Raw genomic sequence first — 40,834 nt, 5'->3', positions numbered from 1 at the left:
CGACATCTCTCGGCCCTCCCGCCCACGACCACAACAACCATGGGGGACCAACGACCCAGCCCTGCTCGAATCACGTATTCCTCAGCAGAGTCCTTCAGGGCGGTGGTGAAGCGCATCCCGAAATTGTTCTGACCCGTATGTGAGCACGGGTCCGCAGTGGGGGCCTCGGTCGGCTACACGGGGCGCTGCTGGTTCTCGATGTACTGGCGTACGACGGTCAGTGGGGCGCCGCCGCATGATCCGGCGAAGTAGGAGCCGGACCAGAAGTGTCCGCCCCACAGGTAGCGGCGTACGTGAGTGTCGTACTCCTTGCGCAGGTAACGGGAGGAGACGCCTTTGAGTGAGTTGACCAGCTTGGAGAGCTGGACCTTGGGTGGGTAGTGCACGAGGAGGTGTACGTGATCTTCCTCGCCGTTGAACTGCTTCAGCTCCGCTTCGAAGTCCTCGCACACCTCGCCCATGATCTCCGCGCACCTGGTCAGCATGTCGCTGGTGAATGCCCGCCGCCGGTACTTGGTGACAAAGACCAAATGGACGTGCAGGTTGTAGACGACGTGACGCCCGGTGCGTACATCAGGATTCGGATTCCAGCGTGGCGACATGAACCGAATGCTAGCGTAGTCGTATGACCACGCAACGTGCATGCGGAGGGCGGCAGTTCGGGCATCGTGCCCGGCTGGCGCTGACGCCTGCGCAGGTGCTGCTCATGGATGGTCAGGCGCACGCGGCCCGCACGATGTGGAACCTGCTGCACGACTGGTGGACGATGCTGCCCAGGGACAGGCGTTCCCTCGCGGCGGCGGACGCGGCGATCCGCCAGGCACGCAAGGAGATCGACTGGCTCGCCCATCTGCCCGCTCAGGCCGCGCAGGCTGTGCTCAAGACGTACTTCCAGGCGTGGAGGAACTGCTGGGAAGGCCGCGCGGGCGCCCCCGGCTTCAAAGCCCGCTTCCGCACGGTGATGTCCGTGGACATCCCCCAGGGCCGGGACCTGTGCATCACCCGGGTGCACCGCCGCTGGGGCATGGTCAACATCCCCAAGATCGGGCGGGTCCGGTTCCGCTGGACCAAAGACCTCCCCGTAGGAAAACACGCCAATGCCCAGAACCGGATCACCGGGGCCCGGCTGGTCAAGGACGCGCTCGGCTGGCACATAGCCTTCCGCATCCAGACCCTCGAACCCGAACCCGAGCCGCACACCGGCCCCGAAGCCGGCATCGACGTGGGCGTCACCGTGCCACTCGCCCTCTCCGACGGCACAACATACGACCACCACCCATGGCTGACCGGGAAGGAACAGGCAAAGCTGCTCCGGCTGGAGCAGCGGGCCGCACACCGCAAGAGCCTCCGCAAACCAGGAGAGCGCACCTCCCACCGCCTGCGGACCACCTATGACCAGATCGCAGGGATCCGCGCGAGAGCCAAGCGCAGACACCTGGACTGGCAGCACAAGGCCACCACCGCCATCGCCGCGAAGTACAGCGTGGTCGTGGTGGAAGACCTGAACATCACGAACATGGTCAAGAGCGCCAAGGGCACCGTGGAGATGCCGGGGAAGAACATCGCCCAGAAGTCCGGCCTCAACCGCGCCATCAGCGGCGAGGCATGGGGCCGGGCCATCGCGATGCTGACGTACAAGACCGCCCGCCAGGGCGGCACCCTGCACAAGGTTCCCGCCCCCGGCACTTCCCGGCGCTGCTCGATGTGCGGGGTCACCACGCCGGGCAGCCGGGAGTCCCAGGCCGTGTTCGTGTGCAAGAACCCCGACTGCGGCTGGGTGGGCAACGCCGACCACAACGGAGCCCGGAACATCTTGCACCTGTACCGGATGGGCCTCGCGCTCATCCCGGCTGCCGGGAGGGCAGTCGTCAGGCGCGCACGCCGCGTCAAACCCGCCACCGCAAGGTAGGCAGGAATCTCCCGGATTCATCCGGGAGAGCACTTCAATGTGGTCCGCTGTGGCTGGTGACGGTACTGGTCATGCAGGCCGACGCAGTATTTTGGGACTCTCTCGTGTTCGGCGGGATCGACGACGTGGACGTCGAGACGGTCACCGCCGCTTTCGGCACGGTCGACGTGGTGGCGCGGGGCAGGGCGACCGGGGCCGTCCGTCCTGACTGCGGTTGTTTCTCGAGGCGGGTGCACGACTCCTGCCGGCGCAGGCTGAGGGATCTTCCGCTCGGCGGGCAGAGCGTCGTGATTCGGCTGAGGGTCCGGCGGTTCATCTGCGGTGCAGGTGACTGCCCGCGCCGTACGTTCGCTGAGCCGTTCGCTCGGCTGACCACTCCGTACGCGCGCTTCACCACGCGGCTGAACCACGTTCTGGAACGTATCGGGCTCGCGATCGCCGGCCGAGCAGGCGCCCGCCTGGCGGCTCAGCTGGGCTTTGGAGCGGGGCGGATGACCTTGCTGCGTAGGGTCATGGCACTGCCGGACCCGCTGTTCAGCACGCCGCGCGTGCTGGGCGTGGACGACTTCGCGATCCGCCGGGGACAGACCTACTCCACCGTCCTGACCTGCGGAGAAACCCATCGAGTGGTCGATGTGCTCCCGACACGCGAAGCGCGGCCGCTGGCCGCATGGCTGACCACCCACCCCGGCGTGGAGATCATCTGCAGGGACCGGGCGGGCGCCTACGCCGAGGGCGCCCGGCTCGGCGCCCCAGATGCCCTCCAGGTCGCCGACCGGTTCCACCTGTGGCAGGGACTCGGCCGGGCCGTGGAGATTTGCGTCGCCGCCCGCCGCGAGTGCTTACAAGCCCCGCCGACCAAGCCGACAAGCGTCGACACGCCGCCGGACGGCTCGGGGCTTGCCGTTCCGGACCCTGGCGGCCGACGGGCCGAGCGGAAGAAGACCGCCCACGCCATCGTCCACGAGCTGCTCGCGCAGGGCCACTCGCGCCGGGCGATCGCCCGCCACCTGGGCTGGGGGCTCAACACCGTGCTGCGCTACGCGCGCAGCGCACTGGCAGGACACCCTCCGCGACAACCGGCCCCGACCCAGCAGGCTAGATCCTTACAAGCCTTACCTGGAACGGCGGTTCACCGAAGGAGGCACGAGCGTCACCCGCCTGCACCGCGAACTGCTCGACGAGAACGCCCCGGTCACCTACCAGATGGTCCGTGCCTACATCGCCACCCTGCGCGCCGCCCCGCCGCAGGCGCCGCCTCCGCCGCCGACGGTACGGCAGGTGACCGGCTGGCTCACCCGCCACCCTGCGGCCCTGAGTGAGGAAGACCTCGCCACGCTCAAGGGCGTTCTGGCCCGCTGCCCCGAGCTGGACGCCGCCGCAGCGCATGTCCGCCACTTCGGCGAGATGATGGCCAACCGCCTTGGCTTCACGCTCCCTGCCTGGATCGACGCCGTTGACGCCAGTCAGTTGCCTGGCCTCACCGGCTTCGCACTCCATCTGCTCCGGGACCTCGACGCCGTCACAGCCGGACTGACCCTGCACTGGAGCTCCGGCGGCACCGAAGGGGCCGTGAATCGCATCAAAAAGGTCAAAGGCGACTCTGTGGGCGAGCGGGATTCGAACTGCTCCGCAAAAATGATCTTGCTGCAGTGACCTGCCCCTCGATATTCGGGTGAAGGTACGGGAAGGGCTGCGTAGGCTGACGAGCGTGGAACCAGCTGACTTCTACACCGGCATCGTCGCAGAGCTCTACGAACCTCTGAAGTCCTTCTCCCAGGACCCCGAGCCCTACGCAGCCTTCATTCAGCAAGCCGGGGCGCCGGCGCTGGAACTGGGATGCGGAGACGGTGATCCTCTACTTGAACTGCGCCGACGCGGCCTGGACGTCGACGGCGTCGACTCCTCCGCGGACATGCTGGAGCGCCTCCGGCGCCGGGCAGACGAACAAGGCATCCATGCCACCGTGTTCCACCAGCGTATGGAGGCTTTGAACCTGCCCCGTCGCTACCGGACGATCTTTCTCGCCGGGCCGACCTTTACCCTGCTCCCCGACGACGCCACGGCGCTCGCCGCCCTGCACGGCATCCGCGCTCACCTGGCTGAGGGCGGCACCGCCCTGGTGCCCCTGTTCACCCCCGCGCCAACTCCAGCCGAACAGATCGGCCGGGTGCGCACGGCCGCCGCACTCGACGGCGCCGAGCTCCGGGTGTCCGTCGTCGCAGAACAACGCGACGAGACAGCCCGGACACAGACGACACTTCTACGCTACGAACGGCACCATGGCTCCGACAGCACCATCGAAGAGCGCTCGTGGATCATGCACTGGTACACCCGGGAGCAGTTCGAGAAGCTGGCCACGACCGTCGGCCTGGCCGTGACCGCGGTCACCGATTCGGACGGGAAGCCAGCCCCTGCCGGTATCACCGACCTGCGGCACTTCCGACTCCGAGCCACCTGACCGCCTCGCCTCATTTTGAGAAGGTCCCGGAGCACACTCCGCGACCGCTCCCCGAGGTCTGTGCCAGAACCCAGTAGTGACGTCACTTGTCGACGGGTTTGGGAGGCGCCCAGAACCACGGTCGGGTGATGTTGACGAGTTCGGGTTGCGGCATGTCGATGCGGGAGCTTGAGCGCAAGAATGGCGTGACCTGGCGGATGGTACGGAAGGCGTTGGACTCGTCATGGCCGGAGCCCCGCAAGAAACTGCCACCCCGAGCCACCACGCTGGACCCGTACCAGGCGGTGATCGACGGGATCCTGCGGGCGGACCTGGACGCGCCCCGCAAGCAGCGCCACACGGTCACCCGGATCTTCCACCGGCTGGTCGACGAGCACGGGGCGGACGTCTCCTACGGAGTGGTGCGCTACGACGTCGCCAGTCGGAGGCCCGAGATCCTGGTCGAGTCCGGCAAGGCGCCGCTGGAGGCCTCATCGCCCTCGGCACCGAAGCCGCTATGAAGGGCTACCGAGTCCGCTACACAAAACAGCGTCGCCATCGCCTCCAACGAGTCCTTTGGCGGCTGGACCAAGACCTTCACCGACCCCCGCCTCTGCGCGGCCATCGTCGACCGCCTCACCTTCAACGGCACCATCATTGAGACCGGCGCAGACTCCTACCGCCTCGCCAGCACCCGAGCCCGAGCCGAGAACCCGGCCAAAGCAGGGTGATCCGACGGCGGCAGGTCACCGGTCGTTAGCTGAGTCGTCAGACACTGCGGCAGAACGCAGCAGGGTCAGACCGTCGTCGGGGTGTCCCGCAGGGTGACGTTGGCGTGGCTCTCCTGGAAGCTTTGGTCTGAAACGAGGGTCAGCCGAGCTGTGGACTGGAACTCCGGCAGCGTAGTGGAGCCGCAGGAGACCATCGTGGTCTTGAGCTTGGCAATGGTCAGGGCGAGCCCTTCGTTGAGGTCGCCCGCGTAGGGGACGTAGCCGTCCACGCCTTCCTCGAAGACCAGCCCTTGGCCTCCCTGGCCGTAGCGCTGCCAGTTGCGGGCCCGGTTCGAGCCCTCCCCCCAGTACTCCTTCACGAAGCCGTCACGGGTGGGCAGCTTCGCGCCGGCGGCCTGGTCGAAACGTGCGAAGTATCGCCCCATCATGACGAAGTCGGCCCCCATCGCCAGCGCCAGGGCCACGTGGTAGTCGTGCACCAGCCCACCATCGGAGCAGATCGGCACGTATTCGCCGGTACGTTCCAGGAAGGCATCTCGGGCCGCCGCGACGTCCAGCACAGCGCTGGCCTGGCCGCGGCCAATGCCCTTCTGGTCCCGAGTGATGCAGATGGAGCCGCCACCCACGCCGACCTTGACGAAGTCCGCTCCCGCCTCGGCGAGAAAGGTGAACGCCTCCCCGTCAACCACGTTGCCGCCGCCGACCGGGATCTCCGGGTAGTGCTTCTTCACCCAGGACAGAGCCTGCGCCTGCCAGTCGCTGTAGCCGTCGGACGAGTCGAAGCACAACGCGTCCACGCCTGCCTCCAGCAGGGCCGGGACGCGCTCTTGATAGTCGTGGGTGTTGATACCCGCCCCCACACGCAGACGCTTGGCAGCGTCCACGACCTGGTTCGGGAAGCGCTTGTTGTCCGCGTAGTCGGAACGGAATACCAGTTGCTGCAGGTGACCCTCAGCATCCAGCACCGGGAGGCAGTCCAGCCGTTCGTCCCACAGCCGGGCATTGGCTTCGGAAAGGGTGCTCTCGGGTCCGGCATGGGCCAGGTCGGCGATAGCGGTCATCCGGCCACTGACCGGTCCATCCAGATCATGACGCTGGGGGTGGAAGTCCCGGGAGGTCACCAGGCCGAGCAGGCGGCCGGTGGCGGTTCCGTCATGGGTGACTGCAGCGGTGCTGTGACCGGTGCGGCGCATCACATCGACCAGGAGGCTCAGGCTGTCGTCGGGGCGGACGTTGGTGTCGCTGGTGACGAACCCGGCCTTGAAATTCTTCACCTTGCGAACGGCTGCTGCCTGGTCCTGGATCGGCTGGTTGTGGTGCAGGAAACTGAAACCACCGTTGCGCGCGAGCGCGATCGCGAGGTCGGTTGTGCTGACGGCCTGCATGATCGCGGACGTGAACGGGGACTGAAGCTCGATCGCCGATGCCTCGCCCGCGATGTGCCGCACCAGTGGCGTGCGCAAGTCGACCGTCTCGGCAGAGCAGTCGGTCCGAGTTCGGTTCGGCAAGAGCAGAAACTCGTTGAACGTCCGTGAGACTTCGGCGATGATCTGTGCCACTCGTTCCTCCTGACCCGTAGGCCGGGCCCGACTGCCCCGCCGTGAGGATCGCCCCCTACCCGGTGCCCGGGCAGGCAGAGACCGGCACGGCAGCCGTGGTGGTGCCCCAACTGCGGCAGAGCCCTGACCGGCCCGTGGATCGAACGGGGGGCGGTCGTGACCTGCCACTCTATCGGTTTACTCAGCCGCTGAACCAATCGTGCCGTCACCGACAGCCGCCACCCCCGGGTGGCTACTTCAGGCCCTCGGCCGGGGCCGCGAGGTACTCGGCCCAGCCGCCTCCGGCGTAGTCGAACCAGCGAAGTGCCGTGTGGCGCTGCATCCCGGTCACGTCGGCGAGGATCGGACTGGGGAGATCAGCTGCGAGCGCCGCGTGCCCCTGTCCGGTGCCGTCATTCGGCATCGACATTCGCGCCTCGGCTGATCACCGACTGCTCCCGGAAGCAGTCGACAAACGCTGTTCCTAGTGATCGACGAAGCCACCGCACCGCCGTACATCACTGCATCCAGGCGCGGAAGGCCTCCTGCGTCGCCGTACGCAGCAGCTCGTCCTCCACCGCCCGCGGACGGTCCCCGCCGGACACCGGCGGCGCCGTCGGGCGCGAGCAGCAGGATCAGGCGCCGGCGGTCCTTCGTCTGCTCCAGCTGGCAGGGCCACGCCTGGAACGGGTGGCGACGGGCGAGGTCGAGCTTCGGCGCGGTCACGGCGAGACCGACCGCACCGCCAAGACCGGAGAAGAACGCCAAGGTCCCCGCCAGACCGGCCACGACCACGCCCGCGTCCAGTGAGACCGGCACCAGCCACTTCACGGAGCCGACGGCCGCCGGCACCATCGCCACGGCGAACAGCAGGAAAGCGCGGGCTATGTCCCTGCCGCGCCGCAGCTGTTCGTAAACCCCCGGATAGGTCGCCGCCGTTCCACGGGGCACCTGATATCCGTACTCGTCCGCCAGCACCATTCCCCTCCATCTGCCGCCTTGCGACCCTGGAAAGATGCTGATGCGGCGCGGTGGCCCCCGCCAGGTCCTGGGGTGTCCCGGACAGCCCGGGACACCCCTCAGGTCACCAGAGAGCCGGGGTCGGGATCGCCCGGCTGAAGTCGCCGGCCCGTAGCGCGTCGGTGGGGATCGACCAGTGCATCCAGCCGCCCTCGCCGCCGATGTACCACTCGTTCTCCCCGGACAGCTGCAGCAGGTGTTGGTACAGGTTCGGGTCTTCGCCGCGCGGCAGCATCGGCGAGTTGCTGGTGGTGACCTGCGGACGGCCGAACGCGAGGCCCGCGGTATCGAGTGCGCCCGGCCGCTGTGACCAGTCGGTGAGCAATTCCTGCACATACACATCGGGCATGGCCCGGTGCATGTCGTCGACGTCGGGTCCAAGTTCGAGGGCCCGCCAGGCCGGCCAGTCGAAGCTGTCGGGGAAGGCGAACCCGGGCGAGGCTGCCCACGGGACGGGCTCGAAGAGGCTCGAACGGGCGGGTGGGTCCGTCTCGACGGCATGCGGGTGACGGGCCGGGATCACCCTGCTCACCTGCGTCTCGTAGGGACCGTATTTCTGCATCAGATCGTAGGACGCCGGGTCGCACTGCTCCGATTCGGCGTCGAGGTAGAAGAAGTTGAGCAGGCCCGCCCCGGAAGCAGGGAGGAGATCACCGAGCCACGGGGCCAAGGGGGCGGTATCGAGGACGGCGAGCAGACTCAGCGGAAAGCCGTCACAGGTCGGCCACGGCGTACCCGGTTCGAGCATTGCCCTGCCCCCGAACCGACTGAGCCCGGCGGCGTCCCCCGGGTTTTCGGCCTCGGTGAGTGCGAAGCCGGGCCGGGCCAAGTCAACGAACTGCACGGCTAGTTCCGGGCCGAGACGCTCGGCACAGAAGTCATGCAGGGCGGCCCGTGTGCTCTCTGGATCATCCATGGCCGCATTCAAGCACCCGCTTCCGACAGCTCGGACAGTCCCGGACTGTCCCGGACGCCCCGTGGCGGCGGATACCGGGGTTACCGCGGATACGTTCATGTCGGAAGCAAAAAACGGGGGAACACCGGGACCGCCGTGGTCCCCGAACCCATTCCGGTCACGGAGGTTTTGGTGCGCAGGCAACTGATCATCGCGAGTGTGCTGTCGGCGGGGGTGGCCCTGCTGACCGCCTGCGGAAGCTCCTCGGACAGCCAGTCCAACCCGTCGGCCCCGTCGGCGTCGGAGGTGATCAGCCAACCCGCGAGCGGCGACGACGGGACCTCCCGCAACCCGTCCTCGTCGGAGCTGGACTTCACCTGGTTCCCGGACGGCGGCGCGAACCTCGCCCCCCTCGGGATCCGGCATGGCGAAGCCCTGATGCCGACGGTGAACGAGTGCGACGGCAAGGTCACCTTCGGTCAGGAAGTGACCATCTCCTTCCCCTGCGGGACCGAACGGGCCCGCGGCACGCTGCGGGTCAACCAGTCCGCCGACAAACTCTCGATCTCCTGGACCAGCGGCGTCACCGACACCTTCGTCAAGCGGAGCGACCTCACCGTCCCCGACCCGACGATCACGGGGACGCCTGACATGGAGGACCTCCAGCGGCAACTCGACGAGCTGAAGGATCTCGTGGACGACGGAAGCGGCCTCACCGGCTGAACGCGCGCCGGGCCCGGGCCCGGCGCGCACGCGCTGCGCGCGGGCGGACGCGCCGCCGTGAGAGGGTGCCCTATGCCGCCCCACCACCTGCGCTTCTTCTTCGAAGCCGGCGTCTCGGACACGCCGCTGTGGCCGGACGACCTCGACAGTCCGTACGGCTTCCCCTGCGAGCTGGAACGACTGCCGATCAGCCCGGCCACCCAAGCCGAATTGGCGAGGCTGAGTGAGTGGTACCAGTCATCCATCGACTGGGACTACCCACCGGACCCGTCTCCGTGGCCCCCAGAGGAATGGGACCTGTTCCGACAGCGGTCGGACGCGGCGTTGGATGCCCTGCGCCGTGAGTTGGGCGATGAATGGACGGTCGAGGACCGACGCTGACCGTCGAGAGGTTGGCCTGAGCAAGCCCGGCGAGTGGCCGCTGCCGTCGGCCGCTGTGGGCCGCTAGTAGGATCGGCCCATGCCCTTGAGCATGAACGACGTGGACCGGTTCGAGGCCTCCAGGCCCCGTCTGGAGGCCATCGCCTACCGCCTCCTCGGCTCCGCGAGCGAGGCGGAGGACGCCGTGCAGGAGACGTTCCTGCGCTGGCAGGCCGCCGATGTCGACCGCGTCGAGGTCCCCGAGGCCTGGCTGACGAAGGTCCTCACCAACCTGTGCCTCAATCAGCTCACTTCGGCCCGGGCGCGGCGCGAGACCTATGTGGGCGAGTGGCTCCCCGAGCCGCTGCTCGCCGGGGACACGATGCTCGGCCCGGCCGACACCGCCGAGCAGCGCGAATCGGTTTCGTTCGCGGTCCTCACCCTCATGGAGCGGCTCTCCCCCAACGAGCGGGCGGTGTACGTGCTGCGGGAGGCCTTCGACTACCCCCACCGGGAGATCGCCGAGATCCTCGACATCACCGAGGCATCCAGTCAGCAGATCTTCCACCGCGCCAAGAAGCACGTCGCGGACGGCCAGGCGCGAACCGAGATCGACGAGGCCGCCGCCCGGCGGATCGTCGAGGAGTTCCTCGCGGCCGCGACCAGCGGCCGGACGGAGCCGCTCGTGCGGCTGCTCACCCAGGACGCCATCTCGATCGGCGACGGTGGCGGGAAGGTCCCGGCCCGCGCGAAGGCGTTCGAGGGCGCTGTCGCGGTCGCGAAGTTCATGTGGGGCCTGTTCAAGCCCGGCAAGGCCAAGCGCGCCGTCATCGGCGGCTCGGCCGAGATCTACGCCACGATCGCCAACGGCGATCCCGCCGTCGTGGCGGTCGTCGAGGGCCGGGTCGTCGGCGTCATGTGCCTGGAGGTCACGGCCGAGGGCATCGCCGCGTTCCGTAACCAGGTCAACCCCGACAAGCTCGAACGCGTGACCGAGCGGTGGGCGGCCGTCGACCACGGGGAGCCCCTGCTCTACGCCTTCTGATCCGGTGTGAGGTGCTTCACATCGCATTCCTGTCAGGAAACAGCGGGCTGCCCGGTTCAAGGGGCGACTCGCTGAAGACAGGAACAGACAGGAGCAAGGACATGCAGCACCGCATCATGGTCCTCGGAGCCGGATACACCGGAGCCATCGCCGCCGGGCGCCTCGCCAAGCGGCTGAGCCGCGAGGACGTCGCCATCACCCTCGTCAACGCCGAGCCCGACTTCGTCGAGCGCGTCCGGATGCACCAGCTGGCGGTCGGCCAGGACCTCAAGCTCCGGCCCTTCAGCGAGATGTTCGCGGGCACTGGCGTCGAACTGAAGCTCGCGAAGGTCACCGGCGTCGACGTCGACCGCAAGACCGTCGCCGTCGTCGACGCGAACGGCGCCGAGGAGCTGGCGTACGACACCCTCGTGTACGCCCTCGGCAGCGGCTGGAACAACCAGGGTGTCCCCGGCACCGCCGAGCACGCCGACGAGATCGCCAGCCGCCCCGGAGCGCTCCGGCTGCGCGAGCGCCTGGCCCGCCTGGACGCCGGACAGCCCGTGGTCGTGGTCGGCGGCGGCCTCACCGGTCTGGAGGCCGCGACCGAGATCGCCGAGGCCCGCCCGGACCTCGACGTCGTCCTCGCCGCCCGCGGCGGCCTCGGCGACTGGCTCTCGCCCAAGGGACGCGAGCACCTGCGGAAGGTCTGCGCCAAGCTCGGCATCACCGTGCACGAGCACGCCGCCGTCACCGGCGTCGAGGCCGACCGCGTCGTCACCGCCGACGGCAGGGCCATCCCGGCCGCGGTCACCGTGTGGACCACCGGGTTCGCGGTCCACCCGATCGCACAGGCCACCACCCTGGAGGTGACCGGCACGGGCCAGACCGTGGTCGACGGGACCATGCGCTCGGTCTCGCACCCGGACGTGTACGCCATCGGCGACGCGGCCATGGTGATGGGCCCCGGCGACAAGCCGCTGCGGATGTCGTGCGCCTCGGGCACCCCCACCGCGTGGCAGGCCGCCGACGCCATCGCGGCGCGCCTGACCGGCGGGAAGCTCCCGAACGTGCCGATCCGCTACTTCAACCAGTGCATCTCGCTGGGCCGCAAGGAGGGCCTGATCCAGTACGTCACCGCCGACGACCGCGCCGTCCGGGCGGCCCTGACCGGACGGTTCGCCGCCGTCTACAAGGAGCTGATCTGCAAAGGCGCGGCCTGGAGCGTCGCCAACCCGACGCTCGGGATGCCGAGCCGGCGCCGCCGCGTCGTGCGGGAGCGGGTCCAGGCGGAATTGGCCGTCTGAAGGAGCGCGTCACGATGATCGCCGCGCGAGGCCGGCGTGGTCCGGGGCCGGGTGGCCCGCCGCGCCGGCCCTCTATCCCCTCCCGGCTACCGAAGGCCGCCGTGGAAACAGGTCTCACCGTCGATCCGGACCGGCCGGCCGGGCGGCAGGGGCGGGTCCAAGGGCTCGCCCTCAGGAAGCCCCGACCAGTCGATGAGGAACGACGCGTCCAGGGGCTCGACCGGAAAACGGGTGATGGGCTGTCCCGGTCGGTGGATCTCCAGGGTCAGCTTCAGCGTGGTCGGCAGGTCTTCAGGGGTGAAGTCCCCGTTGTCACAGGACTTGAGGATCTCGTCGGCGTCGCGCTGCGCGGTGGCGACGGAGCCGAAAACGCACGCGATCGAGGCCCACTCCGAGTTGCTGATCCGGGCCTCTTCGCGGACCAGGGCGAACGCGTAGCGGTCGGGGGACTCGGTGCCGTCGAAGTCGTCTTCCTCGGGCACCTCTTCGCCGAGTTCGGCGAGGCTGTCGCGCGCGACATGGTCTCCCGGGTCGCGCCGCAGCGCCTCTGTGTACGCGGCGACCGCACCATCGCGCTCGCCGGACCAGCACAGGGCGTGGCCCAGGTGAAGGGGCACGAGAGGGTCGCCGGGGTCGGCGTCCAGGGCAGCGCGGGCCGCCTCGACAGCCCGCGCGAGCAGCGGCTCGCTGAGGCCGTCCTCGTCGTACTCCTCCATGTCGCCCAGGTACGGCCCGTCGTCCCCGTCCGTCCATGACCAGTCGCAGTCCAGCTCGTCGAGGGCGCAGCGTTGCAGGGCCAGCGCCGCGATCGTCGAGCGTCCCACGGCGACGGTGGCGGCGGTCTCCGCGTCCTCGGGGCTCAGCTTCCGCGCGACGGCGTCGTAGCAGCGGGTCGCCTCCGCGAGCAGGCGCGGGACCGCGTCCGTCGCGGCGCCGTCTGTCAGCCGCTCGCTGCTTTCGCGGAGCAGTGAACTGGCCTTGATCAGCACAGTGTTCGTCGCGTCATCGTCCGTCATGGACCGGCACGTTACTGCTCCCCGCTGTCCCCCGACCGGAGGAGTTTGCCGAGGATCGCGCTCAGTTGGCCGCGCTCGTCGCGGGTGAGGACGTGGAAGGTGTCCTCAAGGAAGGCGGGGATCGAGGCCTGGGCCGTGGCGAGCCTTCGGCGGCCCGAGTCGGTGATGGTGACGGCGTAGGAGCGCCGGTCGTGGGGGTTGCGCTCCCTGCGGATGTGGCCCGACTGCTCCAGGTCGTCGCAGACGCTGACCATGACGCTGCGGTCGATCCGCAGTTCCTCGCTGAGCGCCTGCTGGGAGCAGGGGCCGACGGCGTCGAGCATCTGGAGCACGAGGTGTTGCCCGACCCCGAGCCCTTCCTTGGTGGCGTGCGCGTCGGCGGCCCGGGCCACGGTGGCCGAGGCCCGGCACAGCGCGATGTCCAGCCGCTCGGCGGCGAGCTGCGCGAAGTATGCCGGTCGGGCGCGGTCGGTCGCTCTGTTCGTCGTCGCCATCGCTCTCCTTCTCCCGTGAGCCGTCAGTCTATCGCAGATCGATCTGACCAAAGATTGTTTGACAGCAGATGATTGGCGGCCATACGGTCCAATCGTCTGTCCACCAATTGTTTGGACTCAGATGGAGAGGGATCGTGACCCGAACAGACGGCCGCCCACAGGTGGCCCTGGTGTTGCTCTGCGCCGCGGTGTTCCTGGACTCGATGGACCTGTCGTTGATGGGCGTGGCCCTGCCCGCCATCGGGCGTGATCTGTCGTTGCCGGAGAGCACCCTGCAGTGTCTGATGTCCGGCTACGCGGTCGCCTACGGCGGCTTTCTGCTGCTCGGCGGCCGTATCGCGAACTCGACTACACCGCGCCGGCCACCGGGCTCGGGATCGTCCCGATGGGCGTGGCCATCGTCGTCACCGCCAACCTGGCCGGCAGGCTGATCAGCCGGTGGGGTCTGGGGCGGGTGGCCGCGGCCGGGCTGCTGGTCCAGGGCGCGGGCATCCTGTTGTTCCTGCGGGCGGGGACACCGGCGACTACGTGACGACCTTGCTGCCCGCGCTGGTCGTCCACGGCGTCGGAAACGGGCTGTCCTTCCCGAGCCTCAACATCGCCGCCGTAGCCGGCCTGCCCGACGAGCGGCAGGGACTGGCCTCGGGACTGGTCACCTCCGCCGTCCAGATCGGCGCCGGGGTCGGTGTGGCGGTGCTGGCGGCGGTGATGACGCTCGGCGGCTCCCCGTCCGCCGGTTACCGGATCGCCTTCCTGACGGCGAGCGGCTTCTCCCTGCTGGGTGCCCTGATCGCCGCCTCGGGCCTGCGCCTTAGCCGCCCCGCACCCGCTTCCGTCACCACCACCTCACCTTCCTGAGGAGCGCCATGACGCTGGATCTCACCCCTGACCAGTTGCTGAGCACGACCCGCGCGGTCCGCAAGCGACTGGACCTCACCCGCCCGGTGCCTCGTGCCCTGATCGAGGAGTGCGTGGACCTGGCCGTACAGGCGCCCACCGGCCGCAACCGGCAGCGCTGGCACTTCCTCGTCGTCACCGAGCCGGAGCAGCGGCGGGCCGTGGCCGATATCTTTCTGCGCGCCCTGCCCCTGGTCACCGGGCAGCCGCTGACCGAGCGCGATACGTGGCGGATGAACTATCACGCCCGCTCCACCGAGCGGGTCTTCGACGGACTGCGACACCTGGCCGACAACATCCACCGGGTGCCCGCGTTCGTCATCCCCGGTGTGGAGGGACGGACCGACCACGCCCCGGTGGCCGTGCAGGCGGGGGCGTGGGGATCGATCCTGCCCGCGGTGTGGAGTTTCATGCTGGCCGCCCGGGCGCGTGGCCTGGGCACGGTGTGGACCACCGCACAGGGGCCGCTCGAACGCGAGCTGGCCCAGGTGCTCGGCGTGCCGTACAAGGAGCTCATGCTGGCGGCGTTCATCCCGCTGGCCTTCACCATCGGCACCGACTTCAAGCCCGCTCCCCGCATCCCGCGGGAGGAAGTCCTGCACTGGGAACGATGGTGAGCGCACGGGCGGGGCCGCGCCTGAGATGGACGGCTAGGGTGAGGCCGTGGCCTCTCCTGACGCTGAACTCAACCGGCTGGGCGCGAGCAAGTACGTCCTGGTCACCACCTACCGCAGGAACGGGCGTACCGTGCCGACCCCGGTGTGGGTGGTCCGTGACGGCGACACCTTGGGCGTGTGGACACGGGCCGACTCCGGCAAGGTCAAGCGCATCCGCAATCGGGGCGATGTCCTGGTCGCACCGTGTGATCTGCGCGGCAACCGCCGCGGCGACGACGTCCCCGGCCGTGCCGAGGTCCTGTACGGGGCCGACGTGGAGCGCTACCGCGGGCTCCTGCGCCGGAAGTACGGCCTGACCGGGCGGCTCACCGTGTGGGGGAGCGCGCTGCGCCGCGGCCGGGAGGGCACGGTGGGCATCCGCATCACGCTCGGCGACGCCACAGAGCAGCCCCGCTGAACGTGCGCGGGGCGGCCCGCGCTGGGTGCGCACGGCGGCGGTGACAACTCTGGCGGGCGGGCGTACGGTCGCGATCGGCGTCGGCACGCAAGCCGGGTCAAGCGGTGCCGGTGCGCGCCGCGGTGACCACGACCGCGGCGTATCGCATCGTGAAGCCGCCTCCCATCGCGTCGATCGCGGCGCCGGTGCCCGCCAGCAGCTCGGCCAGCTTGTCGGGTGGCATCTGGCCGGCGTCGCCGCCGGTACGCAGCTGGTCCAGCCACGCCTCCCGGGTGTAGGCACGCTCCCAGTCGAACCGCCACTGCTCCGGCTCGCCGAACGCGCCCGCCTGCCGTATCCCGTCGACCGCCCTGGTGAACAGCGTCGAGTAGGGGTCGAGCGCGGGCTTCGCCCAGGGGTTGCGGGGCGAGTCGGGCAGGACCCGGCGGTAGATCTCGGCGAAGGCCTCCGCGATATCGGGCGAGGGCTGGAATACGTTCCAGAACACGGCCAGTCGGCCGCCGGGCCGTAGTACCTCGGCCGCCTTGGCCGCTCCGGCGACCGGGTCGATCCAGTGCCAGGTCTGGGCGGCGATGACCGCGTCGAAGGTCCGGCCGGCCGAGGCCCAGTCCTCGAAGGCCGCCACCTCGACCTTGAGCCCGCCGCCGTGGAGCCCGCCGCCGCGGCGCGCGAACTCGGCCATGCGGGCGTCCACATCGACGCCCAGCACCGTGCAGCCGGCCGCTTGGAACTGCCGGGCCGCGATGCCGGTCCCGATGCCGACGTCGAGGACGTCGGGCCCGGGGCTCGCGGTGGTGATCGCGTCGATCACGGCATCGGGATAGCGGGGCCGGGCCCGGTCGTAGCGTTCGGCGTCCGAGCCGAATGACTCCGCCATTTCGCGGGCTTGATGGGACTCGCGTGCGGAATGAGGCGCTTGCTCAGATCCTGTAGTGGGCATGTGCCCACTATGAGTGGGCGGTCGCCCACTCGTCAACCGGTACAGTCATCGAGACAGGGAGGAGGTGCGGAGGATGCCGACGGGTGTGGCTCTCCGCGACGCGCGCGAGCAGCTGTTCGGCGCCGCCGAGCGGGTCCTGCTCCGGGACGGGCCGAGCGCGCTGACCAGTCGGGCCGTCACCACGGAGGCAGGCTGCGCCAAGGGGGTCCTGCACCGGCACTTCGCCGACTTCGACGCCTTCCTCGCCGAGCTCGTGCTCGACCGCGTCGCCCGGGTCGACCGCCAGGCCGCCGCCCTGCGCGAGTCCGCCGGGACAGGCACCGTCGCCGACAACCTCACCGGCGCGCTGATGGAGCTGTTCGGGTCGGTCGCCGTGGCCGTCGTCAGCCTCGTCATCTCCCGCGACGACCTGCGCGCCCGGCTGCGCGAGACCAGGCCGACCGGGCTCCCGGTGCTGACCGAGGCGGCGGGCATGGTCGCCGGCTACCTCGCCGCCGAGCGCGACCTGGGGCGTATCGCGGCGGACGCGGACCTCGACACGCTCGCGCCCACGCTGATCGGGGCCGCGCATCTGCTGTTCGCCGACCGCAAGGGGACCCCGCCCGAGGCCGCCGCCGTCCGCAAGGCCGTGACCACGGTCATCGCCGGAGCCTGAACCGCCCAGCGGCCCCGGCCGCTGACGCCGCCTACGGCCCGACCACCGGCGTCCACTCACGCACCCGCACCACCTCCACCCCGGCCACGCCGTAGTACGGATCCGCCTCAAGGATCCCGTCCAAACGCTCCCGGTCCACGTCGAAGACGAGGAGCGCGCCCGTGTCGTCCGCCCACGGCCCGGCCGCCACCAACTCGCCCGCCTCGCGCAGGGCGGTCAGGCGTTCGCGGTGGGCGGGGCGGGCGGCCAGGCGCTCGGGGGCGGGGGTGAAGACGAGTTCTACGGCCAGCATGGGAGCCGTCCCTTCTCGGTGTTGTCCGGTCTCGGTGCTGTCCGGCGGAACGTATCGCCGACGCGGCCGCGCGGGCTGTATCAGCTGATACACAGGGCGACGGCCGCATTGTTCGACACGCCATCCGCGCCTGTGCGACGATCGCGGCGAAAGAATCCATCCTTCTTCTTCGGAGGGAATCCCGGCCTTCAGTTCAGGCGGGGAGGGAATCCGATCCTGGGCCCTGCGGCGCGGAGCGCCGCAGCACCACTCCAGAATGCTCTGCGACGACAGCTGCGCTCAGTCCGGCCGCTTCTGGTTCTCGATGCAGTCCTTGACCACCTGGAGCGGCGCACCGCCGCAGCTTCCGGCGAAGTAGGAGCCGGACCAGAACCGGCCGTGCGTGATCGCCTGGTCCACTCGGCCGGTGAACTCCTGCCGCAACCGGCGCGAGGACACCCCCTTGAGGGAGTTGACCAGGTTCGACAGGGCAACCTTCGGCGGGTAGTGCACCAGCAGGTGCACGTGGTCTTCTTCGCCGTTGAACTCGATCAGGTCGGTCTCGAAGTCCTCGCAGACCTTCCGCATGATCTCTTCGCAGCGCGTCAGCATCTCGTCGTTGAAGACGGTCCGCCGGTACTTGGTGACGAACACCACGTGGACGTGCAGGTTGTGGACGACGTGACGGCCTCGCCGTACGTCGGGGTTTGGTTCCCGGGCCGGGCTGGTCCGTCGCGAAGCTCAGCCCGCTTAGCGAGAAGCCACCCCGTTTACGGGGTGGCGGAGTCACGAGGTTCGTCGACGCCAGGTGGGTCGGTGGAGCGCGTCGGCGTGCTCGCTCGTCGCGAGCACGACCCGGCTCCGCCCTGCGCGTTGTCAGGTCGTACTCGGGACCGAGCCCGTCCCGAAAGGACCGTTCGTGACCACCGACCAGTTCGGAATGACCGACGGCGACTACGTTCCCGATCCCGAGAGCGACACAGAGACGCTTGTCGCCGGTTTCTTCGACCACATATCAGCGACGTCGCTGGAGCAGGCGCTTCCCGGCGACCTCGTCTCCGCGATGCGTGAGCGGCACGCGGAACTGGAGGCGGGCAACGCGCACATGGTCGTCGACGAGCCCTCGCGCCACAACCTCCGCATCACCCTGGCGGTGGTCGCCGCGTACGAGAAGCTGCTCCCGCGGCTGGGCGGCGACGCAGCCACCCGCGCGGTACGGGCCGCGCTCCTCGAACCGCTCGGCGAGGCATGCACGTTCCAGCGCTCCGCCGACAATGATCAGCGAGACCTGCTGGACGTTCAGCGGTGCTTCTATCATGACGTGCTCAGGGCGAATTCCGCTTCGGAGCTGACACCCGTCATGTGCGCGTTCGACAGGAACTGGATCGAGGCGATCGACCCGGACCGGCACGGGTTCCGCTTCGAGCGTGCCACCACCATCGGCCTGGGTGGCGACCGCTGCCCGTTCCACTTCACCCGCACCGCGCCCTGAGTGAATTGAGGGGGAGGAGGCGGCCATGACCGGGGACGAGTCGTTGACGTGGCGTGCGCTGGGCGCCGTACCGCTGTTCGCGTCGCTGCCCGAGGCGCGGCTGCGGGAGCTGTGGGCGGCGTCCGTGCCGCGCGGGTACCCCGTCGGCAGTGTGCTCAGGTCGGCGGGCGCCCCGGCGGATCACCTCCTGGTGCTGCTGCGCGGCCGGGTCGCGGCGACGGGCACGACCGGCGGCGGGCGGGTGGTCCGGTACGGGCAGTGGGACGGCCCGTGCGCGCTGGACAAGGTCGCGCTGCTCGACGGCCGGGGGCACACCGCCACGTTCACCGCCCTGGCGTTCTGCGCCGTGCGCAGTGTGCGGCGCGAGAGGTTCCTCGGCCTCGTCGACGACGTTGCCGCCGTCCGGGCCCATGTGCTCGCCGTGCTCGCCCGCCAGGCACGCGCGCAGCAGCAACGGCTCACCCAAACCGCCACCCTCCCGGCCGAGGCCCGGCTGGCCGGCTGGCTGCTGGCGCAGGCCGCCGCCTCGGCCCCGGGATCGGCGTCCGTGCGGATCCCGGGTACGCAACAGGCGCTGGCGGACACGCTCGGCGTGACGAGGGTGACCGTCAATCGGGCGCTGGCCCGGCTCCGGCGCGACGGGCTGATCCGCATCGAAGGAGGCTGTGTCCATCTGCTCGCTCCGGAGTCCCTGGCGCTGCGCGCCGGGGAGGGAGCCGGGGCTCAGGGCTTGTAGATCTTGCCGGCCTCGGGCTTGGCGGGGGCCATCAGCTCGGAGACGGTGACGACCGTGTAGCCGCGCTTCTTGAGCCCCTCCAGGATCCCCGGAACGGCGGGCACGGTGCCCTTGTAGATGTCGTGCAGCAGGATGACGCCGTCGCGGTCCACCTGGTCGAGCACCCGCTTGGTGATCAGCGCGGAGTCGGTCGTCTGGTAGTCCTTCGCGGTGACGCTCCACAGCACCTGCGCGATGCCGAGCTCGCGGCAGATCTTGGAGACCCGGTCGTCGGTGCGGCCCTGGGGCGGGCGCATGAGCAGGGGCTTCTTGGAACCGGTGATCTTGGATACGGCGTCCTGGGTGCGGGTGATCTCGTCGCGCACCTCGTCGTCGTCGGACTTGGTCAGAATCTTGTGTGTCCAGGTGTGGTTGGCCAGTTCATGGCCCTCCGCCGCGATGCGGCGCACCAGGTCGGGGTATTTGAGGACATGGTTCTTGCCGAGCATGAAGAAGGTCGCGTGCGCGTTCTCCTTCTTCAGGATGTCCAGCAGGCGGGGGGTGTTCTCGCTGGGCCCGGCGTCGAAGGTGAGGGCGACGCACTTGGCCTTCGAACAGTCGACGGACCCGGCCTTGACCTCCTTCCCATCGACCGAGGCGCGCTCGCGGGCGCTGCTCGGCGCGGTGGTGTCGTACGAGGTTCCGCAGCCGCTGAGGGCGAGCGCGAGGGAGGCGGCCGCCAGGAGCCCGGCTATCGGCGCGGTCTTACGCCTGCGGGCCGTCGATATGCTTTTACGTCTATACACGCGGTGTAGATGGAGCATCGAGGGCGAAGGTTGGCCATCGTGACCAAAAAGCGACCGCGCCGTGAAAAAAAACGCACAGGCGCGGTCGCGTGTGTGGCTATTTGCGGTATCCCGTCACCTTGCCGATCCAGGTGATGAAGTCGCCCGCGTCTTCGTTGGCGCCGTGCCCGGCGTCCCAGTACATCGCGGCGTTGACGTCGTCGCCCAGGTTCTCCAGGCAGGCGGCGAGGTTGCCGACGACGGTGAGCGAGGTGTCGCTGTCCTTGATGCCGACGCGGATCCACCAGTGCTTCGCCCGGCGGGGATTGTGCTGCCCGAGGAAGTGCATGGGGTTCATCAGGTCGAGCTTCTTCGGCAGGTCGCTGTCGAGCCGCGCACTGTCGTTGCCGGTCGCGTGGCGCAGGCTGTACAGCGTGAAGTGGCGGGCCTTGGTGGTTCCCGTGCCGAACAGGTTGTTCTCGGGCGAGGAGAGGCCGAAGGGGTCGAAAGCCGGCGCGTCCTTCTTCCGCGCCCCCACGTGCTCGAGGAAGTCGGCCCAGGTGAAGGTCGCCTTGTCGGCTGACCAGGTGATGAACGGGTTCTGGGACAGATAGCTCGCGCGGTCGGAGTCCGACAGGGCCTTGAGATACGTGGTCGCCGCCGGCTCCAGATAGGTCTTCACCAGGTACGCGTCGTAGTTGCGCGCCGTGAGGGTGCCGAAGCCGTCCTTCCCCTTCAGCCTCAGCGAGGCCTGGTAGTCGGCGAACGCGGAGCCCAGCTCCTTGGAGACGGTCTGGTCGACGAGCTGACCGGAACCGAGCTTGTTGCCGCCCCAGTTCCATTCGTACGCCATGTCGGCGTGCTCCAGGTCGGCGATGGGGCACCAGTCGCCGCTGGCGAAAATGGCGTCGCTCGCCTCGGCCGCGCCGAGCTCCCGCAGGTGCGGGTCGTACAGGGGGCTGTCCCCGGACGCGCCGAGCAGGGCGGACAGGGCGCCGCCCGCGCTGGTTCCGGAGGAGACGATCCGGTCGGTGTTCCCCGGGATGCGGCCCTTGTTGTGGCGCACGTACCGCACCGCGGCCTTCAGGTCGACGATGGCGGCCGGGGCCGTGCCGTAGTACGTGCCGGCCGAGTCGACGAGGGTCCGGCCGCGCGCGCCCGGCTCCACGACGACGTAGCCCGCCGCCAGGGCCAGCTTGGCGTTGCTGACCATCTTGGGCATGCCGCCGCCGGGACCGCCGCCGGGAGCGCCATCGCCCACCCCGGTGGCGTCCGCCACGGAGGACGGCATGTAGCCGCCCACCGAGTTGCTGAAGAGGATGGGGGCACCGTGCGCGTCGACCGCCTTGCCGTCGATCGTGACGGGCACGCTGACGTTCAGGCTCTGGTACTTCTCGTCCACCGGCTCGGCGACGTAGGTGACGGCCTTGTGGAAGTGGTAGGTCACCTCCTTGTCGCCGTCGTCCGTGGATATGGCCGTCGTCAGGACCGTGTAGGCGTCCTTGTCGAAGACCAGGGGATCCGAGGACTTCGCGACGGTCGCACCCGAGGCCTGCGAGCCGAGGGTGAATCCGGCCGTCGGCACCGCGGCGGCCGCGGTGAGCCCCATGACCACTGTCCTACGCTTCACTGGCGTCTCCTTCGCGTTCGCGGTACGTCCGGCCTTCATCCGTGTGCGAACGTAAAGCGGCCGCCAGAAAGTGTCAACAATTTCGTTGATTTCATTGCTGACACACAGGTTTGCATGGCAAACGCACAGGCCGGGGCTTTGGCGGCGGCGTTTGACAGCGGTGTCGAAGGGACGTCAGAGCGACCGGGCGAGACGGAACCCCAGGTCGTCGATGCGCAGGGTCGGGTGGCTCTTGCGGCGGCACGACGCCCGGCACCCCCGAGGAGGGTCGTACGCGCCTCCGCCGCGGAAGACCCGGTACGGGCCGTAGACGTCGGGGTCGTACAGGTCCCAGCACCACTCCCACACGTTGCCGATCATGTCGTGGAGGCCCCACGCGTTCGGCGCCTTGGCCGCGACCGCGTGCACCTGGTCGCCGGAGTTCCCGCGATACCAGGCGATCTCGTCCAGTTCGCCGTAGCGCACGCCGGAGTCCCCGGCCCGGCACGCGTACTCCCACTCCGCCTCGGAGGGGAGGCGATAGCCGTCGGCGGCCCAGTCGCAGTCCACGTCCTGCGCGTCGGGGTCCTCCTCGCTGCCCAGTGAGTAGCAGGGCGTGAGCCCGCTCGCCTCCGAGAGCAGATTGCAGAACCGGATCGCGTCCTTCCAGGAGACCTCGGTCACCGGCGTCCGCGGCCCCGCCGCGCCGCTCGCGGGCGCCTCGCCTCGTACGGAGCGGTACAGCTCGTGGGTCACGGGATGCGGCGCCAGCCGGAAGGCCGCGACCTCGACCTTCCAGTCGGTCCTTGTGCCCTCGTCCCGCAGGACGATCTCCCCGCCGGCGATCTTCACCATGCTCGTGCTCATGTTCATGGAGGCCGTGGCGGGAATCGAACCCACGTAACTCGCTTTGCAGGCGAGCCCCTCAACCACTCGGGCACACGGCCATGTCGTGCTTGTGCCCTTGAGGTTAGGGGCGCGGCGCCGGGGGTCACAACGGCCCGGCGGGCGCTGCCACGCGACTGACATACGGCGTTCATGATTGCCGGATCGGATTGACCGTGCTCCAGTCCTCCTTGCCGCGGCCTCCGGCGAGTGCCGCGGAGAACAGGGACAGGACACCGTCGAGGACCGGGTGGGAAAGCCCGTCGGCCATGCGGGACGCGTACGCCAGGTCCTTGTGTGCCCACTCCGCCGAGAAGTTGATCGGCTCGGGCGGGGTGAGGTAGCTGCTCCAGGCCAGTTCGGTGACGACACCGCCGGGGCGGTCCAGCAGGGCGGCGCCGACCTGGGCGGTGTCGAGCCCGGCGGCCTCCGCGAGCCGCAGGGCCTCGCCGAAGCCGGCCAGGTGAATCGCCTGGAGCGCGTTGAGTACGAGCTTGAAGCGGGTGCCCGACCCGGCGGGCCCGAAGTGCCTGACCTGCCATGATGCCCAGGCCCACCATTGCGACGCTCGCCATTCCGGTTCTCCCGTCCCTTCGTACCGCTGAGGCGGTACGGCGCTTGCTCGGTACGGAGCAAGTCTGCGGCGCGGGCCTCCGGGGGAGGGAGACCCGCCGAAGGGGGCCCTGGCAGGGCCCCGCACCGGCCGGTACCCGGACGTCATACTCAAGAAGTGGAAAGCATCATGGGGTTGGGAGAGTTCCTGCGCTCGCGGCGCGCCCGCGTCGCCCCGCAGGAGGCCGGACTGCCCACGGTGACGGGACGGCGCCGCACCTCGGGCCTGCGCCGGGAGGAGGTGGCGATGCTCGCCGGGGTGAGCATCGAGTACTACCGGCGCCTGGAGCAGGGCAAGCAGAACCGGCCGGGCCCCGCCGTCCTGGAGGCCATCGCGGGTGTCCTGCGCCTTGACGACGACGAGCGGGCGCACTTGTTCGCCGTCGCCCGCGCCGCGTCCCCGGCCCGCGGTTCCGGCGCCCCGCCGGAGTCCGCGCCGGCGTCACACACGCCCCGTCCCGACGTCCTGCGCATGCTGGACCTCGTCGCGCCCTGCCCGGCGTACCTCCTGAGCCGGTCGAACGACCTGCTGGCCGCCAACACCTCTGGTATGCGGCTGCTGCCCGGCATCGAGGAGTGGCCGGCCCGGCGGCGCAACACCGTCCGTTACACCTTCCTCCACCCGCGGGCGCGCCGCCTCTACGGCAACTGGGACGAGGTCGCCGCGGCGACGGTGGCCCATCTGCGGTCCGTCGCGGGTGCCCATCCCGACGCGCCCGAGCTCACCGCTCTGATCGGCGAGCTCACGGTCAAGAGCGAGGAGTTCGCGGCGCTCTGGCAGCGCTACGACGTGCGCTCACGCACCAACGGCCGCAAGTGCTTCGCGGACTCGGCGGTCGGGCGCATGGACCTGAGCTACGAGGCCTACGAGGTGGCCCGCAGCGAAGGACACCGTCTGATCGTCTACCAGGCCGAGCCCGGCAGCCCGGACCACGACGCCATGCTCCTGCTGAGCCTGACGGACGCCCCGGCCACGCCCTCGGTCACCTGAACCGGCCGGGGGCACCGTCGCTCACCGCCTGTCAGGGTGGGTGAGGAACTCCTCGACCACCGGGCGGAAGAGATCCGGCTCGTCGACCCACGGGTAGTGCCCCACCTCGTGCAGCGGCCGCACCCGCCCGTCCGGGAAGGACTCCGCGACCAGCTCGCCGGCGCGCATGCCGGTCACCGCGTCCCGGTCCCCGGTCACCACCAGCACCGGGCACCGCACCTCCCGCAGCCGCACCAGCACCGCCCGCCGCGCCGCCTCGTCCACGCCCTGCCAGAAGCCCGCGCGCGGCACCGGGCCCAGCTGCTCGCCCTCGCTCGCGGCGTGCGCGCGCTGGGGCTCGTCCCAGCGGCCGTACGCCATGGGGGCGGCCTGGAGCAGCAGCTTGCGCACCTCGCCCAGGTCCGTGGTGTCGGGCAGCATCTGGACCGCGACATAGGCGTCGGGCCACCACGGCTCGGTGGCGCGGGCCTCGAAGATCTCGCGGGCGTCCTGGGGGAGTTCGCCCTGCATCCGCGCCCCGGGGCAGACCAGGATCAGGTGCGTCAGCCGCTCGGGGTGGGCGGCGGCGTACGCCTGGGCCGTCGCGGCGGCCGCGTCGTGGGCGAGCAGCGCGAACCGTTCGAGTCCGAGGTGGCCGCGGAGCGCTTCGAGGTCCTCGGCGAGCCTGGGGAAGGCGTAGCCGACCGGGTCGGCGGCGGGCGGGGAGTCGCCGGTGCCCCGGCTGTCGGGGATGACCAGGGTGCGGTCGGCGTCGAGCCCGCCGAGGTCGCCCAGATACGCGGCGTTCCGCCCCGGCCCGCCGGCCAGGCAGACGAGCGGCGGCCGGGCGGCTCCGTCGCCGGTACGGGCCTCAAGGACGCGGTAGGCGAGTTCGACGTCGTCGTACGAGGTGTAGTGGGGCATTGGTCCAGCTTGCCTGATCGCACTGGTCACGCCGGGCCGACCGCGGCGCCGGACAGGGCCGGTCGGCGCGGGTCTCATGGCGTTGGCATCGGTTGGTCCTTCGTGGCGTTGTCGAGGGTTTCCGCGCTCAGGCCCGCCTCGTCGAGCACCTCGGCGGCCACTCCGCGGCCGATCCGGGCCAGCCCGAGGAGGAGGTGGTCGCAGTCGATGTGGGCCGAGCCCGTCTCCTTCGACCGCTCCTCCGCGAGGGCGATGGCCTTGCGGGAGAAGGGGGTCCAGGCGATCCGCTCGGCCGCCTGTGACGCTCCCATGCTCAGCCGGTCCCCGACGGTCCTGTGCAGGGTTTCGGGCGACGCGCCGGCGGCGCTCAGGAGGCGAGTGGCGCTGTTGTCCTCGGCGGTGAGGCCCCAGAGCAGGTGCTCGGTCCCGATGTAGTTGTTGCGGTGCTGCACCGCGGCCCGCTTGACGTGTGTCATGGCCTGGCGGAGCTCCTCGCTCATCGTCTCGGGGCCGTAGCGCTTGTGGGGCGCGTGGAAGCGCTGCTGCACCGCCTGCCGGGTCACGCCGAGGGCCGTTCCGATGTCCGTCCATGAGCAGCCGTGCATCCGGCAGTGCTCGACGTAGTCCTCGACCAGGTCGTCGGCGAGGGCCTGCAGCCGGCCGGCCAGGCCTGCCGCGGTGGTCAGAAGGGCCAGCCAGTCGGGCTGTTCCTGTCCGCCGGGGCGGTGGGCGGTGGTGCACGTCCGGTCGACTTCCGCGATGAGATCGTCAAGATCGGGAATCGTCATGAGGCAAGTACGCCTTGACAGTTTGGATTTGTCAAGGCGTACTTGCCTTCAGGGTTGTCTCGGTCGGAGATCCAAAAGCGGGGGAGGGGAGATGTCCACGGACTCCAAGTTGCGCTTATGCTCCGAGGGTGTTCGACTCCCGGCACATCAGGACGTTCCGCGAGGTGATCCGCGCCGGCTCGTACTCCGCCGCCGCCCGAGCCCTCGGCTATACGCAACCGGCGATCACGCAGCAGATGAAGGCGCTCGAACGGGAGGTCGGCAGCCCGCTCTTCGTCCGCGTCGGCCGCGGCATGCGGCTCACCGAGGCCGGGGAGACCCTGTCCCGCCACGCCGACATCATCCTCGACTCGATCTCCGCCGCCCGGCAGCAGCTCAACGCCATCACCCGGCTGCGCGCCGGCCGGGTGCGCCTGTGCGGCTTCCCCAGCGCCAACGCCACCCTCATCCCCGAGGCGATGGCCCGCCTCGCCGCCGCCCACCCCGGGGTGCGGGTGGAACTGTTCGAAGGCGAGCCGCCCGAGTCGCTCGGGCGGGTGGTGCGCGGCGAGTGCGACATCACGCTCGCCTTCACCTACCCCGGCCTGCGCGAACAGGCCCCCGCCGAACTGGTCGAGATCCCTCTGCTCGAAGACCAGCTGACGGTGCTGCTGCCCACCGGCCACCCGCTGGCCCGGCGGCGGGCCGTCAAGCTCGCGGAGCTGAGCGGGGAGCGGTGGATAGCGGGCTGTCTGCGCTGCCGTGCCAACTTCCTGCACGAGTGCGCGGAGGAGGGGTTCGCCCCCGACATCGCCTTCACGACGGACGACAATCTGGTCATCCAGAGCATGGTCGCGGCGGGCCTCGGCGTCGCGATGATGCCCGGGCTCGTCCTGTCCTTCCTCTGCCACCAGAAGGTCACCGGCCGCGCCCTGGAGCCCGCCTCGCGCCGCCATGTCTCCGCGTACGTGCTGCGGGAGCATCTGCGGGTGCCGGCGACGGAGGTGGTACTGGAGGAGCTGAAGGCGGTGGCGGCGAACCGGGTCGGCTGCTGACCCATAAGCAGCGGTTGGGGTCGGCGAAGAAACCGTCGTTGGACGTGATGGTTCGGGCGGCAGGACGCTGCGCCCATGACCACTCCGACCGCCTCCGCGCCGCCTGCCCTGTGCCGCACCCCGCGGGCCAGCGCGTTCGTCGACGAGGTGCGCGAGGCCGTCGGGCGGGGCCTGGCGCCGGACCTGACGGCCCATCTGGTGGCCGAGCGCCTCGTCCCCCACCTCGGCGCGCCCGACCTGCTCACCGCGGCCCAACGGCAGGGCGACCCCGCGAGCTACCGCCAGCACCTCCTGCACGCCGAACCCGACGGCAGCTTCTCCGTCGTCGCCCTCGTCTGGCTGCCCGGCCAGCACACCGCCGTCCACGACCACGTCTCGTGGTGCGTGGCCGGCGTCCACGAGGGCCAGGAGCGCGAGCGCCGCTACCACCTCGTCCCCGACGGAACCGGCTCACGCCTGGTCGCGGTGGCGGAGGTGACCAACCCGCGCGGCTCGGTGGCCGGGTTCGCGCCGCCGGGAGATATCCACAGGGTGTGGAACGCGGGTGCGGGCACGGCGGTCTCCCTCCACGTGTACGGCGCGGATGTCGGGCGGCTGGGCAGCAGCGTCCGGCGCGTGTACACCCTCCCGAACGGCGAGGAGCTGTGAGCCCGCGCCGCCGCCACCGCGCCGGGGTTCGGCACGGGTGGGCCGGGCCATGGCGCTGACGGACGCGCGCGGCGGCACCAGCGGGGCCGACGGCGCCCCGGCCGACGGCGCCCCCGACCCGGCGCGGGCGCCAGAGGCGCCCGGTCGGGCGGGGATGGCGCGCCCGGCGGCGGGGGTTTCGGCTCTCGCACCTCCCGCGTCCGCGCCCCCGCCGCCCGGCCGCGTGGCGCGGCTCGCCGCCCTCGCGCCCGGGTTTGCGCTCGGGGGGCTCGGGGTGGCGGTCGCCTGGGGTGTGCACCTGGCGCTGGGCGGGGTGCCGATGCTGACCGTGGCCGTCGTGCTGGGCATCCTCGCCGCGCATCTGCCGGGCACGCGCGGGGTCGTGCGGGGCGGCGGCCGGGCCGGGCTGTCGTTCGCCGGGAAGCGGCTGATGCGCCTCGGGGTGGTGCTGCTCGGGCTCAAGCTCAGCCTGGACGATGTGCTGGGCCTCGGCTGGGCGAGCGTGGCGATGGTGTGCGGCGTGGTCACGGCCACGTTCTTCGGCACGTGGTGGCTCGGCCGCCGGATGGGCCTCCGTGGCCACGCGGCGGAGCCGCATATCGACAACAGCCTTCCGTTGTTGGTCGCCACCGGCTACGCGATCTGCGGCGCGTCCGCGATCGGCGCGGTCAGCGAGGTGTCGGACAGCGACGAACGCGACGTCGCGACGTCCGTGGCGCTGGTGACGCTGTGCGGGACGCTCGCCGTCGCCGTACTGCCGCTGCTCCAGCACCCGCTGGGGCTGAGCGACGCGCAGTTCGGCCGGTGGGTCGGGGCGAGCGTGCACGACGTGGGGCAGGTCGTGGCGGCCGCGCAGACGGCCGGGCCGTCGGCGCTCGGCGAGGCGGTGCTCGTGAAGCTGATGCGGGTGGCGCTGCTGGCACCGCTCGTCGCGGCGGTCGCCGTCTCCGTACGGGCCCGGCGGGCGCGGGAGGCCCAGCAGGCCGAGCAGACCTCGCAGGCCCGGCTCGGCGAGGAGGCCGGGCGCACCGCCCGCGCGCGGCGGCCGCCCCTCGTGCCGCTGTTCGTCCTCGGCTTCCTGGCCATGGTCGCCCTGCGCACTACGGACCGGCTGCCGTCCGCCGCGCTCGACACCGCCGCGACCGCCCAGGAACTGCTGCTCGCTGCCGCCCTCTTCGGCCTCGGCAGCGCGGTGCACCTGCCCTCGCTGGCCCGTACGGGCGGGCGCGTGGCGGCGCTCGGGCTGTGCGCGTGGGTGGTGGTCGCGGGTGTCGGCTACAGCGGTGTGCTGCTCACGGCGTAGCCGACCGGTGCCTCGACGGCGTGGGGCCCGGCGCGGCAGCCGGGCCCCACGGGTGTCCCGAGGACACGACCGTCACGACGAGTAGATCTCGGTCATCTGCGTGATCTTGTTGTTGGAGTCGACCGCGACGTCGTAGAAGTTCAGGCCCCAGCAGTCGCTGGTGTCCGCCTTCGTCTGCCCGCCGTCGTAGCTCTTGCCGTTCGGGTCGGCACATGTCTTGACGTGCGCGATGCCGCCGTACTGGGCGGTGAGGGTCTTCTGCGTGGAGGCCTTCTTGCTGATGATCGTCACCTTGGCGTCGCCCGAGGCGACGGAGTAGGTGTTCAGCTGCCCGACCGGCTGGTAGGACGCGCCGGCGTGCGACTTCGGGTCGCAGTGCATCTTGGCGCCCTTGGCGATGATGTTGTTCATCGCGCCCTCGACGTTGTTGACCCAGATGATCTTGTGACCCGTGGCGATCGTGGGGCAGTCGCCGTTGGTCGTCTTGGTCTTCTTCTTGCTCTTCTTGCTGACCTTCTTCGCGCTGTGGCTCCCCGAGGAGCTCGAGCTGCGTTTGGAGCCGCTGTCCTTGGGGCCGCAGGCGGTGAGGGCGAGTGCCGCGGAGACGAGTACGACGGTGGCGAAAAATGGACGCTTGATGGACACGCTTCCCCCGATGTGCGGGCCTGGGCATCTGTGACCAGGCATGTGGTGAGAGTAAGGCCGTACGTCGCTCGTCATGCGGTATGTCGGCCTGGCCGAAAGCTTAGGGGCGTGAGCATGACGATTTGCTTGTTGCTTACCGAATACTGGGAGACCGGTTTCCAACCTGTGACGCTGATCGCGGGGGCGTCGGGCCTAGGGCAGAGGGCTGAAGGGATCTCCGTCCCGCGCCAGGTGTCGTCCCCGGAAACGCCTCTTACGCTGGCGTAATGACCGCCATCGACCCGCGCGACACCGACGTCGCGCACAGTCCCCCCGCGCCATCCGGAGCCAACCCCGAAGCCGAAGCCAACGCCAAAGCCGACGCCGAAGCCGACGCCGAAGCCGACGGCGGCTCCGTACTCGGGCGGCGCTACCGCGCCCTCACCCTCGGCATCGTGTCCGTCGTCTCCCTCATCGCCTTCGAGGCGAGCGCGGTCAACACGGCCATGCCGGTCGCGGCACGCGCCCTCGACGGGGTCGAGCTGTACGCGTACGCCTTCTCCGCGTACTTCACCGCGAGCCTGTTCGCGATGGCGCTGTCGGGCGAGTGGTGCGACCGCCGGGGGCCGCTCGTGCCGCTTTTCGCCGGGATCGCGGCCTTCGGGGCCGGGCTGGTGGTCTCCGGCTCGGCGCAGGACATGTGGACGTTCGTGGGCGGGCGCGCAGTGCAGGGGATCGGCGGCGGGCTGGTGATCGTCGCGCTGTACGTCCTGGTCGGCCACGCCTATCCGCAGCGGCTGCAGCCCGCCGTGCTGGCGTCCTTCTCCGCCGCCTGGGTGCTGCCGGTGATCGTCGGGCCGCTGGTCGCCGGGACGGTCACCGAGCGGGCCGGGTGGCGCTGGGTCTTCCTGTCCATCCCGGTGCTGATACTGCTGCCGCTCGCGGTGATGCTCCCGGCCCTGCGCAAGGTGGACCGGGGCGAGCCCTCCCCGGCCATGAACCGCCGCCGCATCCTCCTCGCGCTCGCGGTCGCGTCCGGCGCGGGCCTGCTGCAGTACGCGGGCCAGGACCTGGCCTGGGTGTCCCTGATCCCCGCCGCGGCGGGCCTCGCGCTGCTCGTCCCGTGCGTCCTGCGGCTGCTGCCCTCGGGCACCTTCCGGGCCGCCCGCGGGCTGCCGTCCGTGGTGCTGCTGCGCGGCATCGCGGCGGGTGCCTTCCTCGGTGCGGAGAGCTTCGTACCGCTGATGCTCGTCACCGAGCGCGGCCTGTCCGCGACCCAGGCCGGGCTCTCGCTCACCGGCGGCGGGCTGACCTGGGCGCTCGGCTCGTACACCCAGAGCCGCCCGCGCCTGGAGCCCTACCGCGAGCGGCTGATGACGGCGGGCATGCTGCTGATGGCGGTGGCCATCGGCCTGGTGCCGCTGGCGCTCGTCGAGTCGGTCCCGGCGTGGGTGGTCGCCGTGGCGTGGGTGATCGGCGGCTACGGGATGGGGCTGGTCATCTCCAGCGCCAGCGTGCTGCTCCTCAAGCTCTCCGCCCCCAAGGAAGCGGGCAGCAACGCCGCCTCCCTCCAGGTCTCCGACGCGCTCGGCAACATCACGCTGGTGGGGCTGAGCGGGGTGCTGTTCGTCGGCTTCGGGGGTGGGTCGGTCGCGGCGGCGGACCACGCGGGGGCGGCGGGGGCCGCGGCGGGGACGGGGCACGCGGGGGCGTTCGCGGCGGTGTATGTGGCGATGGCGGCGGTGGCGCTGGTGGGGGTGGGGGTGACGACGCGGCTGCGGCCTGCCACCGGAAAGCCTTAGTACCGAGTGGTACCACCCGGTACCATGCGTTCATGGGTGCTTTGAATGTGAGATTCACCGACGAAGAGCTGGACGCACTGCGGCGCCGTGCCGAGCAGGAGGGGCGGAGCATGCAGTCCTTCGCCCACGACGCCGTCATCGCGGCGATCAACGAACACTCCCGGCTGTTCAACGAGGCCGCGGCCCACGTGCTCAAGGTGAGCGAAGAGCTGAACCGCAGGCTCGCCTGATGCACTACCTCACGCTGCCCGAGCTGCTGAACCTCGCGGAGCGGCTCGGGGAGAGCGAAGTGCGCGACTACGGCCTGCTGGAGTCGGCCCTGGCCCGGCCGCAGGCGAGCGTCTTTGGACAGGACGCCTACCCGGACGTCTGGCAGAAGGCGGCGGCGCTGATGGAGTCGCTGGCCCGCAACCACGCCCTCGTGGACGGCAACAAGCGCCTCTCCTGGTACGCGACCTGGGTCTTCCTCCACGTCAACGGGCACCCGCTGAGCGCGGACTTCGACGTGGACGAGGCGGAGAGATTCGTACTCGCCGTCTGCCAGGGCGAGCTGGACGTGCCGAAGATCGCGGAGGCGCTGTCCCGGTTCGAGGGGCCCAGTGTGAGCTGAATCCCACCTCCGGGTGGACCCGGGGCGTAGCCCTCAAGCGTGAAGGACGACACCGGTAGGCTGACGCGGTCCTCGAACCCCCCGCCGACCCAGCCCGACGGAGACCGTGACTACTACCGCCTCCTCCACCACCAGCCATCACCTCTCGCCCGCCTTCCCCGGCCGGGCCCCCTGGGGTACCGCGAGCAAGCTGCGCGCCTGGCAGCAGGGCGCGATGGAGAAGTACGTACAGGAGCAGCCCCGCGACTTCCTCGCCGTCGCCACGCCCGGCGCCGGCAAGACCACCTTCGCGCTGACGCTCGCCTCCTGGCTGCTGCACCATCACGTCGTGCAGCAGGTCACGGTCGTCGCGCCGACCGAGCACCTGAAGAAGCAGTGGGCGGAGGCCGCGGCCCGGATAGGGATCAAGCTGGACCCCGAGTACAGCGCCGGGCCCCTCGGGCGGGAGTACCACGGCGTCGCCGTCACCTACGCGGGCGTCGGCGTGCGGCCGATGCTGCACCGCAACCGCTGCGAGCAGCGCAAGACGCTGGTCATCCTCGACGAGATCCACCATGCCGGCGACTCCAAGTCCTGGGGCGAGGCGTGCCTGGAGGCGTTCGAGCCGGCGACCCGCCGGCTCGCGCTGACCGGCACCCCCTTCCGGTCCGACACCAACCCCATCCCCTTCGTCGCCTACGAAGAGGGGAACGACGGCATCCGCCGGTCGGCCGCCGACTACACGTACGGCTACGGCAGCGCCCTGAACGACGGCGTTGTCCGGCCGGTCATCTTCCTCTCCTACAGCGGCAACATGCGCTGGCGGACCAAGGCCGGCGACGAGCTCGAAGCCCGGCTGGGCGAGCCGATGACCAAGGACGCCGTCTCGCAGGCCTGGCGCACCGCGCTCGACCCGCGCGGTGACTGGATGCCGAACGTGCTGCGCGCCGCCGACCAGCGGCTCACCGAGGTCCGCAAGTCCATTCCCGACGCGGGCGCGCTCGTCATCGCGACCGACCAGGACTCGGCGCGCGCGTACGCCAAGCTGATCCGCGAGATCACCGGCAGCAAGGCCACCGTCGTGCTGTCGGACGACTCCGGGGCCTCGCAGCGCATCGAGGACTTCAGCCACTCCGAGGACCGGTGGATGGTCGCGGTGCGCATGGTGTCGGAGGGCGTGGACGTGCCGCGCCTGGCCGTCGGCGTCTACGCGACCACGATCTCCACCCCCCTGTTCTTCGCGCAGGCGGTCGGCCGTTTCGTGCGGTCCCGGCGGCGCGGCGAGACCGCCTCCGTCTTCCTGCCCACCATCCCCATGCTGCTCGGCTTCGCGAACGAGATGGAGGTCGAGCGCGACCACGTCCTCGACAAGCCCAAGAAGGAGGGCGAGGAGGAGGACCCGTACGCCGAGGAGGAGAAGCTCCTCGAGGAAGCGGAGAAGCAGCAGGACGAGGACACCGGGGAGCAGGACATGCTGCCCTTCGAGGCGCTGGAGTCGGACGCGGTCTTCGACCGGGTGCTCTACGACGGCGCCGAATTCGGCATGCAGGCGCACCCGGGGAGCGAGGAGGAACAGGACTACCTCGGCATCCCGGGGCTCCTGGAACCCGACCAGGTGCAGCTGCTGCTCCAGCGGCGGCAGGCGCGGCAGATCGCGCACAGCCGCAAGAAGCCGGACACCGAGGCCGACCTGCTGGAACTCCCGGCGGAGCGGCGGCCGGTGGTCACCCACAAGGAGCTGCTCGAGCTGCGCAAGGAGCTCAACTCCTTGGTCGGGGCGTACGTCCACCAGAGCGGCAAGCCCCACGGGGTGATCCACACCGAGCTGCGCCGGGTGTGCGGCGGGCCGCCGAGCGCGGAGGCGACGGCGGGGCAGCTCCGGGAGCGGATCAAGAAGGTCCGGGAGTGGGCCACGCGGATGAGGTGACAGCGGCGGGGCGGCGGCGGTCGCGGGGCGGTGACCTCCGGCCCCGGCCCCGTCGAGGCCGTACGCGTCAACGCCGTACGTCCGCGGAAGGGCTTCCCGTAAGCCCTTCCGCCTTGTATATGAGCCCGTCGTGATCCGCGCCCCCCTGGCTATTGCCTGCCTGTGGAATCGGGGCAAATGCCTATCATTCTGGTGTGTGCGCGGCACCGCGTGGGGCGGCTCCGCTCGGATTCTGGACAAACTCTTCCGCTCAGCGGACCGGCTCGCTAGCGTTCCGGCCAACGCACACGCCCCGTGGCAGCGCCGCCGCGGAGCGCGGCCGGTGCATGCGACCATGACCGGCGGCCTCTGGCGCGCCGTCGTCGGGACCGGCGGCGCCCTCCGCGTAGAGCCGCCACTCATACGGAGGAGGGGGCGTCGTGACCGCGGAGACCTCCCAGACGCTCGACCGGGGACTGCGCGTCCTCAAACTGCTCGCCGGCACCGACCACGGGCTGACCGTGACCGAGCTGTCCACCAAGCTCGGAGTCAACCGCACCGTCGTGTACCGCCTGCTGGCCACGCTCGAGCAGCACTCGCTCGTACGCCGCGACATCGGCGGCCGCGCGCGGGTCGGGCTCGGCGTGCTGCAGCTCGGCCGCCAGGTCCATCCGCTGCTGCGCGAGGCGGCGCTGCCCGCCCTGCGCTCCCTCGCCGACGACATCGGCGCCACCGCGCACCTCACCCTGGTCGACGGCACGGAGGCGCTGGCGGTCGCGGTCGTCGAGCCGACCTGGACCGACTACCACGTCGCCTACCGGGCCGGCTTCCGGCACTCCCTGGACCGCGGCGCCGCCGGGCGGGCCATACTGGCCGCCCGCTCGGGCCGGGGCGACGACCCCGGCTATGTCCTCACCCACGGCGAACTGGAAGCGGGCGCGAGCGGCGCGGCCGCGCCCCTGGTCGGGGTGACCGGGATCGAGGGCAGCGTGGGCGTGGTGATGCTCTGCGACGCGGTGCCGGAACGGGTGGGTCCGCGTGTGGTGGACGCGGCACGCGAGGTCGCGGACGCCCTGCGCTGACGGCTGCCCCGACGCCTGGCGCCGTCCCTCCGCGCCGTCGGCTTGCGCCACCCCCAAGCGCCGACAGCCCGCGCGGACGCCTGGCGCCGACAGCCCGCGCCGACGGTCACCGCGGCCGGGGTGGCGCGCCTCGTGTGCCGGCGGTCAACTAGATTCACACCATGCCTGCCGTCTCCCCGCGCGCCCGGATCCTCGCGATCTGCTCCGCGCCCGTCCTCGCCCTCCTCGCGGTCGCCGCCTTCGCGCCGCTGCCCTACTCGGTGGCCTATCCCGGCTCGACCGTGAATGTCCTCGGTTCGGACCACGGCGAGCCGGTGATCAAGATCTCGGAGGCGAAGTCCCGCAAGACCACCGGGCAGCTGCGGATGACGACGATCGTGGCGACCGGGCCGGACGTCACGGTCCGGCTGAAGGACGTCATCAGCGGCTGGTTCAACACCCACCGCGCCGTGATGCCGCGCGACTCCGTCTACCCCGTCGGCAACTCGACCAAGGAGATCGAGGCGCACAACGTCAAGGAGATGCGGGACTCCCAGGACGAGGCCACCAGCGCCGCGCTCGGCTATCTCCATCTCTCTTCCAAAGACGTCAAGGTGCGACTGCGCCTCGCGGACGTGGGCGGACCGAGTGCCGGGCTGTTCCTCTCGCTCGGGATCGTGAACAAGCTCGACGGGGACGGCCGCGGCGGCGACCTGACCGGCGGCCGTACGATCGCGGGCACCGGCACGATCACGGCGGACGGCAAGGTCGGCGCGGTGGGCGGGGTCCCGCTCAAGGCACAGGCCGCCAAGCGGGACGGGGCGACGGTCTTCCTGGTCCCGAAGGCGGAGTGCTCGGACGCCAAGGCCGAGCTCCCCAACGGGCTGCGGCTGATCCCGGTCACCACGCTGAAGGGCGCGGTGAACTCGCTGGTGGCGCTGAAGTCGGGCGGCACGGTGCCGCACTGCTGAGAGGTGGCTGAGCGGCCGCCGAGCGGTCATTCACAGGTCGGGGCCGACTGTCCAGGCCGGCCCGGCAGGGACGGTCACAGCCGGGCCGCCAGGCCCGGCCGTGTCCCCGGCCCCGGCCCCGACGCCGCCGGCCGAGGCGTCGTGAGGCGCAGGCCCACCTCGACCAGCGTCCAGCCCAGACGGGTCCGCAGCCGGCGGCGGGCTGGGCGCGGTCGGCGCGGTGAGCGGGCGCGCAGCGCCTCGCGGCGCAGCCGCTCGGCCCGGATGCGGTGCAGCCGCAGATGGATGTCGTCGCCGTACATGGTCGTTCCCCCCAAGGTCGGTCAGTCGTCGTCGCGCGGGAAAGCGTGCAGATGGACGCGGAAGCGGGCCGAGTTCTCGACGTCCTGGCCCACTTCCTTCTCGCGGTAGCTCTGGATCACCTCGTACACCTTGTCGCGCATCTCCGCGGCGAGTTCGGGGGTGAGGCGGGTGCTCCAGTCGCTGATGTCCCAGGCGCGGCGCCACTCCTCGGGCCACTCGCGCCAGGTGCCGAGCCAAGTGGACATCTCCTCGCCGTGGGTGGTGGCGAGTTCGTACAGCATGGTGCTCATCGCACCGCGCACGGACGGGTCGGCGTTGTGCAGCAGCTCGTTGACGCCCATGCGGATGCCGCGCTGTGCGCTCTTCCACCACCGCTCGCGTCCCTTGCCGCGCTCCGGGTCCTCCACGACGAAGCCGTACCTGGCCAGCTGCCGGAGGTGATAGCTGGTGGCCCCGCTCGACTCGCCGAGGCGGTCGGCGAGTTGGGAGGCGGTGGCAGGGCCGTACTCGCGCAACGCGTCGAGCAGACGCATCCGCAGGGGGTGCGCGAGCCCGCGCAGGGAGCGGGCATCGAGGACCCGTATGTCGTCGGGTGTCGGCTTCTCGTTCTCGGCCATGGCCGGCAGCGTAAGCATGCAAAGATTCCGTTGCAAGGGTCTTTTTGCGTGGAAATCTTTGCAACGGAGTCTTTGGAAGTCGAGTGCGCCCCGGTCAATCCTCTGCCGCCTGCTTGACCAGCGGGATCATCCGCAGCGGCACCGCGTTCTCCATCACGATCGTCGTCGAGGCCCGCACAATGCCCTCAAACCCCACCACCCGGTCGATCACCCGCTGCAGATCGGCGTTGGAGCGGGCGACCAGGCGGCAGAGCATGTCGCCGTGGCCGGTGGTGGTGTGCAGTTCGAGCATCTCCGGGACGCTCGCCAGGTGGCTCCGTACGTCCGGGCCCTGGCCCTGCTTGATCTCCAGGGTCGCGAACGCGGTGACCGGATAGCCGATGGCCGCCGGGTCCACCTCGGGTCCGAAGCCCCGGATCACGCCCTGGGCCAGCAGCCGGTCCAGCCGCGCCTGAGCCGTGCCGCGCGCGACACCGAGCCGGCGGGACGCCTCCAGCACGCCGATCCGGGGCTCCTCGGCGAGCAGTGCGATCAGTCGGGCGTCGAGCCGGTCGATTCCCACGGCGGTCCTCCTGCTGTCTCCCTGTGAGTGGTCACTGTGTACAGAATGCCCGGCACATCGCCGAACCAGCTACACAGATTGACCAGCGAATCGGCGAACTGTTGCGCATCCTGAGCCATGGGTTCACGGTGAGGATATGACTGAGATCCTGGATCACATCCTGGCCGTGACGGGAGAGGCGACGGGAGAAGGCGAGCGTCGGGCGGACCCCTTCCCGGTGAAGGGGATGGACGCGGTCGTCTTCGCCGTCGGCAATGCAAAGCAGGCCGCGCACTACTACTCCACCGCGTTCGGCATGAGGCTCGTCGCCTACGCGGGGCCCGAGAACGGCAGCCGGGAGACCGCGAGCTATGTCCTCGTCTCCGGCGGCGCCCGCTTTGTGTTCACCTCCGTCATCAAGCCCACCACCGCGTGGGGCACCTTCCTCGCCGACCATGTCGCGGCCCATGGCGACGGCGTCATCGACCTGGCCGTCGAGGTGCCGGACGCGCGCGCCGCGTACGCGTACGCCACCGCCCACGGCGCCTCCGGCATCGAGGAGCCGCACGAGGTCAAGGACGAGTACGGCACGGTGGTGCTCGCCTCCATCGCCACGTACGGCGACACCCGCCACACCCTCGTCGACCGCTCCGGCTACACCGGCCCCTACCTCCCCGGCTTCGCCCCCGCCGACCCGCTGGTCGAGCCGCCCGCCCGCCGCAATTTCCAGGCCATCGACCACTGCGTCGGCAATGTCGAGCTGGGCCGGATGAACGAGTGGGTGGCCTTCTACAACGACGTCATGGGCTTCACCAACATGAAGGAGTTCGTGGGCGACGACATCGCCACCGAGTACTCCGCGCTGATGTCGAAGGTCGTCGCGGACGGCACGCGCAAGGTGAAGTTCCCGCTCAACGAGCCCGCCGCCGGTAAGAAGAAGTCCCAGATCGACGAGTATCTGGAGTTCTACGGCGGCCCCGGCGTCCAGCACATCGCGCTTGCCACGAACGACATCGTCGCGACCGTACGGGCCATGCGGGCGGCCGGCGTCCAGTTCCTGGACGCCCCGGAGTCGTACTACGACACGCTCGGCGAGTGGGTCGGTGAGACCCGGGTGCCCCTGGAGACGCTGCGCGAGCTGAAGATCCTCGCCGACCGTGACGAGGACGGCTATCTGCTGCAGATCTTCACCAAGCCGGTGCAGGACCGGCCGACCGTCTTCTTCGAACTGATCGAGCGGCACGGCTCGATGGGTTTCGGGAAGGGCAACTTCAAGGCGCTGTTCGAGGCGATCGAGCGCGAGCAGGCCAAGCGCGGCAACCTCTGACCCGCTATGTCCCCTCGCTCCTTGCATGAAAATACGAACTAAAGCTGTTACGAACTTCGGACCGTCTACACTCGGCGCGTTGCTATCCATTACAACGCCGCGTGGTGTATGGGGAGTTGTCGAGGTTCGAATGGCGCAAGACGTGCAGGAGATGTACGCCAAAGGGCGGCTGACCAGGAATAAATTCGTCCTCGGGGGACGGAAGGCCGCTGCCTCGGGCGCGTTGGGAGTGCTCGCCGTCCCCGCGCCCGACGCGGCCGAGGACGAGGCGCCGGCCGCCGAGGGCGGCGCGCGCGAGCTGCCGGCCCTGACGGCTCAGGAACAGCCTTAGCTCGGGCGCCGAGGCAGGCACCCGCTCCCGGACCACCCGCCGCCGCGTCGATCTTCCCTCCTGGGCGGACGGGTGCGAATCTGGAGCCATGGCTGACCTGATCGAAATGCTGCGGGAGGGCCTCCCCTCCGAGGCCGTCGTGACCGACCGCGACGTCATGAGCTCGTACGCCAACGACATGGCGAGCTTCTGCGAGGCGGGCACCCCGGCCGTCGTCGTCCTCCCGCGCAGCGTCGAGCAGGTGCGGCACGTGATGCGCACCGCGACCGCGCTCCGCGTCCCGGTCGTCCCGCAGGGGGCTCGTACGGGCCTGTCGGGGGCCGCCAACGCCTCCGACGGCTGTATCGTCCTCTCCCTGATCAAGATGGACCGGATCCTGGAGATCAACCCGGTGGACCGGATCGCGGTCGTCGAGCCGGGCGTGGTCAACGCCGTCCTGTCGCGCGCCGTCATGGAGCGTGGCCTCTACTACCCGCCGGACCCCTCCAGCTGGGAGCAGTGCACCATCGGCGGCAATATCGGCACGGCCTCGGGCGGGCTGTGCTGTGTGAAGTACGGCGTCACCGCCGAATACGTACTGGGCCTGGACGTCGTCCTGGCCGACGGCCGTCTGCTGAAGACCGGCCGCCGCACCGCCAAGGGCGTCGCGGGCTATGACATGACCCGGCTGTTCGTCGGCTCCGAAGGCAGCCTCGGCATCGTCGTCCGCGCCGTGCTGGCCCTCAAGCCCGCCCCGCCCCAGCAGTTGGTCCTCGCCGCCGAGTTCCCCTCCACCGCGGCCGCCAGCGACGCCATCTGCCAGATCATGGAGCGCGGACACACCCCCTCGCTGCTCGAACTCATGGACCGCACCAGCGTCCGCGCGGTCAACGCGCATGCGAACATGGGCCTCCCGGACTCCACCGAGGCCCTGCTCCTGGCCGCCTTCGACACCCCGGACCCCGCCGCCGACCTCGCCGCCGTCGGCGAGCTGTGCACCGCCGCGGGTGCCGCCGAGGTCGTCCCCGCCGAGGACGCCGCCGAGTCCGACCTGCTGCTGCAGGCCCGCCGGCTGACCCTCCCGGCCCTGGAGGCGGTCAAGGGCGTCACCATGATCGACGACGTCTGCGTCCCGCGCTCGCAGCTCGCCGCGATGATCGACGGGACCGCCGCGATCGCCGAGAAGTACGGCCTGACCATCGGCGTCGTCGCCCACGCCGGCGACGGCAACACTCACCCGACCGTCTGCTTCGACGCCTCGGACCCGGACGAGTCGCGGCGCGCGCGGGGGTCCTTCGACGAGATCATGTCGCTGGGCCTCGAGCTGGGCGGCACGATCACGGGGGAGCACGGGGTGGGGGTGCTCAAGCGCGAGTGGCTGGCACGGGAACTCGGCCCGGTGGGGGTGGAGTTGCAGCAGGGCATCAAGCAGGTCTTCGACCCGCTGGGCCTGCTGAACCCGGGCAAGCTCTTTGTGTAGCTCGCGATCAAACCCTGCGCGCTACGCGACAGTGTTCACCTGGTTCTGGCGAGGATGCCCCGGCGTTCACGCCGGGGAGGAATCGCCTCCCGTCCTGGCGATGCGGAGCGTCGCCGTATCCGCTTTTCCACGGGCGCGGCGCGCTCGCACGGCCACCGGGCAGACAGGAAAGCGAACATCCGTCCCATGGGTCACCGGGGTGGATGGCCGCTGAGGAAGGGGCGGTCGCGTGTGCGGTTGTCGT

The 40,834-nt window shown here is 70.4% G+C and carries 48 protein-coding genes, 1 tRNA gene and 2 pseudogenes; 31 read left to right on the top strand and 20 right to left on the bottom strand.

The genetic code is table 11. The features are described from left to right. Positions 1–173: 173 nt before the first annotated feature. Entirely contained in the window at positions 174–602 is a 429-nt protein-coding gene (tnpA, locus tag PV419_RS50880; RefSeq protein WP_319700897.1) for an IS200/IS605 family transposase, read from the bottom strand. 23 nt (positions 603–625) lie between these two features. Here tnpA (PV419_RS50880) and PV419_RS50875 point away from each other — a divergent pair, with 23 nt between their 5' ends. The 6 genes and pseudogenes from PV419_RS50875 to PV419_RS50850 all read left to right on the top strand — a co-directional run. After that, positions 626–1,909: a transposase gene (locus PV419_RS50875; protein WP_319700896.1), complete on the top strand. Its 1,284-nt coding sequence runs from the start codon at positions 626–628 to the stop codon at positions 1,907–1,909. A 56-nt stretch (positions 1,910–1,965) separates the two neighbouring features. After that, on the top strand, positions 1,966–3,231 hold the full coding sequence (locus PV419_RS50870) for an ISL3 family transposase (RefSeq protein WP_319700895.1): 1,266 nt from the start codon (positions 1,966–1,968) through the stop codon (positions 3,229–3,231). Further along, positions 3,191–3,565, top strand: coding sequence for a transposase (locus PV419_RS50865; RefSeq protein ID WP_319700894.1), 375 nt, complete (start codon positions 3,191–3,193; stop codon positions 3,563–3,565). The genes PV419_RS50870 and PV419_RS50865 overlap by 41 nt, the downstream gene beginning before the upstream one ends. Positions 3,566–3,620: 55 nt before the next feature. After that, positions 3,621–4,370, top strand: a complete 750-nt coding sequence (locus PV419_RS50860) for a class I SAM-dependent methyltransferase (RefSeq protein ID WP_319700893.1) — start codon at positions 3,621–3,623, stop codon at positions 4,368–4,370. Positions 4,371–4,522: 152 nt separating this feature from the next. Then, a complete protein-coding gene (locus tag PV419_RS50855) occupies positions 4,523–4,870 on the top strand; it encodes a hypothetical protein (protein WP_415925557.1) in 348 nt (115 codons plus the stop codon). Positions 4,871–4,876: 6 nt separating this feature from the next. Beyond that, positions 4,877–5,080 (top strand): annotated as a pseudogene (locus tag PV419_RS50850) (ATP-binding protein); the annotation flags it as partial. Positions 5,081–5,145: 65 nt separating this feature from the next. On the opposite strand, the gene PV419_RS50845 reads toward PV419_RS50850, so the two are convergent. The 3 genes from PV419_RS50845 to PV419_RS50835 form a co-directional block, all read right to left on the bottom strand. Continuing rightward, positions 5,146–6,639, bottom strand: coding sequence for an IMP dehydrogenase (locus PV419_RS50845; RefSeq protein WP_319700892.1), 1,494 nt, complete (start codon positions 6,637–6,639; stop codon positions 5,146–5,148). A 327-nt stretch (positions 6,640–6,966) separates the two neighbouring features. Continuing rightward, complete coding sequence (locus tag PV419_RS50840; protein WP_319700891.1) at positions 6,967–7,599, bottom strand: hypothetical protein; 633 nt, start codon at positions 7,597–7,599, stop codon at positions 6,967–6,969. A gap of 103 nt (positions 7,600–7,702) precedes the next feature. Beyond that, entirely contained in the window at positions 7,703–8,554 is an 852-nt protein-coding gene (locus PV419_RS50835) for a DUF1963 domain-containing protein (protein WP_319700890.1), read from the bottom strand. A gap of 171 nt (positions 8,555–8,725) precedes the next feature. Here PV419_RS50835 and PV419_RS50830 point away from each other — a divergent pair, with 171 nt between their 5' ends. The 4 genes from PV419_RS50830 (at position 8,726) to PV419_RS50815 (ending at position 11,947) form a co-directional block, all read left to right on the top strand. Beyond that, positions 8,726–9,256: a hypothetical protein gene (locus tag PV419_RS50830; protein ID WP_319700889.1), complete on the top strand. Its 531-nt coding sequence runs from the start codon at positions 8,726–8,728 to the stop codon at positions 9,254–9,256. 72 nt (positions 9,257–9,328) lie between these two features. Then, positions 9,329–9,637, top strand: a complete 309-nt coding sequence (locus tag PV419_RS50825) for a hypothetical protein (protein WP_319700888.1) — start codon at positions 9,329–9,331, stop codon at positions 9,635–9,637. A 79-nt stretch (positions 9,638–9,716) separates the two neighbouring features. After that, positions 9,717–10,661, top strand: a complete 945-nt coding sequence (locus PV419_RS50820) for an RNA polymerase sigma-70 factor (RefSeq protein WP_319700887.1) — start codon at positions 9,717–9,719, stop codon at positions 10,659–10,661. A gap of 101 nt (positions 10,662–10,762) precedes the next feature. After that, positions 10,763–11,947 carry an NAD(P)/FAD-dependent oxidoreductase gene (locus PV419_RS50815; protein WP_319700886.1) on the top strand — a complete coding sequence of 395 codons (1,185 nt, stop codon included), beginning with the start codon at positions 10,763–10,765 and terminating at the stop codon, positions 11,945–11,947. Between the two features lie 86 nt (positions 11,948–12,033). Here the strand turns inward: PV419_RS50815 and PV419_RS50810 are convergent, their stop codons facing one another. Continuing rightward, the gene (locus tag PV419_RS50810; protein ID WP_319700885.1) at positions 12,034–12,963 is read right to left on the bottom strand and encodes a tetratricopeptide repeat protein; all 930 of its coding nucleotides are present in this window, start codon (positions 12,961–12,963) and stop codon (positions 12,034–12,036) included. An 11-nt stretch (positions 12,964–12,974) separates the two neighbouring features. Then, on the bottom strand, positions 12,975–13,457 hold the full coding sequence (locus PV419_RS50805) for a MarR family winged helix-turn-helix transcriptional regulator (RefSeq protein WP_319700884.1): 483 nt from the start codon (positions 13,455–13,457) through the stop codon (positions 12,975–12,977). Between the two features lie 134 nt (positions 13,458–13,591). On the opposite strand from PV419_RS50805, the gene PV419_RS50800 reads away from it, so the two are divergent. Genes PV419_RS50800 through PV419_RS50780 form a run of 5 tightly spaced genes read left to right on the top strand, consistent with a single transcriptional unit; the run spans position 13,592 to position 15,428 of the window. Next, positions 13,592–13,888: a hypothetical protein gene (locus PV419_RS50800; RefSeq protein ID WP_319700883.1), complete on the top strand. Its 297-nt coding sequence runs from the start codon at positions 13,592–13,594 to the stop codon at positions 13,886–13,888. Further along, on the top strand, positions 13,849–13,989 hold the full coding sequence (locus PV419_RS50795) for a hypothetical protein (RefSeq protein ID WP_319700882.1): 141 nt from the start codon (positions 13,849–13,851) through the stop codon (positions 13,987–13,989). The genes PV419_RS50800 and PV419_RS50795 overlap by 40 nt, the downstream gene beginning before the upstream one ends. Next, positions 13,986–14,315: an MFS transporter gene (locus tag PV419_RS50790; protein ID WP_319700881.1), complete on the top strand. Its 330-nt coding sequence runs from the start codon at positions 13,986–13,988 to the stop codon at positions 14,313–14,315. Before PV419_RS50795 ends, PV419_RS50790 begins: the two co-directional genes overlap by 4 nt. An 8-nt stretch (positions 14,316–14,323) precedes the next feature. Next, positions 14,324–14,971, top strand: a complete 648-nt coding sequence (locus tag PV419_RS50785; protein WP_319700880.1) for a nitroreductase family protein — start codon at positions 14,324–14,326, stop codon at positions 14,969–14,971. Between the two features lie 46 nt (positions 14,972–15,017). Further along, on the top strand, positions 15,018–15,428 hold the full coding sequence (locus tag PV419_RS50780; RefSeq protein ID WP_319700879.1) for a PPOX class F420-dependent oxidoreductase: 411 nt from the start codon (positions 15,018–15,020) through the stop codon (positions 15,426–15,428). 97 nt (positions 15,429–15,525) lie between these two features. Here PV419_RS50780 and PV419_RS50775 read toward each other — a convergent pair whose 3' ends face one another. Beyond that, positions 15,526–16,305: a class I SAM-dependent methyltransferase gene (locus PV419_RS50775; protein ID WP_319700878.1), complete on the bottom strand. Its 780-nt coding sequence runs from the start codon at positions 16,303–16,305 to the stop codon at positions 15,526–15,528. Positions 16,306–16,441: 136 nt separating this feature from the next. Here PV419_RS50775 and PV419_RS50770 point away from each other — a divergent pair, with 136 nt between their 5' ends. Then, positions 16,442–17,023 (top strand): TetR/AcrR family transcriptional regulator, encoded by a 582-nt coding sequence (locus tag PV419_RS50770; protein ID WP_319700877.1) that lies wholly within the window; start codon positions 16,442–16,444, stop codon positions 17,021–17,023. Between the two features lie 31 nt (positions 17,024–17,054). Here PV419_RS50770 and PV419_RS50765 read toward each other — a convergent pair whose 3' ends face one another. Further along, the gene (locus tag PV419_RS50765; protein WP_319700876.1) at positions 17,055–17,315 is read right to left on the bottom strand and encodes a YciI family protein; all 261 of its coding nucleotides are present in this window, start codon (positions 17,313–17,315) and stop codon (positions 17,055–17,057) included. A 279-nt stretch (positions 17,316–17,594) separates the two neighbouring features. After that, positions 17,595–17,996, bottom strand: a pseudogene (tnpA, locus tag PV419_RS50760) (IS200/IS605 family transposase); the annotation flags it as partial. Between the two features lie 217 nt (positions 17,997–18,213). Here tnpA (PV419_RS50760) and PV419_RS50755 point away from each other — a divergent pair. Together PV419_RS50755 and PV419_RS50750 are read left to right on the top strand one after the other, a co-directional pair. Next, a complete protein-coding gene (locus PV419_RS50755; RefSeq protein ID WP_319700875.1) occupies positions 18,214–18,786 on the top strand; it encodes an L-2-amino-thiazoline-4-carboxylic acid hydrolase in 573 nt (190 codons plus the stop codon). A 25-nt stretch (positions 18,787–18,811) separates the two neighbouring features. Continuing rightward, the gene (locus PV419_RS50750) at positions 18,812–19,522 is read left to right on the top strand and encodes a Crp/Fnr family transcriptional regulator (RefSeq protein ID WP_319700874.1); all 711 of its coding nucleotides are present in this window, start codon (positions 18,812–18,814) and stop codon (positions 19,520–19,522) included. Here the strand turns inward: PV419_RS50750 and PV419_RS50745 are convergent. The 5 genes from PV419_RS50745 to PV419_RS50725 form a co-directional block, all read right to left on the bottom strand. Next, positions 19,510–20,325, bottom strand: a complete 816-nt coding sequence (locus PV419_RS50745) for a polysaccharide deacetylase family protein (protein WP_415925556.1) — start codon at positions 20,323–20,325, stop codon at positions 19,510–19,512. The genes PV419_RS50750 and PV419_RS50745 overlap by 13 nt on opposite strands. Before the next feature lie 79 nt (positions 20,326–20,404). Beyond that, entirely contained in the window at positions 20,405–21,955 is a 1,551-nt protein-coding gene (locus tag PV419_RS50740; protein ID WP_415925555.1) for a subtype B tannase, read from the bottom strand. Positions 21,956–22,090: 135 nt separating this feature from the next. Then, the gene (locus PV419_RS50735) at positions 22,091–22,750 is read right to left on the bottom strand and encodes a formylglycine-generating enzyme family protein (RefSeq protein ID WP_319700871.1); all 660 of its coding nucleotides are present in this window, start codon (positions 22,748–22,750) and stop codon (positions 22,091–22,093) included. A 17-nt stretch (positions 22,751–22,767) separates the two neighbouring features. Then, a tRNA-Cys gene (locus PV419_RS50730) sits at positions 22,768–22,842 on the bottom strand. Between the two features lie 89 nt (positions 22,843–22,931). Further along, positions 22,932–23,501, bottom strand: coding sequence for an NAD-binding protein (locus PV419_RS50725; RefSeq protein ID WP_319700870.1), 570 nt, complete (start codon positions 23,499–23,501; stop codon positions 22,932–22,934). A gap of 9 nt (positions 23,502–23,510) precedes the next feature. Between PV419_RS50725 and PV419_RS50720 the strand changes: the two genes are divergently transcribed. Continuing rightward, entirely contained in the window at positions 23,511–24,383 is an 873-nt protein-coding gene (locus tag PV419_RS50720; RefSeq protein WP_319700869.1) for a helix-turn-helix transcriptional regulator, read from the top strand. Between the two features lie 21 nt (positions 24,384–24,404). Here the strand turns inward: PV419_RS50720 and PV419_RS50715 are convergent, their stop codons facing one another. Together PV419_RS50715 and PV419_RS50710 are read right to left on the bottom strand one after the other, a co-directional pair. Next, on the bottom strand, positions 24,405–25,286 hold the full coding sequence (locus PV419_RS50715) for an alpha/beta hydrolase (protein ID WP_319700868.1): 882 nt from the start codon (positions 25,284–25,286) through the stop codon (positions 24,405–24,407). Between the two features lie 74 nt (positions 25,287–25,360). Next, positions 25,361–26,074, bottom strand: a complete 714-nt coding sequence (locus PV419_RS50710) for a Clp protease N-terminal domain-containing protein (protein ID WP_319700867.1) — start codon at positions 26,072–26,074, stop codon at positions 25,361–25,363. Between the two features lie 128 nt (positions 26,075–26,202). Here PV419_RS50710 and PV419_RS50705 point away from each other — a divergent pair, with 128 nt between their 5' ends. The 3 genes from PV419_RS50705 to PV419_RS50695 all read left to right on the top strand — a co-directional run bounded on the left by PV419_RS50705 (position 26,203) and on the right by PV419_RS50695 (position 29,059). Further along, positions 26,203–27,108, top strand: coding sequence for a LysR family transcriptional regulator (locus PV419_RS50705; RefSeq protein WP_319700866.1), 906 nt, complete (start codon positions 26,203–26,205; stop codon positions 27,106–27,108). A 75-nt stretch (positions 27,109–27,183) separates the two neighbouring features. Continuing rightward, positions 27,184–27,756, top strand: coding sequence for a cysteine dioxygenase family protein (locus PV419_RS50700; RefSeq protein WP_319700865.1), 573 nt, complete (start codon positions 27,184–27,186; stop codon positions 27,754–27,756). Between the two features lie 154 nt (positions 27,757–27,910). Continuing rightward, complete coding sequence (locus tag PV419_RS50695) at positions 27,911–29,059, top strand: YeiH family protein (protein WP_415925558.1); 1,149 nt, start codon at positions 27,911–27,913, stop codon at positions 29,057–29,059. A 72-nt stretch (positions 29,060–29,131) separates the two neighbouring features. Here PV419_RS50695 and PV419_RS50690 read toward each other — a convergent pair whose 3' ends face one another. Further along, positions 29,132–29,704: a hypothetical protein gene (locus PV419_RS50690; RefSeq protein ID WP_319700863.1), complete on the bottom strand. Its 573-nt coding sequence runs from the start codon at positions 29,702–29,704 to the stop codon at positions 29,132–29,134. 266 nt (positions 29,705–29,970) lie between these two features. Here PV419_RS50690 and PV419_RS50685 point away from each other — a divergent pair, with 266 nt between their 5' ends. From PV419_RS50685 to PV419_RS50660, 6 genes are all read left to right on the top strand, one after another. Next, entirely contained in the window at positions 29,971–31,485 is a 1,515-nt protein-coding gene (locus PV419_RS50685) for an MFS transporter (protein ID WP_319700862.1), read from the top strand. A 32-nt stretch (positions 31,486–31,517) separates the two neighbouring features. Further along, positions 31,518–31,715, top strand: coding sequence for an Arc family DNA-binding protein (locus PV419_RS50680; protein ID WP_065960099.1), 198 nt, complete (start codon positions 31,518–31,520; stop codon positions 31,713–31,715). Then, a complete protein-coding gene (locus PV419_RS50675; protein WP_319700861.1) occupies positions 31,715–32,095 on the top strand; it encodes a type II toxin-antitoxin system death-on-curing family toxin in 381 nt (126 codons plus the stop codon). The genes PV419_RS50680 and PV419_RS50675 overlap by 1 nt, the downstream gene beginning before the upstream one ends. Before the next feature lie 106 nt (positions 32,096–32,201). After that, the gene (locus PV419_RS50670; protein WP_319700860.1) at positions 32,202–34,001 is read left to right on the top strand and encodes a DEAD/DEAH box helicase; all 1,800 of its coding nucleotides are present in this window, start codon (positions 32,202–32,204) and stop codon (positions 33,999–34,001) included. Between the two features lie 419 nt (positions 34,002–34,420). After that, a complete protein-coding gene (locus PV419_RS50665; RefSeq protein ID WP_319700859.1) occupies positions 34,421–35,062 on the top strand; it encodes an IclR family transcriptional regulator in 642 nt (213 codons plus the stop codon). Between the two features lie 161 nt (positions 35,063–35,223). Beyond that, positions 35,224–36,012 (top strand): S16 family serine protease, encoded by a 789-nt coding sequence (locus PV419_RS50660; protein ID WP_319700858.1) that lies wholly within the window; start codon positions 35,224–35,226, stop codon positions 36,010–36,012. Positions 36,013–36,086: 74 nt separating this feature from the next. Here the strand turns inward: PV419_RS50660 and PV419_RS50655 are convergent, their stop codons facing one another. From PV419_RS50655 to PV419_RS50645, 3 genes are all read right to left on the bottom strand, one after another. Beyond that, positions 36,087–36,314 (bottom strand): hypothetical protein, encoded by a 228-nt coding sequence (locus PV419_RS50655; RefSeq protein WP_319700857.1) that lies wholly within the window; start codon positions 36,312–36,314, stop codon positions 36,087–36,089. 21 nt (positions 36,315–36,335) lie between these two features. Further along, complete coding sequence (locus PV419_RS50650) at positions 36,336–36,932, bottom strand: helix-turn-helix domain-containing protein (protein ID WP_319700856.1); 597 nt, start codon at positions 36,930–36,932, stop codon at positions 36,336–36,338. A 94-nt stretch (positions 36,933–37,026) separates the two neighbouring features. Then, positions 37,027–37,494, bottom strand: a complete 468-nt coding sequence (locus PV419_RS50645) for an Lrp/AsnC family transcriptional regulator (protein ID WP_319700855.1) — start codon at positions 37,492–37,494, stop codon at positions 37,027–37,029. Positions 37,495–37,720: 226 nt separating this feature from the next. Here PV419_RS50645 and hppD point away from each other — a divergent pair, with 226 nt between their 5' ends. The 3 genes from hppD (at position 37,721) to PV419_RS50630 (ending at position 40,590) form a co-directional block, all read left to right on the top strand. Further along, on the top strand, positions 37,721–38,800 hold the full coding sequence (hppD, locus tag PV419_RS50640) for a 4-hydroxyphenylpyruvate dioxygenase (RefSeq protein WP_319700898.1): 1,080 nt from the start codon (positions 37,721–37,723) through the stop codon (positions 38,798–38,800). 130 nt (positions 38,801–38,930) lie between these two features. Next, positions 38,931–39,131, top strand: a complete 201-nt coding sequence (locus PV419_RS50635) for a hypothetical protein (protein ID WP_319700854.1) — start codon at positions 38,931–38,933, stop codon at positions 39,129–39,131. 88 nt (positions 39,132–39,219) lie between these two features. After that, a complete protein-coding gene (locus PV419_RS50630) occupies positions 39,220–40,590 on the top strand; it encodes an FAD-binding oxidoreductase (RefSeq protein ID WP_319700853.1) in 1,371 nt (456 codons plus the stop codon). Positions 40,591–40,834 lie beyond the last annotated feature (244 nt).

Source organism: Streptomyces sp. ME19-01-6, assembly GCF_033793745.1.
Taxonomy (GTDB): domain Bacteria; phylum Actinomycetota; class Actinomycetes; order Streptomycetales; family Streptomycetaceae; genus Streptomyces.
This window is presented reverse-complemented; position numbering and strand designations above follow the sequence as displayed.

Excerpts from the sequence above, each read along its gene's own strand:
- PV419_RS50695 (WP_415925558.1), top strand. The coding sequence starts at position 27,911 with ATGGCGCGCCCGGCGGCGGGGGTTTCGGCTCTCGCACCTCCCGCGTCC.
- PV419_RS50815 (WP_319700886.1), top strand. The coding sequence starts at position 10,763 with ATGCAGCACCGCATCATGGTCCTCGGAGCCGGATACACCGGAGCCATC.
- PV419_RS50740 (WP_415925555.1), bottom strand. The coding sequence starts at position 21,955 with ATGAAGGCCGGACGTACCGCGAACGCGAAGGAGACGCCAGTGAAGCGT.
- PV419_RS50725 (WP_319700870.1), bottom strand. The coding sequence starts at position 23,501 with ATGACGTCCGGGTACCGGCCGGTGCGGGGCCCTGCCAGGGCCCCCTTC.
- PV419_RS50765 (WP_319700876.1), bottom strand. The coding sequence starts at position 17,315 with ATGCTGGCCGTAGAACTCGTCTTCACCCCCGCCCCCGAGCGCCTGGCC.
- PV419_RS50680 (WP_065960099.1), top strand. The coding sequence starts at position 31,518 with ATGGGTGCTTTGAATGTGAGATTCACCGACGAAGAGCTGGACGCACTG.
- PV419_RS50650 (WP_319700856.1), bottom strand. The coding sequence starts at position 36,932 with ATGGCCGAGAACGAGAAGCCGACACCCGACGACATACGGGTCCTCGAT.
- PV419_RS50810 (WP_319700885.1), bottom strand. The coding sequence starts at position 12,963 with ATGACGGACGATGACGCGACGAACACTGTGCTGATCAAGGCCAGTTCA.
- PV419_RS50655 (WP_319700857.1), bottom strand. The coding sequence starts at position 36,314 with ATGTACGGCGACGACATCCATCTGCGGCTGCACCGCATCCGGGCCGAG.
- PV419_RS50630 (WP_319700853.1), top strand. The coding sequence starts at position 39,220 with ATGGCTGACCTGATCGAAATGCTGCGGGAGGGCCTCCCCTCCGAGGCC.
- PV419_RS50770 (WP_319700877.1), top strand. The coding sequence starts at position 16,442 with ATGCCGACGGGTGTGGCTCTCCGCGACGCGCGCGAGCAGCTGTTCGGC.
- PV419_RS50675 (WP_319700861.1), top strand. The coding sequence starts at position 31,715 with ATGCACTACCTCACGCTGCCCGAGCTGCTGAACCTCGCGGAGCGGCTC.
- tnpA (WP_319700897.1), bottom strand. The coding sequence starts at position 602 with ATGTCGCCACGCTGGAATCCGAATCCTGATGTACGCACCGGGCGTCAC.
- PV419_RS50715 (WP_319700868.1), bottom strand. The coding sequence starts at position 25,286 with ATGCCCCACTACACCTCGTACGACGACGTCGAACTCGCCTACCGCGTC.
- PV419_RS50685 (WP_319700862.1), top strand. The coding sequence starts at position 29,971 with ATGACCGCCATCGACCCGCGCGACACCGACGTCGCGCACAGTCCCCCC.
- PV419_RS50785 (WP_319700880.1), top strand. The coding sequence starts at position 14,324 with ATGACGCTGGATCTCACCCCTGACCAGTTGCTGAGCACGACCCGCGCG.
- PV419_RS50775 (WP_319700878.1), bottom strand. The coding sequence starts at position 16,305 with ATGGCGGAGTCATTCGGCTCGGACGCCGAACGCTACGACCGGGCCCGG.
- PV419_RS50835 (WP_319700890.1), bottom strand. The coding sequence starts at position 8,554 with ATGGATGATCCAGAGAGCACACGGGCCGCCCTGCATGACTTCTGTGCC.
- PV419_RS50855 (WP_415925557.1), top strand. The coding sequence starts at position 4,523 with ATGTCGATGCGGGAGCTTGAGCGCAAGAATGGCGTGACCTGGCGGATG.
- hppD (WP_319700898.1), top strand. The coding sequence starts at position 37,721 with ATGGACGCGGTCGTCTTCGCCGTCGGCAATGCAAAGCAGGCCGCGCAC.
- PV419_RS50750 (WP_319700874.1), top strand. The coding sequence starts at position 18,812 with ATGACCGGGGACGAGTCGTTGACGTGGCGTGCGCTGGGCGCCGTACCG.
- PV419_RS50710 (WP_319700867.1), bottom strand. The coding sequence starts at position 26,074 with ATGACGATTCCCGATCTTGACGATCTCATCGCGGAAGTCGACCGGACG.
- PV419_RS50635 (WP_319700854.1), top strand. The coding sequence starts at position 38,931 with ATGGCGCAAGACGTGCAGGAGATGTACGCCAAAGGGCGGCTGACCAGG.
- PV419_RS50840 (WP_319700891.1), bottom strand. The coding sequence starts at position 7,599 with ATGGTGCTGGCGGACGAGTACGGATATCAGGTGCCCCGTGGAACGGCG.
- PV419_RS50805 (WP_319700884.1), bottom strand. The coding sequence starts at position 13,457 with ATGGCGACGACGAACAGAGCGACCGACCGCGCCCGACCGGCATACTTC.
- PV419_RS50875 (WP_319700896.1), top strand. The coding sequence starts at position 626 with ATGACCACGCAACGTGCATGCGGAGGGCGGCAGTTCGGGCATCGTGCC.
- PV419_RS50825 (WP_319700888.1), top strand. The coding sequence starts at position 9,329 with ATGCCGCCCCACCACCTGCGCTTCTTCTTCGAAGCCGGCGTCTCGGAC.
- PV419_RS50700 (WP_319700865.1), top strand. The coding sequence starts at position 27,184 with ATGACCACTCCGACCGCCTCCGCGCCGCCTGCCCTGTGCCGCACCCCG.
- PV419_RS50820 (WP_319700887.1), top strand. The coding sequence starts at position 9,717 with ATGCCCTTGAGCATGAACGACGTGGACCGGTTCGAGGCCTCCAGGCCC.
- PV419_RS50745 (WP_415925556.1), bottom strand. The coding sequence starts at position 20,325 with ATGCTCCATCTACACCGCGTGTATAGACGTAAAAGCATATCGACGGCC.
- PV419_RS50660 (WP_319700858.1), top strand. The coding sequence starts at position 35,224 with ATGCCTGCCGTCTCCCCGCGCGCCCGGATCCTCGCGATCTGCTCCGCG.
- PV419_RS50735 (WP_319700871.1), bottom strand. The coding sequence starts at position 22,750 with ATGGTGAAGATCGCCGGCGGGGAGATCGTCCTGCGGGACGAGGGCACA.